This window comes from Burkholderia sp. FL-7-2-10-S1-D7 (genome assembly GCF_001524185.1).
GTDB classification, from domain to species: domain Bacteria; phylum Pseudomonadota; class Gammaproteobacteria; order Burkholderiales; family Burkholderiaceae; genus Burkholderia; species Burkholderia diffusa.
Genome location: NZ_LOWY01000057.1, coordinates 1 through 57,671, shown reverse-complemented (window position 1 = coordinate 57,671; position 57,671 = coordinate 1). Strand labels below are relative to the sequence as shown.

Here is a 57,671-nt window from a genome sequence, read left to right as displayed (position 1 = left end):
TCAATGATCCGTTCACGCCTTCCACCGCTCAACGCGTTGCGTGCGTTCGAGGCGGCCGCCCGCCACCTGTCGGTGAAATCGGCGGCCGAGGAGTTGTCGGTCACGCCCGGGGCGGTGAGCCAGATGATCCGCACGCTCGAAACGCACCTCGGCGTACAGCTGTTCGAGCGCGTGAATCGCGGCATCCTGCTGACCGCCGCGGGCCGCGACTACCTGCCGCCCGTGCGCAACGCGTTCCGGCAGATCGCCGACGCGTCGCAGCGTGTGTCGGGGGCCGCCGACAGCGGCGTGCTGACGGTGAGCGTGACACCCTTTTTTGCGTCCGCGTGGCTCGTGCCGCGCCTCGCGAAGTTCCGCGACGCGTGCCCGGACGTCGACCTGCAGATCGTCGCGAGCCACGCGCTCGCCGATTTCTCGCGCGACGGCGTCGACGTCGCGATCCGCCACGGTCTCGGCCGCTACATCGGGCTATGCAGCGAACGGTTGCTAACCGTGGAGATCGTCGCGCTGGCGGCGCCGGCACTCGTCGCGCGGCTGGGCCTTCCGGCCACCCCCGCCGACCTGGCCGGATGGCCGCATCTGCACGACGCCGAGCGCAAGGGCTGGCACATCTGGTTCGACGCGCAGCGAATCGCTGATTTCGGCCCGCCGCGTGGCCCCGCGTTCGACGATTCCGGCCTGTTGCTGCAGGCGATCCTCGCCGGCCAGGGCGCCGGCCTGCTGCCGGCGGCGATGGTGCGCGACGAACTCGCGAGCGGCCGGCTCGTGCAGCTTGCCGACGTCGCCTGGCTCGACGATTTCGCGTACTACCTCGTCTATCCGCCGCATCATGCGGAACGCGCGAAGGTCGCCGCGTTCCGCCGATGGATTCTCGAGGCCGCACAGGCCGACGGCGCGGCATCGATGACCGGCGCGGCGTAGCGTCGCTGCCCCGCAGGGCGGCGGCACCGAACTTCGGCCGATCGGCTAACATGCGGCCCGCACCCGACAACGACATCCGGAGAGCGACCATGCCTGCCCTGCTCCGCCGCATGACGCGCATCGCGACCCTGTCGGCCGCGCTGTTCGTCGCGTGTGCCGCGCTGCCGCCCGCGGCGCACGCGTATCGCGCGTCGCCCGGCTACGCTAACGAAGCCGACCTCGACCGGCACGACACGTACCGCAATCGCGACGGCGAAACCGTCCACGCGCCGGCCCACTCGAAATCGGGCCGCGTGCCCGAGGGCGCGAGCGCGCGCTGCCGCGACGGCACGTACAGTTTCAGCCGCCATCGGCGCGGCACCTGCTCGGGACACGGCGGCGTCGCCGCGTGGCTGTGAACGCGGGTCGGCCGGATGGCCTGCGCGGTGCCAGCGGCAGCCGGCGGCGAAGTACAATACGCGCTCGCGCCGCCAACCCGCGGCGACACCGCCGCGCCCCGCGCGGCACGCTCCGTACCGAATTTCCCGACGCCACGCACGCCCGCGAGCTGCGCGGCCGTCTCAACCTTTTCTGACTTTCACACCCAAATGGCCCAATACGTTTTCACGATGAACCGGGTCGGCAAGATCGTGCCGCCCAAGCGCCAGATCCTGAAGGACATCTCGCTGTCGTTCTTTCCCGGCGCGAAGATCGGCGTGCTCGGCCTGAACGGCTCGGGCAAATCGACGCTGATCCGCATCATGGCGGGCGTCGACAAGGACATCGAAGGCGAAGCAACGCCGATGCCGAATTTGAACATCGGCTACCTGCCGCAGGAACCGCAGCTCGACCCGACGAAGACGGTGCGCGAAGCCGTCGAGGAAGGCCTTGGCGACCTGTTCCAGGCGAACAAGAAGCTCGAGGAAATCTACGCCGCGTATGCGGAACCGGACGCCGACTTCGACGCCCTCGCGGCCGAGCAGGCGAAGTACGAAGCGATCCTCGCGTCGAGAGACGGCGGCAGCCCCGAGCAGCAGCTCGAAGTGGCCGCCGACGCGCTGCGCCTGCCGCCGTGGGACGCGAAGATCGAGCACCTGTCGGGCGGCGAAAAGCGCCGCGTCGCGCTGTGCAAGCTGCTGCTCGAGAAGCCGGACATGCTGCTGCTCGACGAACCGACCAACCACCTCGACGCCGAATCGGTCGACTGGCTCGAGCAGTTCCTGGTGCGTTTCCCGGGCACGGTCGTCGCCGTCACCCACGATCGCTACTTCCTCGACAACGCGGCCGAGTGGATTCTCGAACTCGACCGCGGCCACGGCATTCCGTGGAAGGGCAACTACAGCAGCTGGCTCGACCAGAAGGAAGAGCGCCTGAAGCAGGAAGAAGCGTCGGAATCGGCGCGCCAGAAGGCGATCAAGAAGGAACTGGAGTGGGTGCGCCAGAACCCGAAGGGTCGCCAGGCGAAATCGAAGGCGCGTATCGCGCGCTTCGAGGAGCTGAACAGCCAGGAATACCAGAAGCGCAACGAAACGCAGGAAATCTTCATTCCGGTCGGCGACCGCCTCGGCAATGAAGTGATCGAGTTCAAGAACGTCAGCAAGTCGTTCGGCGACCGCCTGCTGATCGACAACCTGAACTTCAAGATTCCGGCCGGCGCGATCGTCGGCATCATCGGCCCGAACGGCGCCGGCAAGTCGACGCTGTTCAAGATGCTGACCGGCAAGGAACAACCGGATTCGGGCGAAGTCGTGCTCGGCCCGACCGTGAAGCTCGCGTACGTCGACCAGAGCCGCGACGCGCTCGACGGCTCGAAGACGGTGTTCGAGGAAATCTCGGGCGGCGCCGACGTGCTGACGGTCGGCAAGTACGAAACGCCGTCGCGGGCGTACATCGGCCGCTTCAACTTCAAGGGCGGCGACCAGCAGAAGATCGTCGGCAACCTGTCCGGCGGCGAACGCGGCCGCCTGCATCTCGCGAAGACGCTGATCTCCGGCGGCAACGTGCTGCTGCTCGACGAACCGTCGAACGACCTCGACGTCGAAACGCTGCGCGCGCTGGAAGACGCGCTGCTCGAATTCGCGGGCTCCGTGATGGTGATCTCGCACGATCGCTGGTTCCTCGACCGGATCGCGACGCACATCCTCGCGTTCGAAGGCGATTCGCAGGTCACGTTCTTCGACGGCAACTACCAGGAATACGAAGCCGACAAGCGTGCGCGTCTCGGCGAGGAAGCCGCGAAGCCGAAGCGACTGCGCTACAAGCCGATCAGCCGCTGAACGGAGCGGCCCGGGCACCCGGCAACGCGGCGCCGGATGCAGAAAGCGGCCGCTGCCGGCTCGGCAAAACGAAAAAGCGGGCTCGTGGCCCGCTTTTTTGCATCCCTCTGCCGTCGTCTGCCAGAAGGCTACGCGAGCGCGCCCAGCTCGCGCAAACGCGCCTCGGTCGCGGCCGCGCTCGTGTGATGAATGCCGTGCCAGCCGAGCGCCGTCGCGGCCGCCGCGTTCTTCGCATTGTCGTCGATGAACACGAGTTCGTGCGGCGCGATGCCCGGCAGGAACGGATCGATCCGCGCATGCATTTCGCGGTAGATCGCCGGATCGGGTTTCACGAGTTTCACGCGGCCCGACACGACGATGTCCTTGAAGCGCCGCAGCACCGGGAAGTTGTCCCACGCATACGGAAACGTCTGCGCTGACCAGTTGGTCAGCCCGAAGAGCGGCATGCCCTGCGCATCGAGCCGGTCGACGAGCGCGGCGCCTTCGTCGAGCACGCCGCCGATCATCTCGTGCCAGCGCGCGTAGAACGCGCGGATCAGCGCCTCGTGCGCCGGAAACTTCGCGACGAGCTCGCTCGTCCCTTCGTCGATCGTCTGCCCGCCGTCCTGGCGGATCACCCACTCCATCGCGCACACGTGCGTGAGGAACCAGCGGCGCTCGGCTTCGTCCGGAATCAGTTGCCGGTACAGATACTCGGGGCTCCAGTCGATCAGCACGCCGCCGAAATCGAACACCACCGCCTTGATCGTCATGCGAACTCCGCGGCGAGCACGTCGGCAAGCGGACGCGGCGTCACCGAATTGCCCGACAGCGTATTGTTTTCCCACACGAAGTGGTGATGCGCGACGATCTGTGCGGCCGACAGGTGCGTGCGCTCGTTCGTCGTATGCAGGTCGGACACGACGGTCGTCCGATAGCCGAGCAGTGCCGCGCGGCGCGCAGCCGAATCGACACAGAACTCGGTCGCATAGCCGCAGATCAGCACCGAACGGATGCCGTGGCCGTCGAGCTGCGCGGCGAGCGGCGTGTCGTGGAACGAATCGCTCATCTGCTTGCGGATGCGCCAGTCGGCACGACCGACGATCAGTTCCTCGTGCAGTTCCCAGCCGGGCGTGCCGGGAACGATATCGTCGTCCGCGTCGCCGTCGTGCTGCACGAAGCACACGGGCGCGTTCGCCGCGCGCGCCGCCGCCGTCAGCCGGTTGATGCCCGACACGACGTCATCGAGCCGGTACGCGGGCCGCGCCCGCTGCACCAGTCCGCGCTGCATGTCGATCACGATCACTGCGGTGTCTGCCATCGGTTGCCCTGTCGATCATGGTCCGGCCGTCGTGCGGCCGTTGTCGCTCGTTGCGCGTTGCGTCAGATCGGCTGCGTGCGCGCGTCGAGCCACGCCTTCGCATCGCCGCTCACGTGCCGGCCGACGCGCTCACGCACGGTCGCGTGATACGTGTTCAGCCACGCGCGCTCCTCTTCATGCAGCATCTCGACCAGCACGCAGCGCGTGTCGATCGGACAGAGCGTCAGCGTCTCGAACGCGAGGAAGTCGCCGAACTCGGTCTGCCCGCCCGCGCGGTTCACGACCAGGTTCTCGATCCGGATGCCCCATTTGCCGGGCCGGTACACGCCCGGCTCGATCGACGTGATCATCCCCTCTTCCATCGCGGTGTACGGCTCGGCCGGCGCGTAGTGCGAGATGACCTGCGGGCCCTCGTGCACGTTCAGGAAGTAGCCGACGCCGTGGCCGGTGCCGTGGCCGTAGTCGAGCCCGGCCGCCCACATCGGCGCGCGCGCGATCGCGTCGAGCATCGGCGAGCGGATGCCGCGCGGGAAGCGCGCACGCGACAGCGCCATCATCGACTTCAGCACGATCGTGAAATCGCGGCGCTGCAGGTCGCTGACCGTGCCGACCGGCACGACGCGCGTGATGTCGGTCGTGCCGGTCACGTACTGGCCGCCCGAATCGACGAGCAGCAGGCCGTCGCCGGCGATCGTCGCGTGCGACTCGGGCGTCGCGTGATAGTGCGGCATCGCACCGTTCGCGTTGAAGCCGGCGATCGTCGCGAAGCTCGGCGACACGTAGCCGGGGCGCCGTGCGCGCGCGGCAGTGAGCTGCTCGTCGATCGTCAGCTCGGTGATCGTCTCGCGGCCCACCGCCTGCTCGAACCACGCGAAGAATTCGGCGAGCGCGGCGCCGTCGTGCTCCATCGTCACGCGCACGTGCTCGATCTCGGCGGACGTCTTGCGCGACTTCGCGAACGTCGACGGGTTCACGGCCTCGACCAGCTTCACGCCGGCCGGCACGGCCTCGAGCGTGCCGAACGTCACGCGGCGCGGGTCGATCAGCAGCGTCGCGCCGTCGGGCAACGCCGCGAGCGCCGCGCGCGCGGCGTCATACGCGCGAACCTCGACGCCGTCCCGCGCGAGCGACGCGGCCAGCGCCGGCGACACCTTGCCGTCGGCGACGAACAGCGTCGCGCGATCGGCGCCGATCATCGCGTGCGCGACGAACACGGGGTTGAAGTTGACGTCGGCGCCGCGCAGGTTGAACAGCCACGCGAGATCGTCGAGCGTCGACACGAAATGCCATTGCGCGCCCTGCGCGTGCATCGCGCGGCGCACTTCGGCGAGCTTGCTTGCGCGCGTCGTGTCGGCCTGCGGCGCCACGTGCTCGAACACCGCATCGCCCGGCAGCCCCGGGCGCTCCGGCCAGATCGCGTCGAGCAGGTCGAGATCGGTGCGCAGCGCGATGCCGCGCGCGCTCAGCGCGGCCGTCAGCGCGCGTGCCGCCGCGACGCCGAGCACGGCACCGTCGACACCGACCGTCGCCCCGGCCGGCACGTTCTGAGCGAGCCAGTCGACATGCGGCGCGCTTTGCTGCCCGCCCGTCATCTTCATCAGCTGGACGCCCGTGCCGGCGAGTTCCGCCTCGGCCTGCACCCAGTAACGGCTGTCGACCCACAAGCCCGCGAAATCCGCGGTCACGACCAGCGTGCCGACCGAGCCCGTGAAACCGGACAGCCAGCGGCGCGCCTGCCAGCGCTCGGGCAGGTACTCGGACAGGTGAGGATCGGCGGACGGCACGAGATAGGCGGCCAGGTCCTCGCGGACCATCGCACCGCGCAGCAGCGCGAGGCGGGCCGGCACCGACGAGACTTCGGGGAGACGGGCATTCATGATTTCACCTGAGAGCTTTCAGCGACGGGAAGACACCGCGACCGTCACGGCTACGGCGAGGAACGCGACACCGGTGCAGACCGGCCATTCGAGCGTTTCGCCATCGTAAAACAGTCCAGAGAGATTGCCGGCCATGCGCGCGGCGGCGGCGCCTGCGATGCCGACCAGCACCGCGATCCACCATGCCGGCCGGCCCGTGCGCCGCATCGGATGCAGCCACCGGCCGAACAGCCCGACGGCCGCTCCCAGGACAAGGATTCCAAACCAGTTCATTCGACGCCTTCTATAAATTCAGATTCGTCCCATAGGCGTGAACGTTGCCAGCGACTAGCATCGATTCATCCATCGAACCCGAGACCAGCCGGGCGCCGCGAACATTCGAGTGTAGGGGCCGACCCGACGTTATGGCAAGCGCGCTCCGGCAGCCGTATTGAAGAAATCCTCATGCGAATCGCCCTGATCGATCCGGAAGCACGTCATGCTGCGCTCCTGAACCGCCTCCTCTTCGCCGGCGGTCACGTGTGCCACGCGTTTCCGTCCAGCACCGCGTTCTTCGAGTGGCTCGCCACCGACACCTGCGACATGCTGATCACCTGCTATTGGGCCGGCGATCAGCCGGCCGAGGAAGTCATTCCGCGTGCGCAAGCGATCCTGCCCGGCCTGCCGGCCATCGCCGTGATGCAGCTGCCGCGCGAAAGCGAAGTCGTGTCATGCCTGCACGCGGGCGCCGACGACTGCCTCGTGCGCCCGGTGAGCGGGCCCGAGCTGCTCGCACGGGTGAACGCTCTGAGCCGGCGCGCTGGCGTCCGGCGGCCGCCGAATCGCTCCCGCGAAATGTATGGAGAATACGCATTCGATGCGACCCACGGCCTCGTGCGCTTCGGCGACGTGGTCGTCGCGCTGACGCCGAAGGAGTTCCGCTTCGCGCAATTGCTGTTCGCGAACCTGTCCCGGCCCGTGTCGCGCGCCCATATCCTCGAAACCGTGTGGGCCCGCCGCCGCGACATGAAGTCGCGCACGCTCGACACGCACGCGTCCCGGCTGCGCAGCAAGCTGCAGCTGCTTCCGGAACATGGCTACCGGCTTCTGCCGCTCTACGGCTACGGCTATCAGCTCGACCGCGTGCCGATCGAACCCCCAAATTCGAGGCCACGCCACGCTGATGCCCGGTATGCCGCGAGTGAGGAAATCACTGAAACGCTATAATATGGCGCTAAACGATAGCCCTCGATATGCAACTCCTCACGATCGGAATCAATCACCACACTGCGCCTGTCGCCCTGCGCGAACGCGTGGCGTTTCCGCTCGAGCAAATCAAGCCGGCTCTCGTCACGTTCAAGAACGTGTTCCTCGGCCCCCAGGCGCCCAATGCGCCCGAAGCGGCGATCCTCTCCACCTGCAACCGCACCGAACTCTATTGCGCGACCGATGATCGGGCCGCACGCGAGGGGGCGATTCGCTGGTTGTCGGAGTACCACCGGATTCCGGTCGACGAGCTCGCACCGCACGTCTACGCGCTGCCCCAGTCGGAAGCAGTCCGGCACGCATTCCGCGTCGCGTCGGGCCTCGACTCGATGGTGCTCGGCGAAACGCAGATTCTGGGCCAGATGAAGGACGCGGTGCGCACCGCGACCGAAGCCGGCGCGCTCGGCACCTACCTGAACCAGCTGTTCCAGCGGACGTTCGCCGTCGCGAAGGAAGTGCGCGGCACGACCGAGATCGGCGCGCAGTCGGTGTCGATGGCCGCCGCCGCCGTCCGCCTCGCGCAGCGCATCTTCGAAAAGGTATCGGATCAGCGTGTGCTGTTCATCGGCGCCGGCGAGATGATCGAGCTGTGCGCGACGCACTTCGCCGCGCAGAGCCCGCGCGAGCTCGTCGTCGCGAACCGCACGGCCGAACGCGGCCAGCGGCTCGCCGAACGCTTCAACGGCCGCGCGATGCCGCTGTCGGATCTGCCCGCCCGCATGCACGAATTCGACATCATCGTGTCGTGCACCGCGTCGACGCTGCCGATCATCGGCCTCGGCGCGGTCGAACGCGCGGTGAAGGCACGCCGTCATCGGCCGATCTTCATGGTCGACCTCGCCGTGCCGCGCGACATCGAGCCGGAAGTCGGCAAGCTGAAGGACGTGTTCCTCTACACCGTCGACGATCTCGGCGCGATCGTGCGCGAAGGCAACGCATCGCGCCAGGCCGCGGTTGCGCAAGCCGAGACGATCATCGAGACGCGTGTGCAGAATTTCATGCAGTGGCTCGACACGCGTAGCGTCGTGCCGGTGATTCGTCACATGCATACGCAGGCCGACGCACTGCGCCGCGCGGAAGTCGAGAAGGCGCAAAAGCTGCTCGCGCGCGGCGACGATCCGGCGGCAGTCCTCGAAGCGCTGTCGCAAGCGCTCACCAACAAGCTGATCCACGGCCCGACGAGCGCGCTCAACCGCGTGAACGGCGCCGATCGCGATTCGCTGATCGACCTGATGCGCGGCTTCTACCAGCACGCGCCGCGCTCGAACGACCAGTCTGGCCACTAGCGCCGGCCGGTTGCTCTGCCGCCGGCCGGTCGCTGTCCCGCCGCCGGCCTATCCTTTCCGAATACCCTTGCCCCGGGAGCGCCGCTCCACACCATGAAGACGAGCATGCAACGCAAGCTCGACCAGCTGTCCACACGGCTGGCCGAACTGAACGACCTGCTGAGCCGCGAAAACGTCACGGCCGATCTCGACCAGTACCGCAAGCTGACGCGCGAACACGCGGAACTCGGCCCGGTCGTCGAGCAGTACGCGCTGTGGCGCCAGTCGCGCAACGACGAAACCGCCGCGCAGGAGCTGCTCGCCGATCCGTCGATGCGCGATTTCGCCGAGGACGAGATCCGCAGCGCGCGCGAGCGCATGGCCCGCCTCGAGGTCGAACTGCAGAAAATGCTGCTGCCGAAGGATCCGAACGACGACCGCAACATCTTCCTCGAAATCCGCGCGGGCACGGGCGGCGACGAATCGGCGCTGTTCGCGGGCGACCTGCTGCGCATGTACCTGCGCTTCGCGGAACGCCAGCGCTGGCAGGTCGAGATGATGTCGGAGAGCGCGTCGGATCTCGGCGGCTACAAGGAAGTGATCGTGCGGATCGCGGGCCAGGGCGCGTATTCGCGCCTGAAGTTCGAGTCGGGCGGCCATCGCGTGCAGCGCGTGCCGGCGACCGAGACGCAGGGGCGTATCCATACGTCCGCGTGCACGGTCGCGGTGATGCCGGAAGCCGACGAGATCGGCGAGGTCGAAATCAATCCGGCCGACCTGCGGATCGACACGTTCCGCGCATCCGGCGCAGGCGGCCAGCACATCAACAAGACCGATTCGGCGGTGCGCGTCACCCACATCCCGACCGGGATCGTCGTCGAATGCCAGGACGACCGTTCGCAGCACAAGAACAAGGATCGCGCGCTGAAGGTGCTTGCCGCGCGCATCAAGGACAAGCAGTATCACGAGCAGCACGCGAAGGAAGCGGCGACGCGCAAGAGCCTGATCGGCTCCGGCGACCGCTCGGAGCGGATCCGCACCTACAACTTCCCGCAGGGCCGGATGACCGACCACCGGATCAACCTGACGCTGTACCGGCTCGAGGCGCTGATGGACGGCGATCTCGACGAATTGATCAGCGCGCTCGTCAGCGAGCACCAGGCCGAACTGCTCGCGTCGCTCGGCGACGCCGACTGAGATCGCGATGCCCGACACCACCGCCGACGATCTGCTGCGCGCGTCGCCGCTCGACGCCGTCGATGCACGCGTGCTGCTCGCGCACGCACTCGGCTGGACCCGCACGCAACTGATCACGCGCGGCGACGTGCCGCTCGACGCTGCCGCGGTCGAACGCTATCGCGCGCTCGAAGCGCGCCGCGTGGCCGGCGAGCCGGTCGCGCAGCTCGTCGGGATGCGCGAATTCTTCGGCCGGCCGTTCGACGTGACGCCCGACGTGCTGATCCCGCGCCCGGAAACCGAACTGCTCGTCGAAGCCGCGCTCGACGCGATCGACGGCCTGCCTCATCCGGCCGTGCTCGATCTCGGCACCGGCAGCGGCGCGATCGCCGTGTCGATCGCGGCCGAGCGCCCCGATGCGCGCGTGTGGGCGCTCGACCGTTCGCCGGCCGCGCTCGCAGTCGCGCAACGCAACGCGAACAAGCTGCTCGACGCGCGCCGCCCCGGCGGCCCGCTGCACTGGCTGCAGAGCGACTGGTACGCGGCGCTCGATCCGGCACTCGCGTTCGACACGATCGTCAGCAACCCGCCGTACATCGCGCAGCACGATCCGCACCTCGCGCAGGGCGACCTGCGGTTCGAGCCGCGCGGCGCGCTCACCGACGATGCCGACGGTCTCAGCGCGATCCGCACGATCGTCGCAGGCGCCGGCGCTTACCTGAGACCCGGCGGCACGCTATGGATCGAGCATGGCTACGACCAGGCCGAAGCCGTGCGCGCCTTGCTCGTGTCACACGGCTTCATCGCGGTCCAGTCGCTCGCCGATCTGGCCGCGATCGAACGCACGACGGGTGGCCGCCTGCCCGGCTGATGGCCGGCCCGTCCGGTTGAAATCCGCTATCATTTCGTTCTAACGCCCCGCAAACGCAAGGTCAGTCATGGACACCCAACAACGTATCAAGCAAATCGTCGACGAAAACCAGGTCGTGCTCTTCATGAAGGGCAACGCGCAATTCCCGATGTGCGGCTTCTCGGGCCGCGCCGTGCAGGTGCTGAAGGCCTGCGGCGTCGACCAGTTCAAGACGGTCAACGTGCTGGAGGACGACGAAATCCGCCAGGGCATCAAGGAATTCTCGAACTGGCCGACCATCCCGCAGCTGTACGTGAAGGGCGAATTCATCGGCGGCTCGGACATCATGATGGAGATGTACCAGTCCGGCGAACTGCAACAACTGTTCGCCGCCGCGTAACGCCCCTTTCCCGATGGCATCTCCCAGCGCGCCGCCACGCCGGCTGATCGTCGCGATCACCGGCGCCACCGGTGCGGTCTATGGCGTGCGGCTGCTCGAATTGCTGCGCGCCGCCGGCGGCGTCGAAACGCATCTGCTGGTTTCGAACGCCGGCTGGCTCAATATCCAGCATGAACTGAAGCTGCCCAAGGCCGAGGTCGAAAGCCGGGCGGATGTCGTGCATTCGGTGCGCGATGTCGGCGCGACGATCGCATCCGGTTCGTTCGCGACCGATGGCATGGTGATCGCGCCCTGCTCGATGAAGACGCTCGCGAGCGTCGCGCACGGCCTGTCGGACAACCTGATCACGCGTGCGGCCGACGTCACGCTGAAGGAACGCCGCCGTCTCGTGCTGATGGTGCGCGAAACGCCGTTCAACCTCGCGCATCTGCGCAACATGACCGCCGTGACCGAAATGGGCGGCATCGTGTTTCCGCCGCTACCCGCGTTCTACGCGATGCCGAAGACGATCGAGGAACTCGTCGACCAGACCGTCACCCGCGTGCTCGACCTGTTCGCACTCAGTGCACCGATGACGACGCCGTGGGCCGGCATCAGGCCGGCAGGGTAAGCCGCTCGACACGGCGCTTCGGCGTCGTTCTTCACGCATCTTCGCTGATTCAGCCGTCTTCCCGCTCGATCCGGCAACTTCGAGCCCCCGCCTGCCGCCGAACGCCCGAAGCCGGCCGAATTATCAACCTACACGATTCAATCAAATTCCATCCAGCCGATTTATCAATATTTGGTGTGCGTCTATAGTCACAGGCAAATCCCTTTTGCAGGCTCCCCACCATGAACCGCTTGCCCTCGCTTTACCTGTCCCACGGCGCCCCGACGCTGCCGATCGATCCGACACTGCCGTCCGGTGCGTTCACGCACCTTGGCGCCGAATTGCCTCGCCCGCGCGCGGTGCTGATGTTGTCCGCGCACTGGGGCACGCAACAGCCGGTCGCGAGCGTGGCCGCGCATCCTGAAACGATCCACGACTTCTACGGCTTCCCGCGCGCGCTGTACGAAATCCGGTACCCGGCACCCGGCGCGCCCGAGGTCGCCGAACGGGCAGCCGCGCTGCTGAACGCGGCCGGCATCGCGACCGCGACGACCGAGCACGGCCTCGACCACGGCGCGTGGGTGCCGATGCTGCTGATGTTCCCGGAGGCTGACGTGCCCGTCGCACAGTTGTCGATCCAGCCGCGCGCGGACGCAGCCCATCACTTCGCGCTCGGCCGCGCGCTGCGGCCGCTGCGCGACGAAGGCGTGATGGTGATCGGCTCGGGCCAGATCACGCACAACCTGCGCGCGGCCGATTTCAGCGCGGCGCCCGAAGATGCGGACCCACGCGTCGCGGAATTCACCGACTGGTTCGAGGCGAAGCTCGCCGCGCGCGATGTCGACGCGCTGCTCGACTATCGCCGGCAGGCGCCGCACGCGGCGCTGATGCATCCGACCGACGAACATCTGCTGCCGGTGTTCACCGCGCTCGGCGCGGCCGACGACGACTATCAGCTCGGCATCCAGTCGCTCGGCACGTATCAACGCGTGCTCGCGATGACGAACTACGTGTTCGCGAGCGCAGCCGCCTGAATCCGGCGACACGGCCGGCGGCCGCAAACAAAAAGCCCGCCCGAGCAGCGCTCGGACGGGCTTTTTTTACGCTTTCCGCCACCGCCGATTCCGGTGGCGAGTCACGCGTCAGGCACCGACCCCTTCGAGGATCTCGTCGTGCGACTCGCGCTCGTCGAGATACTGGGTCCGGTAGCCGGTATTCACGCCCCAGAAGTAGAACACCAGCGAGATGGCCGCGACGATCAGCATGTCCCAGCCATACGGCAGCACGCCGTGACCGCCGAACTCCTTGCTGCCGATCAGCGACAGCACGGCCATCGTCGGCAGGTAGGCGACCAGCCACCACGCGGCCTTCAGGTCGGCGCCCCAGCCGGTCCAGCCCGACTTCGCCTGGAAGTAGAAATACACCGGCAGCGCGACGATCATCAGCAGGATGATTTCGCCCGTCAGCGGCCACTTCGCCCAGTACAGGATCAGCGACGCGCAGACGAACGCGAACGGTGCAATCAGCTTCATCAGCGGGATCGACAGCGGACGCTCGATGTCCGTCGCCGCGCGGCGCAGCGCCATCAGGCTGATCGGGCCGGTCAGATACGAGATCACCGTCGCGACCGAGATCACCGCCGCGAGCGAGCTCCAACCGCGGAAGAAGAACAGGAAGATGAACGACACGAGCAGGTTGAACCACATCGCCTGGCGCGGCACACCGTAGATCGGATGCACGTTGCCGAACATCTTCGGCATCGTGTTGTTGCGCTCCATCGCGTAGATCATGCGGGTGGTCGTCGCCATGTAGGTCGTACCGGTGCCGCTCGGGCTGATGAACGCGTCGACATACAGCAGGATCGCGAGCCAGTTCAGGTTCAGCGCGATCGCGAGTTCCGCGAACGGCGACGAGAAGTTGAAGTGCGACCAGCCCTTCGCGACGTCGGCCGGATTCACCGAGCCGATGTACGCCATCTGCAGCAGCACGTAGATCACGAGTGCGATCAGGATCGAAGAGATCACCGCGAACGGCACGCTGCGCGACGGGTTGCGCGCTTCACCGGCCAGGTTCACCGGGCTCTGGAAGCCGTTGAACGCGAACACGATGCCGCTCGTCGCGACCGCGGTCAGCACGGCCGACCAGCCATACGGCGCGAAGCTCGCATTCGACGCGGTGCCGAGGTTTTCCGAGTGGAAGCTCGACAGCATCAGACCCAGGATCGTGAGGCCGGGGATCAGGAACTTGAAGATCGTGATCGCGGTGTTCGCCCGCGCGAACGCCTTGACGCCCCAGTAGTTCAGCATGAAGTAGATGACGACCAGCACGGCGGACAGCAGCAGGCCGGGTGTCGTCAGCTCGCCGTTCACGAACAATGCGTGCGCCCACGGATACGGCCACGTGCTCATGTACTGGATCGATGCTTCCGCTTCGATCGGAATCACCGATACGATCGCGATCCAGTTCGCCCACGCGCTGATGAAGCCCACCAGCGAACCGTGCGAGTAGCGCGCGTAGCGCACCATGCCGCCCGACTCGGGGAACATCGCGCCCAGTTCGGCATACGTCAGTGCAATCGCGAGAATCACGACCGCGCCGATGATCCATGCGCAAATCGCTGCCGGACCGGCAATCTTCGCAGCCTTCCAGGCGCCGAACAGCCAGCCCGAGCCGATAATCGAACCCAACCCCGTTAGCATCAGTGCAAACGGGCCGATGTTCCGTTGAATAGAACTCTTCACATCCTCTCCTATGTCTCAAAAAGCATGGTCGGCCTGCTCTCCGGGATCGGCTCGGATAGCACCGCGCATGCAATTTTGGGGGGAAGGATCACCCGATCGGGGCAACCTTTCCGCGCGGCGCGTAGTTTAACGGTTGCACCTGCAAGTTGGCGCCAAAATCGTTCGGCCCCTACAAAAAATTCGCATCGTTTGCAAGGTTTGTAAACCTGAACCCCGCAATAACCCTGAGTGCATGGAAATACGGTTGACCGCGCGACCGAATAGCCGTATAAACGACGTTGCAGGATTTCAAGCGGCGAGTGAATTGGTTCTTTCGTAGTTCGCCCATCAACGGTACTCCGGTTGGTCCTATTACCCCCTTCCTTGATTTTCCGCACCCATGGGCCTCGGCCCCGTTTTATCTTTTTAGGAACAAGTAACATGGCAACCGGTACCGTCAAGTGGTTCAATGACGCAAAGGGCTTCGGCTTCATCACCCCGGAAGGCGGCGGCGACGATCTGTTCGCGCACTTCTCGGAAATCCGCGTCGAAGGCTTCAAGACGCTGCAAGAAAACCAGAAGGTTGAATTCGAAGTGAAGACGGGCCCGAAGGGTCTGCAAGCTGCGAACATCCGTCCGGTCTAAGTTCGGCGCGATATTTCGTGTAAAAAAGCCCCGCTTCGGCGGGGCTTTTTGTTTTCCGGCGCGGGCCGCCTTGCGGCCACCGCCGACCCGAATGGCCGTCGCTCAGCCGAACAGCCGCTGCGCGTGAATGCCGAGCCCGGTCGCGACGCTCGCGAGGCGATCGCCGAACACCGGCTGCGCGTCCGGGAATGCGCCGGCGAGCGCACCCGACAGGAACGCGAGCCCGGTCGAGCCGCCGGTGAAATACAGCGCGCCGACATCGCGCGGCGCGACGCCCGCAAGCCGTACCGTTTCGCGCGCGGCGTCGACGATGCGCGCGGTGTCGTCGACGCTCGCATCGACGAGGCGTTCGGCGTCGAACGCGATCTGCAGATCCTCTTCCACGTCGTTCAGGTCGATCATCGTCTCCCCGCCCGCCGCCACGCCGATCTTCGCTTCTTCCGCGCGCGCCATCAGCGCATGCCCGAGCCGTTGCTCGACCACGCGCGTGAGCCGGTCGTACTGCCGTACATCCTGGTACAGATGCTTCATCAGCTTCAGCTCGCCCAGCCGCTTCGGCGTGTAGACCGTGTTGATCAGGTGCCAGGTCGCCAGGTCGAAGTAGATCCGGTTCGGCAGCTCGCGCCCCTCGGGATCGAGCGCGCGGTAGCCGAACGCGGGCAGGATCGCCGCCAGCTCGACGCGGCGGTCGTAATCGGTGCCCGCGACGTGCACGCCGTGGTGCGCGAGCACGTCGTCCTTGCGCTCGAGGCGGGCCATCCGCTCCGGCCCGACGCGCACCAGCGAGAAGTCGGACGTGCCGCCGCCGATGTCGGCGACCAGCACGAGCCGCTCGGCCTGCTGGCGCGACTCGTAGTCGAACGCGGCTGCGATCGGTTCGTACTGGAAATGCACGTCCGTGAAACCGACCGATCGCGCGGCCGCTTCGAGCTGGTCCTGCGCGAGGCGGTCGGCGCGCGGATCGTCGTCGACGAAGAACACCGGCCGGCCGAGCACCGCGCGCCCGATCGGCGCGCCGGCGCGCGCTTCGGCCTTGCGCTTCAGGTGCGTCAGGAAACGCGCGATGATCTCCGTGTACGCCATCGCGCTGCCGTCGCCGAGATCGGTCGTGGTTTCCGCGAGCGGCGAGCCGAGAATGCTCTTCATCGAGCGCATCAGGCGGCCGTCGAAACCGTCGATATAGGAGGCCAGCGCCGCACGGCCGTACTCGACCGTCTCCTCGTCGTTGTTGAAGAAGATCGCAGTGGGCAGCGTCAGGTGGTCGCCCTCGACGGGCGCGAGACGCATGCCGTCGCCGTCGGGCAGCGCCACGGCGGAATTGGACGTGCCGAAATCGATCGCGCAGTAAGTCATGGGAAGTTGCCGCGGGGCCGGCGCGAAAACGGAAAGGACGGGCTTTTTATCATGAAGCCCGCCGGATCACAACCGGATCGCCCACCGATGCCGGCGCAACCGGCCCGGGGGGTGCGATCAGGCGCACCCGCGGCGCGCCGGCGACGGGTGCGGGCGGGTCATCCAGCGCCGCTACGCCGCCCGCTTGCGGCGCGCTCGCAACTGCCGCGGACCGCGTGCTCGACGAGCGCCTGCCCGCTTGCGGATCAGGCTGCGGCGTCGAAACTCTTCTTCCAGGCGCCCGCATAGACGACTTCGCCGATCGCATGACGCGTGCGCGGCGCCTTTTCGCGATCGCGCAGCACCGGATCGAGTTTGTCTACGTTGCCGTAGTGGCCGAGCGAGATGATCGCCGGAATCGCGACGTCGGCCGGAATCTCGAATGCGTCGCGGAACGCCTTCGCGTCGAAGCCGCTCATCTGGTGGGCAGCAAGACCCAGCGCGTGCGCCTCCAGCACCAGCGACATCGCGGCGGCGCCCGCGTCGTACAGCGCGGTCGGCGCCGGCTCGCCCTTCGGCGTGAGCGTGTGCGCGGTCACGGCGATGAGCACCGGCGCCGGCGCGTTCCAGCCCTGGTTGAACGGCACCAGCGTCGCGAATGCGCGCTTGAATGCTGCTTCGTCCTGCGTGCGATCGAACACGATGAAGCGCCACGGTTGGGCGTTGTATGCGGACGGCGCCCAGCGAGCGGCTTCGAGCACCGCGTGCAGATCGGCAGCGCTGATCGGCTCGTCCGAGTACGCGCGCGGGCTCCAGCGGCCGGCGATCAGGTCGTGAATCGAAACAGTGGTGGGAGCAGGTTTGACGGACATGCGGTTCCTCGCTGATATCGATGAAGGGGCGCGAACGCCCGGCGAACCGAAAGCATAACCGCTCGACGAGTCACGCGCCCGATCATCCCGCGCAATGCAAATCACGGATCCCGCATTGCCCGGCCGCACCCGTGCATGGGCCGGCCGAAGCGCCGCGCTCAGGCGGCCTGCGCGGCCGCGCGGGACGGGCCGCGGTTGATCCGCAGCACGATCAGCGCGCCGACGATGCAGAGCCCGCCCGAGATCATCGACGCGATCGTATAGGTGCCGAGGCTCGCACGCAGCAGCCCCGCGCCGAGCGCCGCGAACGCCGCGCCGAGCTGGTGGCCGGCGACGATCCAGCCGAACACGACCGGCGCCGCGGCCTTGCCGAACACGTCGGTGGCGAGCCGTACCGTCGGCGGCACCGTCGCGATCCAGTCGAGCCCGTAAAACATCGCAAACAGCGGCAGCCCGAAGAAATCGATGCCGAACGCATGCGGCAGGTAGATCAGCGACAGCCCGCGCAGCCCGTAGTACCAGAACAGCAGCACGCGGTTGTCGTAGCGGTCGGACAGCCAGCCCGACAGCGTCGTGCCGAACAGGTCGAATACGCCCATCGCGGCGAGCAGCGATGCGCCCTGCACTTCGGTCATCCCGTAGTCGCTGCACATCGCGATCAGGTGCGTGCCGACATAGCCGTTGGTGCTCGCGCCGCAAATGAAGAAGCTGAAGAACAGGAGCCAGAAGTCGCGCGAGCGGCTCGCCGTCAGCAGCGTGCGGAACGCGACCGCGAGCGGGTTCTCCTTCGTCGCGTCGGGCGCGGCCGGCGCGTCGGCCGGCTCGCCGTACGGGCGCAGCTTCACGTCGGCCGGCCGCTCGGGCAGCAGGAATGCGACCAGCGGAATCACGATCGCGGCCGCCACCGCGACGACCAACACGACCGGCCGCCAGCCATGACGCTGCGCGATCGCCGCGAGCATCGGCAGGAACACGAGCTGGCCAGTGGCCGTGCTCGCCGTGAGGATACCCATCACCAGGCCGCGCCGCGCATGGAACCAGCGCGTGACGAAGGTCGCCGACAGCGTCAGCGCGACGACGCCGGTCGAGCAGCCGACCATCAGGCCCCAGATCACGACCATCTGCCAGCTCTGCGTCATCATCGACGACAGCGCGACGCCCGCGCTCATGGTCACCAGCGCGGTCAGGATCGTCGGCCGCAGTCCGAAGCGCTGCATCGCGGCGGCCGCGAACGGGCCCGTCAGGCCGTAAAGCGCAATATTCACCGAAATCGCCAGCGAAATCGCCGCGCGGCTCCAGCCAAGTTCGCGCTCGAGCGGCACCATCAGCACGCTCGGTGTCGCACGCGTGCCGGCCGCGGCCAGCAGGATCAGGAAAACCACCGCCGCCGCGAGCCATCCATAGTGGAAACGCCCGCCGATTCGTGTCACTGCCCAGTTCATGTCGTCACTCTCCAGTTGGCGGCCCGGCACCCTCGCGCCAGCCCGCGTCACCACCAGGCCACCTCCGCCGCATGCGGTATCGGCTGACCGGGGCCGATACCTGGCATTTGTCTGTCGATCCGGCCGGCATTGTTACCGATCGGTCACAAGTGTGTTGCGATCGTAGTGACCAGTCGGTAACATGTCAAGCAGTTCATCACGCAGTCGAGGGTCATCATGTCGGGCATCGAGGCCGCCAACAAGCCGCCGGCACGCCGCACGCGCCAGCCGATCGCCGCGGCCGCCGCGCAGGAACACCTGCTGCGCGCTGCCGAGGAGCTGTTTTACAAGGAAGGGGTGCGCGCGGTTGGCGTCGAGGCGGTCGTGGAGCGCGCGGGCGTCAACAAGATGAGCCTGTACCGCCAGTTCTCGTCGAAGGACGAGCTGATCCTCGCGTATCTCGAACGGATGGATGCGTGCTTCTTCGAGCGCCTCGATTCGAGCGTCGCGAAGCATCCGGGCCAGCCGAAGGCGCAGTTGATCCAGTATTTCGTCGATCTCGCGGAGCGCGCGACGCAAAAGGACTATCGCGGCTGCCCGTTCGTCAATGTCGCGGCCGAATTCCCCGATGTGTCGCATCCGGCGCGCGAACGCGTCGCGCAGAACAAGGAGCGGCTGATGAAGCGGCTCGTCGCGCTATGCGATGGCGCAGGCGCCCGGCAGCCGAAAGCGCTCGCCGACGCGCTCGCGCTCGTGATCGAGGGCATCTACGCGGCCAGCCAGACCTACCGGCACGGCGAAACGCCGATCGGCACCGCGCCCGCGCTGGTCACGCAACTGATCGAAGCCGCCTGCGCGTGACTGGCGGCGCACGCCCGAACCCCGCGTGCCCCGCTCCCGCTACAATGCGGCCCTCGCTTCCGCCTCGCCCGACTGCCCTCGCCATGACCGATACCCGCCCCGATTCGCACGACGACATCCTCGCCGCCACGCGGCACTGGCTCGCGCGCGCGGTGATCGGGCTCAATCTGTGCCCGTTCGCGAAGAGCGTCTACGTGAAGGAGCAGGTGCGCTATGCGATCAGCGAAGCGACGACGCTCGAGGACGCGCTCGCCGACCTCGAAACCGAGTTGCGCGCGCTCGAAGCGGCGGATCCGCAGCAGGTCGACACGACGCTCGTGATCTATCCGCGCGCGTTCACTGATTTCGTCGACTACAACGACGCGCTGTTCTTCGCCGACCGGCTCGTGCGGCAACTGCGGCTCGACGGCGTGCTGCAGATCGCGAGCTTCCATCCCGAATACCGGTTCGAAGGCAGCGAAACCGACGACATCGAGAACTACACGAACCGCGCGCCGTATCCGATCCTGCACCTGCTGCGCGAGGACAGCATCGCACGCGCGGTCGACGCGTTCCCGGACGCGTCCGCGATCTACGAGAAAAACCAGGAAACGCTGCGCCGCCTCGGCCACGACGGCTGGCGTGAATGGATGCGCCGGCCGGGCGACGACGTCTGACGCGTCGCGCGACGGCCGTCCGCCGCACGGTAAACGGGCCGCGAGTCGGCCTGCCTCAGTCCGGGACCTGCTCGACGGCCTCGCCCGCCGCCGCGGGCGCTGGCGCGAAGAAGCGCTCGTTCAGTTCGGCGAGCCCGAACATGCCGAGGATCTCGTTCAGCCGCTCGCCGGGCTTGCGGCGCGGCAGGTTCTTGTACTGCGCGATGATCAGCTCGTTCTTCATCGAATGTTCCCAGCCGACCAGCTCGGTCACGCTGACCTGGTAGCCGTGCGCCTCGAGCTGCAGGCAGCGCAGCACGTTGGTGATCTGGCTGCCGAATTCGCGCGTATGCAGCGGGTGCCGCCACACTTCGGTCAGCGCATTCGCGAGCGACTTGCCCTTGTTCCTGCGCAGCACGCCCGCGACTTCCGCCTGGCAGCACGGTACCAGCACGATGTGCTGCGCGCGCTTCGCGAGCGCGAAACGGATCGCGTCGTCGGTCGCCGTGTCGCACGCATGCAGCGCGGTGACGACATCGACCGTTTCGGGCAGCTTCGGCGACGTGATCGAATCGGCGACCGACAGGTTCAGGAACGACATGCCGCCGAATCCGAGTCGCGCGGCGAGTTCGGTGGAACGTGTGACGAGCTCCTCGCGGGTCTCGATCCCGTATACGTGCGACGCGAATGCCGGCGTGCCGTGCCCCAGCTGCTGCTTGAAGAACAGGTCGTACAGGATGAAGCCGAGATACGACTTGCCGGCGCCGTGATCGACGAGCGTCACGCCACCCTTGTCGGCCTGCACGCTCGCGAGTAGCGGCTCGATGAACTGGAACAGGTGATAGACCTGCTTCAGCTTGCGGCGGCTGTCCTGGTTCAGCTTGCCGTCGCGGGTGAGGATGTGCAGCTCCTTCAGCAGCTCGACGGACTGCTCCGGACGGATTTCGTAGGTCTTGTTCGACATCGTGAAGCGGCGCCGGGCCACGGTCGGTCGACCACGGCCCGGCGGCGGGAATTCGTGAGGATGGCGACAGTTTACCGAAAATACGCGATCAGGCTCGTGCACCGAGCCGCCAGAGCGACGTGACCTCGGCGCGGCGTGCCGCGTGCAGCGGGTCGTCCGCGTCGGCCGACTTGGGGTGCGCGGGGCGGATGTCTTCGCGGCCGAGCACGACGAGACCGGCTTCGTCGATCCATTGCAGCAGCGTGTCGCGCGGCCGCAGGCCGAGATGTTCGGCAAAATCGGACAGGATCAGCCAGCCTTCGCCGCCCGGTTCGAGATGGTCGGCGAGCCCCGCGAGGAAACCGCGCAGCATGCGGCTGTCGGGATCGTAGACCGCATATTCGATCGGCGCGCTCGGACGGGCCGGCACCCACGGCGGATTGCAGACGACGAGCGGCGCGCGGCCGGCCGGAAACAGGTCGGCTTCGACGACCTCGACGCGCTCGGCATGACCGAGCCGCGCGACGTTCTCGCGAGCGCACGCGAGCGCGCGCGGATCCTGATCGGTCGCGACGATGCGCTCGACGCCGCGGGACGCGAGCACGGCTGCGAGCACGCCGGTGCCCGTGCCGATGTCGAACGCGAGCGACGTCGCGGGCAGCGGCGTGCGCGCGACGAGTTCGACGTATTCGCCGCGCACCGGCGAAAACACACCGTAATGCGGATGGATCGGCGCGCCGCCGAGCGCCGGAATCGGCACGCCCTTCTTGCGCCATTCGTGCGCGCCGACGAGGCCGAGCAGCTCGCGCAGCGATACGACCGACGGCGCGCCGCCCGGGCCGTACGCTTCCTCGCACGCGGCACGCACGTCGGGTGCGCGGCGCAGCGGGATCGTGTAGTCGGCGTCGAGCGGGATCAGCAGCATCCCGAGCGTGCGGGCACGCTGCGATTGCGCGAGGCGGTGCAGGTTGAATGCGTCGACGCCCACCGCGGCCTTCGCCTTCTTCGGCTTGCGTTCGACGCGGCGCGCCATCGCTTGCACGAGCTGGCGCGCGTTCTGGAAGTCGCCCTGCCAGACGAGCGCGGTGCCCTCGCACGCGAGGCGGTACGCGGCATCGGCGGTGAGGCGGTCGTCGGCGGGCACGGCGCGCTTCGGCGGCTGCACGCCGGCTTCGGAGCGCCAGCGCACGGCATGTTCGGCGCCGTCGGCGTCGGTCCAGTGGAAAACGGGGAAATCGGTCACGCGAGCTCGGCTACGGTTGGCTTCAGACAGGCGGCGCTACAGGAGCGCGCCGCGCGGACCACACCATACCGCGCTTTGCCCGCGCGGCAAAGCGGAGGCGACGGCCCTCGCATCGCGCAGGCAGCCTACCCGCCCCACCCCGGCATCGCCGGCATGCGCAACGTGCCCGCGTCGCGGAAATGCACGCTGCCGAGCACGCCGCCCGCGAGCCGCCCGCGCAGCGCGTACGGCAACTCGCCGTTGGCCGCCGCGCCGGGCAGGTTCCACGCCTGCCGCGCGGCGGCGAACGCCGACACCGAAACGGGCACGTCGATCACGGCCTCGCCGAAGCGCGGCACGACGCCCGCGCGATCGCTCACGCCGCTCGCGAACGGCGTGCCGTTCAGTTCGAGCGCGACCGAAATGCCGTCGTATTCGATCGGCGTGTCATTCGGGTTCTGCACGCGCAGTTTCAGGCTGAAACGCATCTCGAGGCCCTGTCCGACCAGCGGATCGAGCCCTGCGACGGTCACGCTCACCGGCTCGCGCGTCAGGCCCGCGCAACCGCCGAGCACGAAGACGGCGGCGAACAGCAGCAGCATGGCGCGCAGCGGCGCGATACGGAACAGGGCTCGTGGCATGGGCTGGCCTCCTTGCGGCAATCGATTGACGGATCGTCGCTGCATTGTACCGAGCGCGCCACGCTCCACCCTGATTCGTAGTTTCCGCGCGCCGCCGAGATCGTTAATAGATTAAAACTACGAAAACATGCAGTCGAATGGAAAGCGAATTAATGCCTTTCAGCATTCAATGGCACGCAAAAGATTCCATCGAATCATTTTCTAATTTTTTCGTTTCCTTTACCCAAAACCATCAAGTATATTTACGCATCCTTCGAGCAGGCCGACAAACCTTCAAGCCGCATGACGGCGATTTTACGGAACGGCGACACGCCGTCCCTCCGTCCTGCGGCCTCGCACGGCCAGCCCCGTGGGTCGTCGGTTCAAAGGGAATGCACGCCCGCTCAGGGCGGGCGGCCCCGTGTCGTGCGCGCGAAATCAATTCAGTACAACACGCGCCCGGCCATTTTGAACCGGCAAGTTAACCGACATCCGGAAACACAGAGGGGGCAGTAAACCATGATTACCTTCACGTAGTCGGCCGACCGTCTTTTCGAATAATCCGCCATTGGCATTTCTCGTCGCTGTTGATTAACGGCGAGGGATTTCCTTTGCCGGCGTTTTCGCAGCACTGAACGATTCTTTCAACAATCGAGGTTTCAGTCATGTCGATCAACATTCACAAGATGCGTTACCTGCCGCTGGTCGCCGCACTCGCGCTCGCCGGGTGCGGCGGCGACGACAGCGGTGTCGGCTCGGCTTCCGCGCTCAGCTCCGCCGGCGCGCCGCACTCGAGCTCGTCGCCGGCCGCCAACACGCCGCCGAGCGCGTCCAATGTCGACAAGAGCGTGTCGCCTGTCGAACTGCCGGACACCGTCGTACCCGTCAACTACCGGCTGTGGTTCCGACCGAACGATGCGCTGAACGCGTTCGACGGGCGCGCCGATGTCGAGATCAAGGTGCTGAAGCCGGTCAACAACATCGTGATCGCCGGTCACCGGATCAAGTTCACGAACGGCCGCATCACGCTGCAGCCGGGCAACATCCAGCTGATCGCGACGCCGCAGGACAAGGGCGACTTCTATCAGCTGCGTCCCGTCGCCGGCACGATCTCGCCGGGCAACTATTCGCTCCACATGGAGTGGTCGGGCATCATCAACTTCAAGTCGTACGACGATCCGGCCACGCAGACGGGCGGCAGTTGCGGCAACGATCCGTATCCGGGCTGCTCGGCCGCGGAAGGCGTGTTCCGTGTCGACCTGAAGAGCACCGACGGCACGACGAGCGGCGCGATCCTCACGCAGGGCGAAACCAACCTGTCGCGCCAGTGGTTCCCGGGTTGGGACGAGCCGGCATTCCGGCCGACCTATGAAGTGACGGCCGAAGTGCCGCAGAACTGGCGCGTCGTGTCGAACGCGGCCGAGAAGCCGTCGACCAACGTCGGCGGTGGCTATAAGCTCGTACAGTTCGAGAAGACGCCGCCGATGCCGTCGTACCTGCTGTTCTTCGGCGGCGGCATGTTCGACACCTACGAGGACGATTTCTCGAGCCCCCTGCCGGGCGGCAAGGGCGGCCTGCACCTGCGCGTGTTCACGCCGCCGGGCATGAGCGACTGGGCGAAGCCGGCGATGGACCGCACCAAGCAGGCGCTCGACTTCTACTACCGCTATACGGGCATCCCGCTGCCGCTGAAGAAGTTCGACACGGTCGCCGCGAACGATGCGTTCAAGGAGCAGAAAGACCTGAACTTCGGCGGGATGGAGAACTGGGGGTCGATCCTCGAGTTCGCCGACGACATCCTGCCGCAACCGGGCCAGCCGATGTCGCACTACGGTAACGAGGTGCTGACGCACGAAGTCGCGCACCAGTGGTTCGGCGACCTCGTCACGACCGACTGGTGGGACAACGTCTGGCTCAATGAATCGTTCGCGACGTTCTTCGAAACGAAGACGACGATCCAGTTCTTCCCCGACGAGTTCAGCTGGCTCGATCAGGTGAAGAACAAGTATCGAGTGATCAATCGCGACATCGGCCCGAACGCGTTCCCGGTCGCGCCGAACTTCAATGACTGGGCGTCGAACGACTTCGTGCTGAGCGCGAGCGCGTTCACCTACGACAAGGGCGGCCACGTGCTGAAGACGCTCGAGAACTATCTCGGCGAGCAAACTTTGCGCAAGGGCTTGCAGCAGTACCTGGTCGATTACTCGTTCGGCAACGGCACACCGAAGCGCCTGTGGGATGCGCTGTCGAAGGCGAGCGGCCAGCCGGTCGGCCCGATCGGCGACAGCTACGTGCGCCAGACGGGCGTGCCGCTGATCTCGCTCGACACGCAGTGCGACATGACGAAGAACCAGACCGTCGTCACGCTGAAACAGCAGCCATTCCCGAACAAGAACGCGTATCCGGGCCTGCAGTGGACGGTACCGATCACGCTCGCGTACGGCCAGGGGCTCGCGAAACACACGACGCTCGCGCTGAAGGACACGCAGACGCAAACGCGGATCGACGGCTGCACGGGCGTGGTCGCGGATCCGAGCGGTCTCGACTACTACGTCGTGAACTACAGCGACGCCGCGTGGAGCGGCCTGCTCACGCAGGTCAACGGCTCGACCGATCCGGTGCTGCTCGCGAACCTGAAGAGCGAGGCCGCGCTGCTCGTCGCGAACAACCTCGCGCCGGCTTCGCGTTCGACGTCGATCGGCTCGGTCGCTTCGCCGGCCGCGATGAAGCTGCGCCAGACGCCGAGCTTCGACGGCATCGCGCCGACGGCGAAGGAACGTCCGTCGCTGCGCTACCAGGGCATGTTCAAGCCGCGCAAGACGCTGGTTCAGTAACGTCGTGGTCCGGCCGGCCGGTGCCGCGGCGTTCGCGGCGCCGGCCGGCGTTCAGTCTTTCACGTCCTTCGGCAGGCTCCGGATGCGGGGCCTGTTTTTTTGTGGCCGCCGCTAGCGATCATCGCGCCGGCGAAACGCCCACCACGCGGCAAGCGCGGTAAAGCCCGCGACCAGCAGCACCATCAGCCAGAACCCGTGCTTGTTCTCCGAGAACGGCACGCCGCCGACGTTCATCCCGAAGAAGCCCGCGACGATGTTGATCGGCAGCGCGATCACGGTCACGAGCGTCAGCGTGAACAGCGTCCGGTTGTTCTGCTCGTCGAGCCGCGAACCGATCTCTTCCTGCAACAGCTTGATCCGCTCGTTGAGCCCCGACAGATCGGCGAGCACCAGCGAGAACTCCTCGGTCGACTCGCGCAGTTCCTGCACGTCTTCGGCATGCAGCCACGCGGGCGGCTTCGCGAGCAGCCGGAAGATCGACCCCGGCTCGGGCGCGAGCATGCGCTGCAGCCGCGTCAGCGTACGGCGCATCGCGCCGAGTTCGACGCGATTCGACGTGAGCCTCTGCGACAGGAAGCGATCCTCGATGCGGTCGACGTCGATGCTCGTGCGCCGCATGATCTGGATCAGCAGGTCGGCCTGGTCGCGCAGCAGGTGCACGAGCAGTTCGGCCGGCGACCGGAACCGTTCGCCGTCGCGCACGCAGGCGCGCAGCGTGTCGACCGAGCGCAGCGGCTTGAGCCGCGCGGTGACCATGATGCGCCGCTCGACGTGGACAAACAGCGTCGCGATTTCCGACGGCGTCAGCTCGAGGTTGAACATCACGTCGTTGACGATCGCGCGCAGCGCGCCGTCCTCCTGCTCGATGCGCGTCGAGCGCGATCCTTCGTGAAGGAATTCGAAGAAGCTGTCGGGCAATCCGAGGTGCGTGCGCATCCAGCGCTCGCTCGCGCCATGCGCGAGATTGAAGTGCAGCCAGACGAAATCGTCCGAGGTGGCCGCATCGCGCGCGCGGCACGTGCGCAGCCATGCGGCGGCCGCGTCGGCATCGAGCATCGCACCCGATCCGCCCGGGACGAAGCGGAATCCGCACACCATGCCGGACGTGTCGGCACCGTAAGTCTGTACGATCAGATCCATCGTGTCGAAGGTCGTGCGGCGCGGCCGCGCCGCGCATCGCGCATTGCGGCGCCACGCCGGAAAATGAAAGGAAATGTATGCCCGACGTATACGACATTTTCGTGACGGTGTCACATACGGACGTCCGGTGTCAGACAGCCCCAAAAAGCAATGCGCCGCCCCTTGGGCGGCGCATGTGCGATGAACCGGCCGGCGTGACGCCTGGCTACTGCCGCGTCTCCGACTGCGCGGCGGTCGGGCAGGCCGGATCCTTGCCCCAGTGGCCGTCGCAGACGCGCCACCGGCACAGCTGATCCTCGAAGAAGCCGCGCTCCGAGCACTCCTTCACGCGCGCCGCGAGCGAACCGCCCGTCGTGGCGGCCGTCTTGGTCGGCACGACCTGCGCCTTCTGCGCGGCGACCTTCTTGTCGGCCGGCTTCGTGCGTGCGACGAGCGCGGCGAGCAGGTCCGCATCCGGGTCGTCCTTCCCGGCGGCCTTTGCGCTCGCGGTACGGGTCGTCGCGTCGCGACGCTTCTTCGCCTGCGCGAGTTCCGCCTGCTGTTCCTTGTGGTGCTTGCGGGCTTCCGCCTTCGCGTCGGCCTTCGCATCGGCCTTGCTGCGTGCGGCGACCTTGCCGCTCTGCGCGGCGTCGGCCTTCGCGGTTTTCGTCGTTGCAGCCGCGGCGGCGGCCGTCGCGGCGACGGCGCCTGCCGTGGCCGCGCCCGATGCGTCGTCGGCGCCGTTCGCAAGCGCGCGCGACAAGCGGCTGTTGTCCGCGCCCGACGCGCCCGATGCGGACGCAACGGCCTGGGACGCCGCATCGTCATTGACGATCGTGGCCGGTTGCGCGGCGGGAGCGGCCGACGCGGCATTCTGCGCGACCTGCACGGCGCCGCCGCTGGCCGCCTCGGCCTTCGCCGCTGCCTGCGCGGGCGCGGCGGCCACGACAGCCTGCTCGCCGGATTGCTGCTGCCAGCGCCATGCCCCCCAGCCGCCGACGGCGACCACGAGCGCGACGACGGCCGCGATCGGCCCCTTCAGCGAGCGGCGCGGCGCTTCGGCCGGCGGCGTGACACGTCCTTCCAGATTCGCGAGAATGCGCGACTGCTGCGGTCCACCCTCACCTGCCGGTTTGGTATCGGACAGCAGGCTCGGCGGGGTTTTCGAATTTGAATTTTCCGGCGCACTCATTCAGCGTCTCATTGAATCCTGGTTTAATTCACCGCGATAATATAGCCCGGCCTCTCAAAGCAGCCTGATTCTAAGAGCAAGCATTGCAAAACACAATCAATTCCAATTTCCGGGGATTTCGTTGATTGCCGTCGCACTCGTCGCCTATTTCGCCCTTGCCGTCGCGGTCGCGGCACTGTTGCTTTTACCGGGTATCCGCACGGCGGTTTTCGAATCCGTCGCCCAATTTCACGGCCGCCTGACGCGCCGTGCGAACGCTCGCGCCGCACGCACGCGAAGTCAAATTGTTAAATCGGCAACCGTTACGCGCGGCGCATTAAGCGATGTGCAAAATTTACTGATTCGGCGGCGCTTGATGATTATGGTATCGGCAGGTATTCTTGCGACGCCGCCATTGGTGGCCATTGCGTTACGCGGTCGGCAATTGTTTCAATACGACGACACGGCGCGCGTGCCCGACGAAAAGATCGCCGCGCTGCTGCAAGGCGAACAGCTCGTGCCGCCCCCGCCGTTGCCGCCGGAAGTCTTTGCCACGAGGGAAGTCGAACAGGTGCGGCCGGCACTGAAGGATGCGAGCCGCGACTGGAACCTGCTGGATCCCGATTTCCGTACGCGTTTGCTGCTGGTCTACAAGATCATGCACGAACAATATGGTTACGAGATGGCGCTGCTGGAAGGTTATCGGAGCCCGGAACGACAGAACCGGCTCGCGCAAATGGGCACCAACGTGACCAATGCGGCGGCCTTCCAGAGTTATCACCAATTCGGGCTCGCGGCGGACAACGCGTTTCTGCGCGATGGCAAGCTGGTCATTTCCGAGAAAGATCCCTGGGCGATGCGCGGCTACCAGTTGTACGGACAGGTTGCCGAACAGGTTGGCCTGACCTGGGGAGGCCGATGGAAAATGATGGATCTCGGGCACGTGGAATACCATAAACCCGGTTTTAAACTGGGACGCGGCAGCTAGTCAGGGCTGCCGGACAAGAAATAATGAGGGCGGCATGGGGCTTTTTAATCATCCGGCAGGAAACGATTTGAGCGGCGCAATCGATCGGGCATTCCGTTGCTCGATTTTTTCCGATCGCCGCTTCCGTTTTAATTCTCACAGCGTCCTTTCATTATTGCGCGCGCCTTCTCCGATGCCGCGGGCGCATTGATGCCAGTCCCCTTCATCCCGTTTGACAGCATGGCGACACCTCGCGGCGCCACGCTTGCCGCTCGGCGCGCCTGCGTCGCCTCACCGAATCGCACCGGAACCTGAACGTCCTATGCAACGCATCCTCAACGTGCTGACTCATCCGCGTACGCTCTCGATTGTCGGGATCATCGCGCTAGCGGCGATTCTCTTCATCGTCGCCGACATGCTGCAGCTGCCGCTCCTGTGGGCGGCGATCGCCTTCACGGCGATCCTCGTGCTGTGGCTTGGCGTCGCGTTGATCCGCCGCTGGCGCGTGAAGCGCGCGAACCAGCAGCTCGGCCAGGTGCTGGAAGAGCAGGCGGAAACCGGCAAGATCGCCGCGCCGGCCGCCGCCGCGCTCGCCCCCGACACCAAGACCGCCGACCTCGACGTGCTGCGCACGCGCCTCTCCGACGCGGTCAAGACGATCAAGACGTCGAAGATCGGCCAGGTGTCGGGCGGCTCCGCGCTGTACGAGCTGCCGTGGTACATCGTCATCGGCAACCCGGCCGCCGGCAAGAGCAGCGCGGTGCTGAACTCCGGCCTGCAGTTTCCGTTCGCGGACAAGAACAGCGCCGTGATCCACGGCATCGGCGGCACGCGTAACTGCGACTGGTTCTTCACGACCGAAGGGATCCTGCTCGACACGGCCGGCCGCTACTCGGTGCACGAGGAAGACCGCAGCGAATGGCTCGGCTTTCTTGGCCTGCTGAAGCGTTATCGCCCGAAGGCGCCGATCAACGGCATCATCGTTACCGCGAGCATCGCCGAACTGACCGGCAACCGCCCCGAATTCGCGATCAACCTCGCGAAAAACCTCCGCCAGCGCGTTCAGGAGCTGACGGAAAAGCTCGAGGTGTTCGCGCCGGTCTACGTGATGTTCACGAAGGCCGACCTGATCACCGGCTTCACCGAATTCTTCAGCAGCAGCGACAAGCACGAATACGACCGCGTGTGGGGCGCCACCCTGCCCTACGAGCCGGACGACAAGCGCGACGTCGTCGCGCAATTCGACACGCATTTCGAGGAGCTCTACGAAGGGCTGAAGGAGATCAGCGTCGCGCAGCTGTCGCTGTCGCGCGGCAACCAGCTGTCGCCGGGCCAGTTGAGCTTCCCGCTCGAATTCTCGACGATCAAGCCGTCGCTGCGCGCGTTCCTCGCGACGCTGTTCGAGAACAACCCGTTCCAGTACAAGCCGATCTTCCGCGGCTTCTACTTCACCAGCGCGCTGCAGGAAGGCGAAACCAACAGCGCCGCCGCGCAGCGCATCGCGCACCGCTTCGGCCTCGACGCGAGCGCGCTGCCGAAGCCGCACAGCGCGTTTTCGAAGAACGGCTTCTTCCTGCGCGACCTGTTCTCGAAGGTGATCTTCGCGGACCGCCAGACCGTGCGCCAGTTCGCGAGCCCGACCAAGACCCGGCTGCGCTACGCGACCTTCTTCGGCTTCGTCGCAGCGCTCGCGCTCGCGCTCGGCGGCTGGACCTGGTCGACGATCGGCAACCAGCAACTCGTCGCGAACGTGCAGGCCGACCTCGACAACGTCACGCGCCTGCAGCAGGGCCGCAACGATCTGCAGTCGCGTCTGCAGGCGATGGATATCCTGGAAGACCGGATCGAACAGCTCGAACAGTTCCGCCGCGACAAGCCGCTGTCGGTGTCGCTCGGCCTGTACCAGGGTGACCGTCTCGAACAGCACCTGCTGACCGAGTACTACAACGGCGTGCGCCAGATCCTGCTGGCGCCGGTCTCGCAGAACCTCGCGTCGTTCATGAAGGATGTGAACGCGCACCCCGAACAGCTCGTGCCGATGACGCGGCCGCCCGAATCGGGCGCCGTGCAGGGCGGCCCGATGCCCGTGTCGACGAACCCGCCGGGCGCCACGCCGCTCGCCGGCGCCGCGCAAGGCGTATCCGCGGCGGCGGCCGCCGCGCCGCAACAGGCCGCGGCACCGCAGGGCGGGCTGTACAGCGACGCGTCGCCGACCAACGTGCAGGACGCGTACAACGCGCTGAAGACTTACCTGATGCTGTCCGACAAGCGTCACGTCGAACAGGCGCACCTGACCGACCAGCTCGCACGCTTCTGGCGCGGCTGGCTCGAGACGAATCGCGGCAACATGCCGCGCGACGAGATGATCAAGAGCGCCGAGCGCATGATCTCGTTCTACCTCGCGCGCGTGAACGACGACGACTGGCCGATGATCGACGCCAACCTCGCGCTCGTCGACCAGACCCGCGAGAACCTGCGCCGGGTCGTGCGCGGCATGCCGGCCCGCCAGCGCGTCTATGAGGAAATCAAGGCGCGCGCGTCGACCCGCTTCGCGCCGATGACCATCGCGCGCATCATCGGCGAAGGCAACCAGGGGCTGGTCGCCGGCAGCTATGCGATTCCGGGCACGTTCACGCGCGAAGCGTGGTTCGACTACGTGCAGCCGGCGATCCGCGACGCGGCGACCAAGGAACTGCAGGCGAAGGACTGGGTGCTGAACACGTCGACGCAGGACGACCTGACGCTGGAAGGCAGTCCCGAGCAGATCCAGAAGACGCTCGTCGGCATGTACAAGACCGAATACGCGCAGCACTGGCAGAAGTTCATGCAGGGTATCGCGGTGCAGGGCTTCAGCAGCTTCGGCCAGGCCGTCGACGGGATGAACCGCCTCGGCGACCCGCAGGATTCGCCGATCCGCAAGATCCTCGAGACCGCGTATGACCAGACGTCGTGGGACAACCCGTCGCTGGCGAACGTCGCGATCAAGAAGGCGCAGACCGGCGTCGTGAACTGGGTCAAGCAACTGTTCACGCGCTCGCAGGCCGGCCAGGTGGCGGCCGCGAACATCGACATCAACGGTAATCCGGCCGAGGTGCCGATGGGTCCGATCGGCCAGGAGTTCATCGGGCTCGCGCGGATCGTCGCGACGCACGACGGCACGTCGATGCTCAAGGGCTACATGGACTCGCTGTCGAAGGTCCGTACGCGCTTCAACGTGATCAAGAACCAGGGCGACCCCGGCCCCGGCGCGCGCCAGCTGATGCAGCAGACGCTCGACGGCAACGGCTCGGAACTGGCCGATTCGCTGAAGTTCGTCGACGAGCAGATGCTGACGGGCCTGACCGATTCGCAACGCAAGTCGCTGCGTCCGCTCCTGGTGCGCCCGCTGATGCAGGCGTTCTCGGTGGTGATCCAGCCGGCCAGCGCCGAAGTCAACAAGGTGTGGAACGCGCAGGTCTACCAGCCGTTCCAGAGCTCGCTCGCGACGAAGTACCCGTTCGCGGCGAACGCGAAGGTCGAGGCCGGCGCCGGTGAAATCGCGCAGGTGTTCGGTCCGGACGGCGCGATCGCGAAGTTCGTCGGCACGACGCTGGGCCCGCTCGCGGTGCGCCGCGGCGACACGCTCGCGGCCCGCACGTGGGGCGACATGGGCATCGGCCTCACGCCCGACTTCACGAACGGCTTCGCGCGCTGGGTCGCCCCGCTCGCCGGCGGCGCCGCGGGCGGCGCGGCCGCGGCGGCCGAACCGCAGACCGTGTTCCAGATCCTGCCGCAGCCGAGCACGGGCACGACGGAATACACGATCGCGATCGACGGCCAGCAACTGCGCTACCGCAACACGCCGCCGCAGTGGACCAACTTCGTGTGGCCGAACCCGCAGGGCTCGCCGGGCGCGACGCTGTCCGCGACGACCTTCGACGGCCGCACCGTGCAACTCGTCAACGAACCGGGCCGCTACGGTCTCGAGAAGCTGATCAACTCGGCGCAGCGCAAGCGCCGTCCGGACGGCACCTTCGACCTCACGTGGGTCCAGGGCAGCGTGAACGTGTCGGTGACGATGCGCATCATCAGCACGTCGCAGCCGACGAGCGGCGGCGGCGACCAGCCGCAGCAGCAGAGCCTGCGCGGGCTGCAGCTGCCGTCGTCGGTCGCCGACGCGAGCGCGGGTGCCGCGCAAAACGCGACGCAGGCCGGCACGGGCACGCCGGCCGCGACACCGGCACCGGCCGTCGCGGCCGCCACCGCAACGAATGCACAGGGGGCGCAATGACGCAAACCGTTCAGGCGCAGATCGCCTACTTCGGCAAGATTCCGTCGCGCGGCGACTTCGTGAAGAGCGCGCACAATCCGCAACTGCTGCAGACGCTCGATCACTGGATCGCGCAGGCGCTCGAACTGCTCGCGGAAGATCCGCGCTGGAAGATCGTCTACGAGGATGCGAAGCCGATGCATTTCGCGTTCCTCGGCTCGCGCAGCAAGCTCGCGATCGCCGGCCACATGGTCGCGAGCCACGACGTGTCGATGCGGCGCTTCCCGTTTCTCGGTGCGACCGCGCTCGAGGTCGACCGGCCGCTCGCGTTCCTCGCGCGCAGCCCGCTCGCGTTCGCCCGGCTGTGGTCGCGCGTCGCCGCGCAGATGCCGGCGCTGCTCGCGAAGGAGGTGCCGCCCGGCGCGCTGCAGGCGCTCGGCGACACGCAGGTGCCGATCGACATCGGCGGCCCCGGCACGTCGCACGACGGCACCTTCAACGACTTCATCGAACACCAGTCGTTGTACGGCCTGCAGCAGATGCTGCTTGAAAGCGGCCATCCGGTCCGGCTGCGCGGTGCGATGCTCGCGCTCGGCTCGCTCTTGCGGCCCGTGATGCAGAGCGGCTCGTCGCACATCGAGCGCGGCCTGACGCTGCCGCTGCCGGTCGACCCGTTCTATCGCAGCCTCGTCGCCGCGTTCTGGCTCGAACTGATCGCACCGTTCGTCGCGCAGGCCGACTTCGAGCTCGCGATCTTCATCGGCACGATCGCCGAGCGCGAACGGCTGATCATCGGCTTCAACGGCGCGTCGTCGAAGACGCTGCTGAGCGTCGTCGACCCGCAGACCTACGCCGCCCACAACATCGACATCGACGATCCCGAATGGATCGACGCCCATGCGCAAAACGATCAGCAGATCAGCAAGCTCGTCAGCTACCTCGACCAACCGCAACTCTCGCTGCGCGTCGCCATCGACGCGTTCCGCGAAGCGTTCATCGGAGGCTGACGGGATGCAACGTACGAATCACGTCCGGCGCATGCGCTTCTCGGCATTCGTTGCCGCCCTCGCCGCCGCCGGCCTCGTCGCCAGCGGTGCGGCCTACGCGCAGAACACTGGCGGCGCGACCGTCACGCCGATCGGCAACGGTACGGTTGCGACGACCGCGCTGCCGGCGAATGCGAACCCCGGCGCCGCGCCTGCTATCGCCTCCGGCACAGTGGTGCACGGCACGGCCGGCACGATCTCGCCACCGCCCGCGAACGCGACGCCCGGCCAGGTGGTGGTCGGCGGCAAGGTGCCCGACGAGGCGACCAAGGCCGCCGTGCTGCAGAAGCTGCGCGATACCTACGGCGCGGCGAATGTGGTCGACCAGATCGAGGTCGGCGACGTCGCGACGCCGCCGAACTGGAGCGCGAACGTGCAGAAGCTGCTCGGCGCGCAGCTCAAGCAGATCAGCAAGGGGCAACTGAAGATCAACGGCACGCAGATCGAGATGAAGGGCGAGGTGCACAACGAAGCGCAGCGCCAGCAGCTCGCGAGCGACATGGCGAACACGCTGAACCCGACCTATACGATCAAGAACGGGCTGCGCGTGTCGGCATCCGAGCAGGGTGTGCTCGACCAGACGCTCGCGAACCGGACGATCGAGTTCGAGACCGGCAGTGCGACGCTGACGCCGCAGGGCAAGCTGATCCTCGACCAGATGGCCGCCGCGCTCGCGAAGATGCAGAACCGCACGGTCGACATCATCGGCCACACCGACAACTCGGGGAACCGGACGTCGAACATCGCGCTGAGCCAGGCGCGCGCGGATGCGGTGAAGGGTTATCTGATCACGAAGAGCATCCCGCCGCAGCAGATGACGACGACGGGCGTCGGGCCGGATCAGCCGATCGCGCCGAATGACACGGCGGATGGGCGGGCCAGGAATCGGCGGATCGAGTTCCGGGTGGGGCAGTAGGCGGACCGCAGCCGGCTCCAGGCGGGCCGGCGTACGATCCGATGCGGGCGGCGACAGTCATGTCGCCGCCCGTTTTTCATGGGCGGAAGCCGGGCGTCAGTGAACGGGAGGTGTTGCGCCGCCCTTGTAGCTTTTCGCCCATTCCTGGCTCTGCTTGGCAGCCTGGTCGATGCGGGCGGCGACGCGGTCGTCTTTCTTGCGTTGTGCCGCTTCCTTGGCGAGATTGGTGACCCCGAACTCGTCCGTGTCCCGCGTCCGGAAGTACAGCGACGGCGCAAGCACATGGTCCTGCCAGCTCGTCAGCAACGTATCGTGGACGAGCATGTCGAACAGCGCCATCACGTCGGGCGGAAGCGGATTCTTGCCTTCGATGCCTTCCTTCCATGCCGACACGAGCTCCATTTCAGCTTCGGGCAGCATGGCTGACTCGACCGCTGCCGCGCTGGCCTTGTTATCAGAATCCCACGTGTCTGGCAGGTTTCGGATGCGCTCCGCGGATTGCTTCCAGCCGTCCTGGTACGTCGAGTGACGCAGTTTCTTGGCCGCTTCTTTCTCGAGACGCTCCCAGACCGTCGAGTAGTCTTTCGGCGCTTCCGCGATTACCTGCTCATAGCGCTTTTGCGCTGCGTCGCTCGCGGCCTTCATCCCCCGCAGCTTCTCCTGATCCGCCTGGCTGCGGCTGGCCAGCATGCTCATGTTGATGCCTTGTCGCTGCAGTTCCCAGTCGAGTTGCGACTTCGTCGTTTTGCGCTGCAAGTCGGCATCGCTCATGTTGCGCCTCCAGTCGGCGACCGGGTCCGAAATCGTGCGACGGAATTCGGGATCCATGTAGCGGGCGGCAATCCAGCGCATGAATATCTTCGAGTGCGCAACGAAGTCGACGCCGGCTTTGCGGGGCACGAGGGCGTAGTACGCGTCGACGAGTTGCTTGATGCGATATTGCTTGCCGTCTGCATTGATCGGCTGTGCAATCGTGAATTTCCGGAATGTGTCCGGCTTCTTGTCTCGCAGATCCTCCATCGTATCCATGACGGCCCCTGCCTTCAACGCCTCCAGCAGCATGTCTCGCAGAGGAATCCGCATCAACTCGGCGTTGAAGCCAAGCGAACCGTTGGGTGCGCCGCCAACGACATCGCAACTCGTACCCGGATAAAGGAATTGCTCGCCGCGGGTCTTCTCGAGACTGTCGAGACGCTGATAAAAGCGCATCTCGTGCGCTGCGGCAAAATGAACGCAGCGTTGCACACTGGCCGGTATGCCCAGGGCTCGATCCTTGTAGCTGGTCTTGATCATCCCCAGATACGGCACCATGCCGATCAGCTCGCCGGCCTCTTCCGACATGGCCGACGAAACAGCATCGAGCAGGCCGACAAACTTGATCTGAATCGATACGCCGTCAATGGCGAGATCCATGTCATCCCTGCGCTTGTATTTCTCCGCCAAGTCGTTGATGAACGCGCGCGCGAGCACGCACCCGCGGTCCGCGCCGAACACCGATACCTCGATGGCCCGGACCTTCGGCATCTGCTTCTTGACCGCGCGGTACGCCTCTTCGAACTGATCTTTGGCTGCGATCAACCGCGTATCGACACCCGTCCCGAAAGCCTTGGCCATGACGGAATTGTCACGCACGATCGGCACGTTCTCCATCGCTATGCCGACAAAAAGACTTCGCGCAACCGCCCAGCCCGCCTTCATCGGGGCGCCTTTGACGTTGTTCTTGAAATCGTTCTTCGCGTTGCGCCACAGCAGCGTTCCGGTCGCCTTGGTGCGTTCCCAATATCGCTCCGGCGACGCATTCACCACATTCATGACGCGCCGCGCCTGAGCGGGAATGCGCTCGATATCCTTCCGAAGATCCTGGAATGCCTTATCGATTGGTCGAAGCGAAAAATCCCCCTCGAGAAAGTTCTCAACGAACTGCTTCTTCACATCGTCGGCACGCTTTTTCACGCTGGCCTGTTTGATTGGCGTATTGACGCGCGTGAACGACTTGGCGACCGACTCCGCTCCGCTCAACGCTTTCTTGCCGCCCATCTTGGCCGCGGCTACGCCCGCATTGATCCATTCATTGGCCTTGGCTGACTCGTTGAGCGGCGTGCCCAGTCCCGAATAATAGAAACGGAACCAGAACTGATTGACCGGCCGATGCCTGTCGTCGTTGTCGCGGTGTGCTTCCCACAAACGGCAGATGTTCGAATATTGCGAGCTCGACTTGTCGTCAATATCGCGGCTTCTGCCGAACGCATCGAAGAAAAATCCCATGCGAATCGTCGCGCCACATGGCAAACAGTCCCCTTTCGGATACATGTTTGCGTCCTGGCAGACAAGCTGCATGTATGTGGACATCGGTGTCGCGTCATCCGGATCGAGCTTGATTCTCTCAGCCATGCTGCTTCTCCTCTACGCGCGGCGGCGGCACCAAGCCGTCGGGAATCGTCGGTACGTTCAACGGCTTGAACTTGCCGCTTGCCAGTTCGGCCAATACGTTCTTCGGCAGCGATTGCATCGACTTGGCGAACGCACCGGGCTTTCCGGCCGCAGCCCGCAAGATCCGCTGTACTTCCGGATGCGCATCGAATCGACTGTTCACGAGTAAACTGAAATACGCGTACTGCTCGAGGTCGTTCCGGTCGGTCAGTTGGTATTTCAGCCACCCAGTCGCGACGGCACGCGCAATGCGCCGATGCGACTGTCCATCCGTATCGTCGAATTTCTTGTCCAGTTGCTGCTGATAGTGCGTCGCCATCCATCGGGAAACATCTACGACCGGAATGCGCGATTCGTCCAGCAGTTGGCCGGGGAATTGAAACTCGACGTGACGATCCGGATAGAAATGAACTTCGAGAATCCGGTTGCCGACTTTCTCTGGAACGGCCGACGACGGCATCACGACCTTGGTCTCGACTTGCTGCGTATGCGAGTCGTCCATCGTCCATCGATCTGCGTCGTAGTACTTCCACTTGACCGTAAATTCGGTGCCCTTGAGCGTGTAGCAACACGCGACGCTGCCGCCACCTGCGCCCGGCGGATCGTCTCCGCCACCGCTTGCCTTGTTGCCGTATGCGTCGGTGATGGTGAAACCGTTCATGTTGTACGGCAGATAGTTCCGGCCCATGACCGAAATCCCGCTGTAGGTCGGCTCGGATTTACCACAGGCCGTCACGGCGGCGAACAACAGGCAAGTCGCCAGAACACGGCCCGTCATACGCGCCAATTTCGTTCCTCTGTGCATCGATGTTTCCCTTCTGAGTGACGCCTCGCCCGCCGCTCCGTGGCGAGCTAGCGCCTGTTTGCATCTTGATCGATCACCCTCGCGCACGGCTGGAAGCCCGTCCGGCATTCGATGCCGATGGACGCCTGCCCGCCCTGAGCGAACGTAGCCGACTCAGCCATGCCGCATCTCTGGCACCCGCATCGTCAGCCACCCGTGACTGCGGCATCGGCACCCTCGTCTCGGCATGGAACATTTGCTTGTCCCCTTTGTGCCATTGGTCGACATCGTAGTAGTTCCACTTGACGACACATTCCGTCCCCCTGCGCTTGTAGCAACATTCCACGCTACCGCCCCCAGCCCCCGGCGGATCGTCTCCGCCTCCGCTCGCCTTATTGCGGTATGCGTCGGTGATGGTGAAACCGTTCATGTTGTACGGCAGATAATTCCGGCCCATGACCGAAATCCCGTTGTAGGTCGGTTCCGACTTGCCGCACGCGCTCAAGCTCGAAGCCACCGCAAGCAGGCCCATCGCCCCCCCGGACCTATGCCACGTCACTACGCACCTCCAGCAACGCGCGCTCGTGCGCATCGCGAATCGCATCCCAGGTCGCATCGTCGATCGACGCCAGCGCCGCATCGACGCTCGTCTCTCCGCGCGACGCTGCTTCGAGCGACGACTTCACGGCCGGGTGCTCGTCGAACCGCGGCGCAACCTGCACACCGGTCACGACATAGCAGAGCAACCCGACCTCATCGGCAATCCCGTGCGCCGCCGCACGATCGAGCTGCTCGACGACCTGATCGTGAAGTTCGGCATCCGACAAGTGATCGACCACCGCCGCCATCGTCTCGCGAAACTTCAGCACGAGCTTGTCCGGATACCCGAGCTCGATCAACTGCGCATGCTGCTGCTCGCTCAGGCTCGGCGCATCGCCCCGCGGCATCGCGCCTTCGATCGCCGGCGCATCGTTGCGCCACACGACTTCGTCGAGCCGCCGATCGCGATACCGGATCTCGGCGAAAGGCGCAACGAACTGCCGCGCCTGCGTATCGCTCCACACCCGCCGCAAGCGTTCGAATACGTGGTTGTCGAAGAAGAACAGGTAGTACGAACGACCATTGGGCAACTTGTACTGCACGTAGTGGCGCAGATGCGCATCGAGTGCGTCGAACGTCCACGTCGACCACAGCCATGTCACCGCATGCAGATCGACCGCGTCCAGCCACAGCTGACGCAGCAGCCGATGCTGCTCGGCATGTTCGTCGTCGAGCGCGTCGCGATCGAACGCGATCAGGTATGGCGCGATATCCGTATAGGCATCGAGCCCGGTATCGATCCAGAGCGACGCATAGCGCAGGCCGCGCACCGCCGCGAGCTGCACATCCAGCTCCTGATAGCCGCGCGTATCGACGAGCACATAAAGCCGCATCGCCCTGCCGTCGTCGTCCGCCTGCGCCAGCGAAGCCTTCAGTGTTTCCAGGAACGCCGGCCAGGCCGGCTCGCGCGGATTCGGCGCGGTGTCGACGGCTTCGCTCGCCTCGACCGCATCGTCCCGATGGGCCACGTCGCCCGCGTCGTTGACGTCGTCCATCATTCGGCCTCGACCATCGATTCGCGCCCGCTATGCGCGTTCAACACGCATTGCTTGCACGTGCCGCCCGGCATCGCGGGCAGCGGATACGGCATGCTCGCCGGCCCGGCGAACGTGTGCTGCGCGCCCTTGAAATCGATCTTCCCCGGCGCGTGAATCTCGATGTTGCCGCCCTTGATCCGGATATACGCACCGCCCGAGGTCAGCAGGATCTCCTGTTTTGCGGCCACGTCGACATTCTCCGTCGCCGCCACCAGCTTCACGGCCTTCTGCGCGGTGACTTCGATATTGTCCGCATGGGCCTGCACTTCGACCTTGCCCTTTGCGGCGAAGAGCTTCATTCCGGCGTTCTGCGCGAACAGGCTGATGCGGTCGCGGATGCCGGCGATCAGCGACTTGCCGCTCGTGATGAAGGTGCTTTGACCGCTGACGATATTGGTCTGCCGGTCGCTCGCCAGGTGCACCGACCGCTGCGACGCCACCCCGATCCCCGCCGGGCTCGCGAACAGCATCACCGGCTCCTTGAACGCATTCGCACTCCCCGTCCCGCCGCCGGCGGTCCGGCCGCCCGACGACGCCCCCGCCACGCTCTCCTGCGTCGCGTCGGTGAACGTCTTCAGCGTATCGTGACCGTCGCCGAGGCTTTCCGCCTGATGCGCTTCGCTGACCTGCGACAACGACTCGATCAGCCCCTCGGCATTGACGAGCTGCTGTTGCGTCTCGCGCACGTCGAGCGGCTGGCTGTTCGCCTGCTTCGGATGCGTCGTGACGTACAGCCCCTGCCCGGCGCGCACGGCACCGTACGCATCCGTGCGCAAGTCGAACCCCGAACCGAGATACGCGCCCCGCGTGTTGCCGTTCTGCTCGATCAGGTAGCCGAGATGGAGAAGCGAATTCGCGCTGCTGCTGAACAGGCGAGCGCGGTTCTGGCCCGTCGCATCGTCGAGCACCATTTCGTTGTGACCGCCGCCCGCATACTCCTTCGAGCGAAATCCCGACAGGATGCCGTCGCTATGCCACTGCGGCTTAACGGCGCCGTTGTACACGCGATGCATGACGATCGGCCGGTCGCAGTCCCCGCCGAGATAGCCGATCAGTACTTCTTCGCCGACCCGAGGAATATGGACCGCGCCGTAGCCACCGCCGGTATCCGACTGCACGACACGCATCCAGCACGACGCGGTTTCGGTGCCCTCGTTCTGCCGGTCCCAGACGAACATGACCTTGATCCGGTTCAGCTCGTCCGTATACACCTCTTCGCCCTTCGGCCCGACGACGATGGCTGTCTCGAGCTGCATCACGGGCTTCTTGTGCTCGAACGGGCTGCGATACGGCACCGCTGCGCGCTGCGCTTCGACCTCGACGAGATAGAACCCGGCCGAACCGTCGTCATGACCGACCTCGAACGCCGCCGCCGCACCGTGTCCTGCTTTGGCCTGCGTGAGCCGGTCCTGCAGGCTGTGCGGGAAGTGCGCCTCGTGGTCCGACAGCGGCAAGTTGTTCTCGATGTAGCGCGTCACGCCGATCGCCGCAAACTCGCGATCGCCCTCCGGATCGCGGTCGTGCTCCGGATGATCGGTCAACGTGAAACGCCGGCCGGCATCAATCCCGCGCACGCCGCCTACGCCGAAAAAACGCTTCGCGCGCGACTCCCATTCCTCGAGGCGGATCTTCGACAGATGTTCGCCACGATCCTGGCCCGGATACGTATAGGCGCCCGTGTATTCGTAGATTTCCGCCTGATCCGGCAGATCGCCCTGGCCGGCCTTGGTCGGCAGCGTCGTGCCGTTCGGGTTGCCCGCGGACGACGGCGACTTGTAGTCGAACGTGCGCGTCGTGTGAAGCGTGCTCTGCAGCGTCCGCGACGCGGCCCATTGCGTGAAACCGGCGGTTTCGGTGCCCGTGCCCGAGCGGTCGAACGTGACGGTATTCGGCGACAGCGCATCGACCGCATGCAGGTCGTCGGTGATGACGAGCGTGTGCGCCTTCCCGTCTTCGTCGTGACGCCAGAAACCGAACAGCCCTTCGTCCTCCATCAGCCGATGCACGAAGTTCCAGTCCGTTTCACTCTGCCGGCAGTACGACCGCGACGGCAACGGCTTCGACAACGCGAACTGATATCTGCCCCTGGCCTGCTGATGCATGTCGAACACGTCGGAGAGAATCGCGTCGACCGGCTGGTCCTGCCAGTACCGCATGTCACTGCGGAACTTGAGGAAATGCATCCACGACGCGAAGCGCAGCTGGTAGCTCGACAGGCTGCCGTCGGCGCCGAGCCGCCGCGCCGTATGGATATAGCCGTTGATCGGCAGATACGACTTGTCTGCCTGCTGGATCCACAGCGTGATCGGCTGTGCAATCAGTGTCTTGAGCTCGACGTCGCTCGCGGTGGACACGAAGTCGAGCACCGCGCTGAAATCGCGCCCCAGCTCGGACCGCGTCACGGCGCGGCGCGGCACGAGCGCGTTATTCGGCAGCGACGGGATATCCGTCTTCAGCAGGCGGTCCTGCTGAATCAGGCCACCACGGATCGCCTGCGCCAGTTCGGTCACGTTCATGCGTCACCCTTCTTCTCGTTCATCGCGAACCCGCCGGGCCCGCGCTCTCAGGTCAACACTCCATCGCTCACGACTGCTCGTCGGGCTTCACTCCGAGCAGCTCGCGAATATGCGACAGCGACCCGTCGTCCTTCACGACGCTCTCGAGCCACTTGTGCAGCGGCATGTCGGCCCATTCGGCGGCCTTGTCCGCGAGATACGCGACCGGGCTGTGCGGTTCGGTCTGTCGGAAGTAGCGCGCGACGGCACGCAGCTGGTCGACGGCCTGTGCGCGGTTCTGGATGCCGGTGATCATCTGCGTCACCGGCGGACGCGGAACGGTCTGCGACTGCACGAGGGTCTCCTCGCTGTGGAACGTGTCGCCGAAGCTCGGCTCGATACGCTCGGGCTGCGCCTGAGGCGCCGCTTGCGTGTGCGGCGCGCTACCCGTATAACCCTGCTCGCGCGCGAAGCGCTCGACGAGCCGGTACACGGTCTCGAACGCGTCGCGCGCCTGCCGGAAGCTCGGCGCCGAATCGCCTGCGCGTTCGACGAGCCGCTCCTCGAACGCATCGAGCGCGAACTCGAACGCCTTCAGGTTCGCGAGCAACGCGGTGTAGAACGCAATGGGCGTCACGCGCCGCGACGCATCGACCTGCTCGACCGACGGTTTGCCGCGCGCGATGTCGTCCGCATGCTCGGGGTCGCGCCTCACGGCCTGCGCGACGTGCTGTGCGACTTCCCAGTCGAGCGTGGTAAACGCGTTCGACGCGCCGTCCGTCACCGGAATGCCGCGCAGCAGCTCGGCCGTGCGGCCGGACAGCCACGCGACGTTGCCGAGCCGGTATTCGACGTCGTCGCCTTCGGGCAGCGGATGCACGGTGTCCCAGTAGTCTCGGCACAGGCCTTCCAGCAGCGCATAACCTTCGGTGAGGCCGGTGATGCCGTCCTCCAGCGCGAGCGCCTCGGTCAGCCACACGGCGAGCCGCAGGTCCTTGGTACGCGTGCGCAGCAACTCGCCCGCGTGATCGACGACGAAGCCCCAGTCGGCCTCCTTGATCTCGGTCACCCATTCGCCCTGGTCGAGCGTCGGATCGTCGTAGCGCCGCGCGTCCTGGATCGCGTCGAATTCGTTCGAGAACAGCAGGTCGTCGCCGCTGGGCGACGCATCGCTGATCGGCGTCAGCAGCTCGGGGAGATTGATCGGCATGGTTCAGTGAATCCGTTGATGCATGAGATGTCGCGCGCGGGGCTCATTCGACGGTGTACGCGAATTCGCCGGCTTCGTCCGCGCGCACCGCGATGCGCGCGATGGCCGCGCCGTCGGCGATCCGGCCGAGCACGTGGCCCGCGATCTCCGGCAGCAGCGTGCCGTTCAGGATATGGTCGACGTTGCGGGCGCCCGAATCGACCTCGGTGCAGCGCGCAAGCACCGCATCGACGAGCGACTCGTCCCATTCGAACGCAGCCTTGTGGTTCGCCTCGATGCGGCGGCGGATCCGGTCCAGCTTCAGCTCGATGATCTCGGCCAGCACGTCGTCGGAAATCGGGTAGTACGGCACGACCTTCATCCGGCCGAGGAACGCCGGCTTGAAGGTCTTGTACAGCTGCGGGCGCAGCGCCTCGGCGAGCGCGTCCGGATCGGGCAGCTCCTCGGCCGGCTTGTTCAGGCATGCCTGCATCACCGCCGCCGACCCGACGTTCGACGTCAGGATGATCAGCGTGTTGCGGAAGTCGATCTCGCGCCCTTCGGCGTCGTCCATCGTGCCCTTGTCGAACACCTGGAAGAACATCTCGAGCACGTCCGGGTGCGCCTTCTCGACCTCGTCGAGCAGCACGACGGAATACGGGTTGCGGCGTACGGCCTCGGTCAGCACGCCGCCTTCGCCGTAGCCGACGTAGCCCGGTGGAGAACCCTTCAGACCCGACACGCTGTGCGCTTCCTGGTATTCGCTCATGTTGATCGTGACCATCTTGCGCTCGCCGCCGTACAGGATGTCGGCCAGCGCGAGCGCGGTCTCGGTCTTGCCGACGCCCGACGGCCCGACGAACATGAACACGCCGCGCGGCTTGTTCGGATCCTCGAGGTTCGCGGTCGCAGTGCGCACGCGCTGCGCGATCGCTTCGAGCGCATGGTCCTGGCCGATCACGCGCGCGGTGAGCAGCGGCTGCAGGTTCAGCACCGTGTCGATCTCGTCCTTCACCATCCGGCCGAGCGGAATGCCCGTCCAGGCCGCGACGATCTCGGCGACGACGTGGCCGTCGACCTGCAGCGGCACCATCGGCTCGCCGCCCTGCAGCGCGTGCAGCGCCGCGACGCGCTCGGCGAGCTTGTCGCGGGTCGCTTGCACGTCGACCGGCTGACCGTCCTCCGACGGGCCGCGTGCCTTGTCGAGCGCTTCGCGCAACTCGGTGATCTCGGCGACGATCGCGCGCTCGGCTTCATAGCGCGCTTCGTCCTCGGTCAATTGCGCGAGCGCCGTGTCGCGCATGCCGCGCAGTTCGCCGAGCCGCTCGTCGTGCGACGCCCCGCCCGCCGCCTCACGTTCCAGCGAAGCGATTTCCGCGTCGATCCGCTCGATGCGCTTCTTCGTGTCGTCGATCGCGGCCGGCGTCGCGCTGTGCGCGAGCGCGACCTTCGCGCACGCGGTGTCGAGCACGCTGATCGCCTTGTCCGGCAGCTGGCGGCCGCTGATGTAGCGATGCGACAGGCGCACGGCCTCGGTGATCGCGTCGTCGAGGATCCGCACGTTGAAGTGCTTCTCCATCAGCCCGGACATCCCGCGCAGCATCGCGGCCGCGAGCGGTTCGCTCGGCTCCTCGACCTTCACGACCTGGAAGCGCCGCGCGAGCGCGGCATCCTTCTCGAAGTACTTCTTGTATTCGCTCCACGTCGTCGCGGCGATCGTGCGCAGCTCGCCGCGCGCGAGCGCCGGCTTCAGCAGGTTCGCCGCGTCGTTCTGGCCGGCCTGGCCGCCCGCGCCGATGATCGTGTGCGCCTCGTCGATGAACAGGATGATCGGGTGCGCGCTCTTCTTCACCTCGTCGATCACGCTCTTCAGGCGGTTCTCGAACTCGCCCTTCACGCTCGCACCGGCCTGCAGCAGCCCCATGTCGAGCACGTGCAGCGCGACGCCACGCAGCGGCGGCGGTACGTCGTCGGCGGCGATCCGCAGCGCGAGCCCTTCGACGACGGCGGTTTTGCCGACGCCCGCCTCGCCGGTCATGATCGGGTTGTTCTGGCGGCGGCGCATCAGGATGTCGATCGCCTGGCGGATCTCGGCTTCGCGGCCGATCACCGGATCGATCTTGCCGTCGCGCGCGCGCTGCGTGAGGTTGGTCGTGTACGTGTCGAGCGCGGGCGTCTTCGACGGGCCGGCCGCGGGCGCGGCGCCGTCGGCGGCCGGCGCCATGCCGCCGTCGTCGGTATCAGCCTGGCGCGGCTCGGCCTCGCTCGACCCGGCCATGATCTCGTCGAACTTGTGCTTCAGGTCCGTCACGTTCATTTCCGCGAACTGCGACGACATGCGCTGCGCGAACTGCGCGAGATCGGGCGCGGTCAGCAGCGCGAGCAGCAGGTGCCCCGAGCGGATGCGGCCGAGCTGCGAATCGAGCGACGCAATCAGCCATGCCTGCTCGAACAGCGCGATCAGGTGCACGGAGAACACCGGCGTGCGCGTGTTGCCCGTCTTCAGGCGCGTGAGTTCGCGCTCGAGATCGGCACGCAGCGCATGCGGATCGACGCGGCTCGCGCGCAGCGCGAGCGGCAGGTCGCCCGTCGCCTCGTCGAGCAGCGCGAGGAACAGGTGCTCCAGATCGACCTCGTAGTGGCCGCGCGCCAGGCACGCGCTCGCCGCGCGCTCGGTCGCGTGCCGGCACAGCGGATTCAGTTTCGTGATCAGGGTCTTCAGAGGCGTGCTCATGGCGTCGATCTCAGGTTCGATTGCGTGTTGTTGTCGTTCGGAATCAGTGAATCACGTGCAGTTCGTAGCGGGCGTCCGAGCGGTCGTCGACCGCGTCGCGCGTGCAGAGGAACGCGTCCCAGCCGAGCCGCGAGCCGGCGCCGAGCACGCTCGCGCCGACCTCGGTGCGCTTCAGCACGAGCTTCACCTCGTATTCGAGCGTGACGCCGGCGAGCAGCGTGAGCATCCGCTCGAGCGCGACGGCCTGCGCGCCGCCGGGCAGGAATGCCTCGTAGTCGCGCTTGGACAGCGGGCCGATGACGATCCGCGCGCGCATGTCGCGCTGCCAGACGCGTTCGCCGACGAGCGCCGTCGCGCCGAGCACCGCGTTGACTTCGCCGAGCACGCTCAGTTGGTCGGGCGGCACGTCGTACCACTTGCCGACGAACTGGTCGATCTTCACCGGCACGCGGAAATAGTCGGACAGCGTGCGCTGCAGGTACGCGGCCGACATCGGCCGGTGCCGCGCGGCGAGCGCGTAGCCGGCGACGGCCTCGTCGAGCACGCCGCCCGCGCCGGCCGCGAGGCTGTCGCGCACCTCGTCGCTCGGCACGCCGGCGATCGCGAGCAGCAGCGGCAGGTAGCGCTCGTCGCGATCGAGCTCGTAATGGAACGGCAGCCGGTATTTCTTCCACGCCGCGTAGAACAGCGCGGTCGCGCGGTTCGAGAACACGTCGAAGAACGCGCGCGCCGCATGGTCGCGCTTCAGGTGCTCGCGCGCGACGATCTGCTCGGTGTAGTGCAGTGGCAGCGCGCCCTGCCCGCCCAGCAGCCCGAAGAACGCCGGCGTCAGCTCGACGTGGCCGAGCTCGCCGGCCGCGAGCGCGGCGCCGCGCTGCTCGCCCGAGTCGAGCAGCGTGCCGTCGTCGTCAAACGAGCGCGCGCCCTCGATCTCGCTCGGCGGAAAACCGAGCGACAGCGTGTTGCGGAATTCGATGCGCTGCGCGACGACGTCGCCCTGCCGCCATGCGCCGGGGGCATCCGACGCCTGCCGCGCGAACAGCCCCTCGAGCACGCGCACCGCCTGGAAGAACTCGAAGCGGTGCGGCTCGTCGAGCAGCGCGTCGACTACGCCAGGATCGATTCGCCGGTTCGGGGCTTGCATCGGATGATCTCCTCGCCGGTGCGCTTCGACACCACGACTAGTTGAACGAAACTGTTGAGGTGGACGTAAAGCCCGAAGAAGCTGTCGAGCACGCGCACGAACGATGCGAGGCTCGCGCCGACGAAGTGCTCCTCGTCGATCGTCAGGCGGATCTCGATGCCGCGCACGAAGGTCGCGAACGGCTTGCCGGGCAGCCACTGCACGGCGCCGCGCTGCTCGACGCCGACGAGGCCGTCGATCTGGCGCATCGACACCGCCGTGCGCCGCAGGTCGTACAGCGTCAGCATTTCCTTGAGCGGCGCGAGGCCGTGCGCGACCAGCGACACGTGGTTCAGCGCCAGATGCGACACGAGCCGCCAGTGTGCGGCGCGACCGCGCTCGAAGCGCACGCTCTGCGTCGGGCGCCTCAGCAGCGAGATGCCGCTCGTCTGCGCGCCGCCTTCCTGGAACAGGTCGCCGCCTTCGAGCCCGAACGCGAGCATCGACGGCAGGTCGCGGTTCGTGCAGGTGAGGTCGAGGCTCAGCGTGTCGGTTTGCGGCGACGTCGGCTCGAAATCGATGTCGACGATCGAGATCTCGGTTTCATAGCCTGGGCTCTTCTGCGCGACCCAGTCGTTGCGGCGCGCGAACCAGTAATGGCCGATCCGCGCCGCCTCGCCGTGATGCAGCGAATAGAACGGCCGGAACTCGATCACCGATTCCTCGTGCGCCTGCTGCCTGACGAGCTTCACCGAATCGATCGAGTACACCTCGTACGCGAACGCGCGCCTCGCCTCGGCGATCACCGGGTACGACACCGCGCGGTGCGTGATGCGGATCGGCTCGCCGTGCTGGCGGAACAGGTTGACGATCGGCGTGCAGAACAGCCGGAAATGGCTAGCCGTCAGCAGCTCGAGCAACCGCGCGACGTGCGAATCGCTGCGCACGTCCTGCAGCACGAGATGCAGCGTCGCGCGCTGGCAGCGGCCCGACGCGCGCGCGATCGCCGCGAGGTCGAAATCGACGAAGTCGAACTTGTCGGGGAACGCGAAATATTCGGTGAGCAGGCGATACGCGGGATGCGATTTCGCCGGATAGTCGATCAGTGCGTCGTCTTCGTCGAAGCCGGCCTGCGTGATCGGCAGCTTGCGCAGCGCGGTCCAGCGGCCGTTGCGTTCGGGCTCGACATACGCGCCGAGCACGTTGACGAACAAGCAGTCGGTCAGCGCGGCGACGAACGACTGCTCGCCGTGCAGGTGCGCACGCAGCGTCGGCACCTTCAGCGCGCCGAGATCGAGCTGCGCGGCGAGCGATTCGAACGTGATCGAGATCACGCCCGTCGCGTTGGACGGCAGCACCGTCGCGCTCGGCGCGAGCGCGACCGGCGTGTAGCGCGCTTCCGAGATGCGGATCGGCGCGAGCGTCACGTCGTAGGCGGTGCGGAAGCGGCACTGCACGCCGCGGATCGGGCGGCTCTTCAGCTCGGTGCCGCGGTCGATCACGACCGGTTCGGTCTGCTGGCCGGGCGAAGCCGGCGTGAACTGCGCGATCGAGCACGACGGGAACGGCCGCAGGTAGTGCGGATACAGCACTTCCAGCAGCGCTTCGGTGAATTCCGGGTAGTCGTCGTCGAGCTTCTTGTTGATGCGCGCGCCGAGCAGCGCGAACGACTCGATCATCCGCTCGACGTGCGGATCCTCGCAGTGCTCGCCGGACAACGCGAGCCGCGCAGCGATCTTCGGATAACGTTCCGCGAAATCTCGCGAATAGCGCCGCAAAAACGATAATTCGCGCTCGTAGTACGGCAGCAATTCTTCCATCGACGACCCCGAACCTCAATATTTCCTGCCGGACCCTGAACCATCACCGGGCGGTCCGGCCCGCTCGGCGGCTTGATTTACAGCATTCTGGCCGCGCGCGTCCGCGTGACCGAGTACTGCAGCGTCGACGGCTGCAGCATCGCGTCGAAACTCACCGGCTCCTCGGCCGGATGCACGACGAGCAGTGCCTGGATCGCGAAGTACAGCGCGTTGGTCGACTGCTCGTTCAGCTCGAACGTCACCTGCACCTGCTGCAGCCGCGGCTCGTGGCGCGCGATGGCCTGCTGGATCGACTTGCAGATGAACGCGCGGTCGTAGTGGCTCGCGAGGCTCAGCCCCGCGAAATCGTTCAGCCCGTAGGTCAGCACCGATTTCTGGCATTCCGGCAGCGCGGCCAGCTCGATCTCGGTGTGCGCGATACGGGTGTTGAGGATCGCCTCGACGTCGCGGGCGACCGTGTTCTTCAGCTCGTCCAGCGACAATTGCCGCATCGCGGCCGGGGCCGGCAGGTGCGGTTCGTCGTCGAACAGCTTGTCGAGAAAACTGGGTTCGAATCGTTTCATCGGCCGGCGTGCACAGCGAAAACGGCAACGGGACGCCGCGCGCCCCGTTGCCGCATCCGACCTTAGACCGCGTAGGTCTTGTCGTTCTTCGTCAGGCTCCAGGCGCCCTGCGTGTTGCCGCCCTGGTTGCCGCCGATCTTCTGCTGGGTCTGCTTCCACTGCACGGCCGCGTACTTCAGCGAGAACGTCTCGAGCGGCAGACCTTCTTCGCGAACGCTCGGAGCGATGCTCGAGATGATCACGTACTTGAGCTTCACTTCCAGATACTGCACGCGCTTGCCTTCACCGTCCGCGCGCGAGAAATGGACCGTCACTTCATCGAACGTGGTGCCGCCCGATGCGTGCTGATACAGCAGCGGGCTCGACGAATCGATTTCCTTCGTGAAAATCATGTCGCCGTGCTCGCAACGCGTCATCGTGTGACCGCCTGCGGTCGATGCCGTTGCCGAACGCGGCTGAACGATCGAGTGATCCCACGATTTCAGCTCGATCCAGCCCTGATGGTCTTTGTCCGCGGATTCGCCCTTCACCGCCGGACTACCAAACTGCAAGTGCATGTGTAACATGGCCCTTCGACTCCCCAAAGAGGTGGTTTTAACGTCCTACCCAGGCGGCCCGCCCGGGCGATTAGCTCGCTTATGAATTTGCCGGTTTGGGCAGATCAGCGACAAGTCGCAGAGAAATCGAGAGTTCGTCGAGCTGAAAGTGCGGACGCAGGAACGCGACCGAACGATACGAGCCCGGCTTGCCCGGAATCTCCGACACTTGTATGGATGCCTCGCGCAGTGGGAATTGCGCCTTCTGTTCCTGCGACGCGTTGTCGTCGAGCAGGACGTACTGCGAAATCCACCGGTTGAGGAAAGTCTCCACGTTCTGCGCCGATGCGAAGCTGCCGATCTTGTCCCGCATCATCGCCTTCAGGTAGTGCGCGACGCGCGATACCGAGAAGATGTACTGAAGCTGGGCGGACAGGACGGCGTTCGCATTCGCGCTGTCGGTGCTGTATTTTTTCGGTTTCTGCACCGATTGCGCGGCGAAAAACGCAGCGTAATCCGAGTTCTTGCAATGCACGAGCGGGATGAAGCCGAGGTCGCTCAGCTCCTTCTCGCGGCGATCGGTGATCGCGATTTCGGTCGGGCACTTCAGCGCCACTTCACCGTCGTCGGTCTTGAACGTGTGCGTCGGCAGATCCTCGACGAGGCCGCCGCCTTCGACGCCGCGAATCGCGGCGCACCAGCCGAAGTCGTCGAACGCAGCCGTCAGGCGTGCCGCGAAGGCCCACGCCGCGTTGCACCACAGGTACTTGTCGTGCTCGGTGCCGTCGACCTCCTCGACGAAGTTGAAGTTCTCAGCGGTCTGGCCGTCCTTCGGATTGAACGGCAGGCGGCCGAGGAAGCGCGGCAGCGTCAGGCCGACGTAGCGCGAATCTTCGGCGTCGCGGAACGATTTCCACTTCGCGTATTCGACCGTGTCGAACACCTTGCCGAGGTCGCGCGGCTTGCCGAGGTCGGAGAACGACTCGAGGCCGAGCAGCTCCGGCGACGCCGACGCGATGAACGGCGCGTGCGCGGCCGCCGCGACGTGCGACATCTGCTCGATGAAGTACATGTCTTCCGGCTGGCGCGAGATCTCGTAATCGCCGATCAGCGCACCGAACGGCGAGCCGCCGAACGTGCCGAACTCTTCTTCGTAGACCTTCTTGAACAGCGCGCTCTGATCGAACTCGCTCGCGCCCTTGAAGTCGCGCACGAGGTCGCGCTTCGGCGCGTGCAGCGCCTTGATCTTGATCGTCTGGCCGGTGTTGCTTTCCTTGACCAGGTAGTCCAACCCGCGCCACGTGCTTTCCAGGCGCTGGAATTCCGGCGCGTGCATCACGGCGGACAGCTGCGTGGAGATCAGGCGGTCGAGTTCCGCGACGCGCGCGTCAATCGTCGCCGACAGGTTGTCCGACACGATCACCGTGCCGTCGAGCACCTGGTGCACGAGTTCGCCGATCAGGTCCTTCGCGCGCGCATGCTCGGAATCGGATTTCGCGACCTTGCTCTTCTCGACGATATCGTCGAGCAGCGAAGTCCCGGCGGCGTATTCCGCGCCGCTCGCTTGGGCCGCAGCCGTTTGCTGGTTCATCTCAACACTCCGTCGTCATTCGCCGTCTTTGTCGCCGCCGGTGCCCCTCGCGAGCTCCTGCAGCTGCTGCGTGTTCTTCAGCACCTCGGACAGCAGATCCTCGAGCTTGTCGTTGCCGGCGAGCTTGTTGCGCAGGTCGGCGAGCTTCGAGCGCGCCTCGAGCAGGCGGCGCAGCGGCTCGACCTGTTCGACGACTTCGTCCGGGTTGAAATCCGACAGCGAACGAAACTTCAGGTCGACCGCGAACTTGCCGCCTTCCGGGCTCAGGCGGTTTTCCACCTGGAACGCGGCGCGCGGCTCGATCGCCTTCATCACGTCGTCGAAGTTGTCACGGTCGATGTTGACGAACTTGCGGTCGCGCAGCTTCGGCTGCTCGACTTCCGACTGGCCAGCCAGATCGCCGACGACCCCGACGACGAACGGCAGTTCCTTCACCTCGATCGCGTCGCCCTTCTCGACCTCGTAGGTCAGCTGGACGCGCGGCGGCCGTATTTTCTGCAAGCTTTTCTGAATGCTTTCTTTCTTGGCCATCTCGACGGCTCCCAGGTTAGTTGTGGTTATCGCGTCAGTTGCGGTCAGTTGCGCAGCGCGCTGAACGGATCGGCGCCGCCCTTTTGCGGCGCGGCCGGCGGCGTCGGCGCGGTGGTTGCTGCTGCGGCTGCCTCGACTGCCGGCGCCGCGCCGGCCTTCGGACGGTGAATCACGCGGCGCGCCGTACGCGTCTTCGTGGTCCGCTGCTCCGGCGGGAACAGCGCCGATTCGCCGAGCGTGTCGCGCAGTTGCTTCGCGAGTGCCTGCGCGTCCGACTTCGCATCGCCCGCGAGCGATGCATCCTGGCGCAGCTCGCCGAGCGACTGCGTCGCGATCCGCAGCCCCGCGACGGCGAGCACGCTCTTCGCCTGACGGTCGGTCGCGTCGCGCTGCAGTGCCTCCTGCGCGGCGACGATCGCCTGGCCATAGTGGTTCTGGGCAAACTGGATCTGCGCGATGCGCGACCACGGTTCCTCGCGCGTCGGATCCGACTTCGCGAGCTGCTGGTACAGGCCGAGCGCCTTGTCCTGGTCACCCGACTTCGCAACGGCGTCCGCATCGGCAAGCGACTTGTTGAACACCTCGGCAGTCGGCGGCGCAGGCGGCTGGCTCGCACAACCGGCGATCACGCCGCAGGCCAGCACTACCCCAGACAATTTTGCGAAGAGACGGTCTTTCATCGTTATATCCACCGGCGCGTGAGTATTAAAATCGTTGAGAATCTGGTTCTTTTGCTTTGCAAGAAGCGCGCGGGTATAGTACCGATCAATTTTTCATAATTCAATCGCTGCGTGAAGAGTAATTCCTTTTAAAACCGTGCGCTACCTCCTCGAAACGTCTCCGGCAACGGCCCGGCGGCGGCCTTTCCATCGACGGGAATGCGCAAGTTTTACTTGCTCGACAACGCTTCGTGCAGGCACCGGAAAAAAATTCCGGAACCGCAATGCGTCGCACGTGTGCTTAATAGTTGAACGGCAGATTAGCCGGCATTCGCGGTGAACGCGGAAATGCCCGGTAGTTTTGACAGGGGAGTTAAAGGCGGCACGCCGGAAACATGATGAGATCGTCCATGATTCGCTATGCGCTGCCGCTGATCGCCTGCGCGCTCCTGGCCGGATGCGCGGCCGCCCCGCTGCTCGGCTCCGCCGCGAGCGCCGTGATGCAGGCCGCCGGCGTCGGCAAGCCCGAACTGCCGGATGCCCAGAAGCCGCCGCGCAACATCGGGCTCACGCTCGCCGCCGCGCCGAACCTCAACGCCGCGAACGATCGCAAGCCGCTCGCATTGGTGGTGCGGCTCTACGCGCTGAAGGATCCGACTTCATTCCAGCAAGCGCCGTTCGATGCATTCACCGATCCGGCCAAGGAAAAGGCCGCACTGGGCACCGATCTGCTGAACGTGCGTGAAATCACGCTGATTCCGGGCCAGCGCTATACGGCGACCGAAAAAGTGTCGCGCGAAGCGCAGGCATTCGGCATCGTCGCACTGTTTCGCGATCCCGCCATCCAGCGCTGGAAACTGACGTTCGACCCGGCGAAGTCGGAGAAATCCGGCATAATCGTCGGCCTGCATAATTGCGCGATGACGGTCACCGATGGCTCCGTCATCGCACCGCAACAGGGTGCGCCTTCACAACCGCTGAATTTGCTTTCGTCGGTCACCTGCGGTTAAGCATGACGCACGAATGTCAATTAACAAGAGTTAACAAATTGGCGATTTAATTCGGGCACGAACAAATCGATTACATCGCAACGCGACATTAACCGGATTTGACATGAGTTATTCGGCCAAGGTGCTTTGGGGGGAAGGGCTGTTCCTCCGGCCCCAACATTTTCAGCGGCAGGACGCCTACCACGAGGCGCGCCTGTTCGAATCCATCCAGGCGATCCAGCCGTACAACTGGGGCGTGCGCTCGGTGCGCATCGACCGCGATGCGCTCGGCAGCAACGTGCTGCGCGTGGCCGAGCTTGCGCTCGTGTTCCCGGACGGCGCGCTGTATGCCGCGCCGCAAGCCGACGACCTGCCGCCGCCGATCGCGCTGGACACGCTGCCCGACGGCATCAACGAATTCGTGTTCTACCTCGCGCTGCACCCGCTGCGCGAGAACGGCACCAACTACAGCGACGATCCGGCCGCCGGCTTCATGACGCGTTTCGTCAGCGAGCAGACGAGCGTGGCCGACAACTTCACCGACGCCGCCGAAGCCGACATCACGTTCCTCAAGACGCAGGTCAAGCTGATCGCGCACAGCGAGCCGCGCGACCAGCTGCTGTCGGTGCCGCTCGTGCGCGTGCGCCGCACCGCGACGTCCGGCTTCGAGATCGACGACAGCTTCGTGCCGCCGTGCCTCGCGATCGACGCTTCGCCGATCCTGCACCAGCGGCTGCGCCAGCTCGTCGACGCGCTGCAGGCGAAGGTGAATGCGCTGTACGGTTTTCACCGCGAGCCGTCGAAGAACATCATCGAATTCCGTTCGGGCGACATCGCGTCGTTCTGGCTGCTGCACACCGCAAACGCCGCGTTCGCGACGCTCGCGCACCTGCACCAGCATGCGGCGCTGCATCCGGAGCGGCTGTTCCAGGAACTGCTGCGCCTCGCGGGCCAGCTGATGACGTTTTCGAAGGGCTACACGCTTGCCGACCTGCCCGTGTATCGCCATGACGATCCGGGGCCGAGCTTCGCGCGCCTCGACCTGATGCTGCGCGAATTGCTCGACACCGTGATCTCGACGCGCTACTTCGCGATCACGCTCGACGAGGTGCGTCCGTCGTTCCACCTCGGCCGCCTCGATTCGGGCAAGATCGACGACAAGACCGAGTTCTACCTGGCCGTGTCCGCGGACATGCCCAACGTCGAGCTCATCGACGCGGTGCCGGCCCGCTTCAAGGTCGGCGCACCCGACGATGTCGACAAGCTGGTGCTGTCGGCCATGCCGGGCGTGCGGCTGTCGTACATGCCGCAGGTGCCGCCCGCGATTCCGGTGCGACCCGGTGCGTGCTATTTCCAGCTTGATTCGCGCGGCGCGCTCTACGAGCGCATGCTGCAGGCCCAGTCCGCGATGATCTACGCGCCGACTGGCATCAATGACCTGAAATTCGAACTGATCGCGGTCACATCATGAGCTACGCGCCTTCTCTGTTCGGCGACAACGCGCCGGCCCCGCTGCATACCCCGGCGTCGACCGACGCCGCGTTCCAGGCCCGTTCGCTGCTCGACCTGCTGTACGACGGGTTTTTCATGCTGTTCCTGCTCAAGAACGGTCGCGAGCCGGACAGCGCGAGCGAATTCAGCACGAAGATCCAGGAGTTTCTGTCGGATTTCGAGCGCGGCGCGAAGAAGCTCAACATTCCGGCCGAGGACGTGTATGGCGCGAAGTTCGCGTACTGCGCGGCCGTCGACGAGATGGTGCTGTCTTCGCAGTTCAAGATCCGCACCGACTGGGAGCGCCGGCCGCTGCAACTCGTGCTGTTCGGCGAGCAGCTCGCGGGGGAGAAATTCTTTCAGTATCTCGAGGAATGTCGGGCGCAGGGCGCGGCGCGGTTGCAGTCGCTTGAGGTCTTTCACATGTGCCTGCTGCTCGGGTTCCAGGGCAAGTATCTGCTCGAAGGGCCGGAGAAGCTCGCTTACCTCACCGCGCGGCTGGGGGACGAGATCGCGCATATGAAGGGGAAGCGCGCCGCGTTCGCTCCGCATTGGCCGCTGCCGGATCAGATCGCGCATCGGTTGAAGCGCGAGGTGCCGGTCTGGGCGATCGGGGCGGTGTTCGCGCTTGTGGCCCTGCTCGGGTATCTCGGGCTCAATACCTATCTGAAGGACAAGACGCTGCAGGCGTTGGCGCCTTACTCGCAAGTCATCAAGGTGGGCCCGGAGTCGGCGAATTTGACGATTTCGCTGCCTTGAGGGGCGCGCTTCGCTTCGGCGCCGATGCTTCTTGAAGAAAGGACCGCTTGGCGGTCCTTTTTTACTGTGGCACGTGGCGCGCGTCGTCAGAGCAGAATGAATTCGTCGTTGTCGACGTAGAACACGAATGCGTCGAGCAATTGCGCGACGCTCGGTTCGTCAACCTGATCATGTGAGTTGATCACTATGTCCTCGATCGTCGCGCTGTTCAGCGTGACGCGCCAGCCGGGCTGCGGTGCGGTGACGGGAGGCGTGCCAGTCTCCGGGACGTCTGCGCCTTCGGCAAATGCGCCCTCGGTGTCGAGCGTCCACGGCATCGGTGGCAGGCAGAGCCATCCGGAGAAATCGCCCGGGTGCTCGAGAATGTGTTTCAGCGACGCGGTGGTCGTGATGGTGGTCGACATGGGTGGTGCGGTGGTAACGGGGGGAATGCGTTGCGGAAATCGTGAAATCACGGTGGCAAACCGTGATTATGCCGATTCCCGGATGGCGAGATTGGCCAGCGGTCGTTTGTCGGGGGCCTGTCGGTAATTTCGTGTTCAAGGCATATGACGCTCAGAAGGCGACTTTATGCCTCGCAAACCGAAGGCCAAACCGGTAGACCTGCCGGCGACTCCCGCCGAGTTGGTCGAACAATTCGGCAACGGTCCGATGAACGCTGCAGCGATCAACGCCGCAACGCTGGCCCTCAAGAAGGCGCTGATCGAGCGGGCGCTGGGCGCCGAGATGAGCCACCATCGCGACTACCCGCCTAATGCGGCTGAGCCGAGCGCCGTAACCAACCAGCGCAATGGCACGGGCGTCGTATTCCCTGACCTGCGGCGGAATTTTGTAGCCAGTCAGGCAGTGAGTCTCGCGTCGATATTATCGGAATCCAGCCAGGCTCGAC

The 57,671-nt window shown here is 65.9% G+C and carries 48 protein-coding genes and 2 pseudogenes; 22 read left to right on the top strand and 28 right to left on the bottom strand.

All coding sequences use genetic code 11. The features are described 5' to 3' along the window. Nucleotides 1–3 precede the first annotated feature (3 nt). From gcvA to ettA, 3 genes are all read left to right on the top strand, one after another. The gene (gene gcvA, locus WS75_RS19385; RefSeq protein WP_059682200.1) at nt 4–921 is read left to right on the top strand and encodes a transcriptional regulator GcvA; all 918 of its coding nucleotides are present in this window, start codon (nt 4–6) and stop codon (nt 919–921) included. A gap of 89 nt (nt 922–1,010) precedes the next feature. Beyond that, nucleotides 1,011–1,319, top strand: coding sequence for a DUF3761 domain-containing protein (locus tag WS75_RS19380; protein WP_059682198.1), 309 nt, complete (start codon nt 1,011–1,013; stop codon nt 1,317–1,319). A 189-nt stretch (nt 1,320–1,508) separates the two neighbouring features. Further along, nucleotides 1,509–3,176: an energy-dependent translational throttle protein EttA gene (gene ettA, locus WS75_RS19375; protein WP_059682195.1), complete on the top strand. Its 1,668-nt coding sequence runs from the start codon at nt 1,509–1,511 to the stop codon at nt 3,174–3,176. A 128-nt stretch (nt 3,177–3,304) separates the two neighbouring features. On the opposite strand, the gene WS75_RS19370 is transcribed toward ettA, so the two are convergent. The 4 genes from WS75_RS19370 to WS75_RS19355 all read right to left on the bottom strand — a co-directional run bounded on the left by WS75_RS19370 (nt 3,305) and on the right by WS75_RS19355 (nt 6,626). After that, nucleotides 3,305–3,928 (bottom strand): HAD family hydrolase, encoded by a 624-nt coding sequence (locus WS75_RS19370; RefSeq protein ID WP_059682193.1) that lies wholly within the window; start codon nt 3,926–3,928, stop codon nt 3,305–3,307. Further along, a complete protein-coding gene (locus WS75_RS19365) occupies nt 3,925–4,476 on the bottom strand; it encodes a cysteine hydrolase family protein (protein ID WP_059682192.1) in 552 nt (183 codons plus the stop codon). The genes WS75_RS19370 and WS75_RS19365 overlap by 4 nt, the downstream gene beginning before the upstream one ends. 62 nt (nt 4,477–4,538) lie before the next feature. After that, the gene (locus tag WS75_RS19360) at nt 4,539–6,353 is read right to left on the bottom strand and encodes an aminopeptidase P family protein (protein WP_059682190.1); all 1,815 of its coding nucleotides are present in this window, start codon (nt 6,351–6,353) and stop codon (nt 4,539–4,541) included. A gap of 18 nt (nt 6,354–6,371) precedes the next feature. Continuing rightward, nucleotides 6,372–6,626, bottom strand: a complete 255-nt coding sequence (locus WS75_RS19355) for a hypothetical protein (RefSeq protein ID WP_059682188.1) — start codon at nt 6,624–6,626, stop codon at nt 6,372–6,374. A 171-nt stretch (nt 6,627–6,797) separates the two neighbouring features. Between WS75_RS19355 and WS75_RS19350 the strand changes: the two genes are divergently transcribed. The 7 genes from WS75_RS19350 to WS75_RS19320 all read left to right on the top strand — a co-directional run bounded on the left by WS75_RS19350 (nt 6,798) and on the right by WS75_RS19320 (nt 12,912). Beyond that, the gene (locus WS75_RS19350; protein WP_059682185.1) at nt 6,798–7,559 is read left to right on the top strand and encodes a response regulator transcription factor; all 762 of its coding nucleotides are present in this window, start codon (nt 6,798–6,800) and stop codon (nt 7,557–7,559) included. A 26-nt stretch (nt 7,560–7,585) separates the two neighbouring features. After that, nucleotides 7,586–8,884, top strand: coding sequence for a glutamyl-tRNA reductase (gene hemA / locus WS75_RS19345; protein ID WP_059465273.1), 1,299 nt, complete (start codon nt 7,586–7,588; stop codon nt 8,882–8,884). A gap of 93 nt (nt 8,885–8,977) precedes the next feature. Then, nucleotides 8,978–10,060: a peptide chain release factor 1 gene (prfA, locus tag WS75_RS19340; protein ID WP_059682184.1), complete on the top strand. Its 1,083-nt coding sequence runs from the start codon at nt 8,978–8,980 to the stop codon at nt 10,058–10,060. A gap of 7 nt (nt 10,061–10,067) precedes the next feature. Then, entirely contained in the window at nt 10,068–10,910 is an 843-nt protein-coding gene (gene prmC / locus WS75_RS19335; protein WP_059682182.1) for a peptide chain release factor N(5)-glutamine methyltransferase, read from the top strand. 67 nt (nt 10,911–10,977) lie between these two features. Then, nucleotides 10,978–11,289: a Grx4 family monothiol glutaredoxin gene (gene grxD / locus WS75_RS19330; protein WP_011883132.1), complete on the top strand. Its 312-nt coding sequence runs from the start codon at nt 10,978–10,980 to the stop codon at nt 11,287–11,289. Between the two features lie 13 nt (nt 11,290–11,302). Beyond that, nucleotides 11,303–11,899 carry a UbiX family flavin prenyltransferase gene (locus tag WS75_RS19325; RefSeq protein WP_059607888.1) on the top strand — a complete coding sequence of 199 codons (597 nt, stop codon included), beginning with the start codon at nt 11,303–11,305 and terminating at the stop codon, nt 11,897–11,899. A 221-nt stretch (nt 11,900–12,120) separates the two neighbouring features. Continuing rightward, entirely contained in the window at nt 12,121–12,912 is a 792-nt protein-coding gene (locus WS75_RS19320) for a DODA-type extradiol aromatic ring-opening family dioxygenase (protein WP_059607887.1), read from the top strand. Nucleotides 12,913–13,020: 108 nt separating this feature from the next. Here WS75_RS19320 and WS75_RS19315 read toward each other — a convergent pair whose 3' ends face one another. Further along, nucleotides 13,021–14,619: an APC family permease gene (locus WS75_RS19315; RefSeq protein WP_059682179.1), complete on the bottom strand. Its 1,599-nt coding sequence runs from the start codon at nt 14,617–14,619 to the stop codon at nt 13,021–13,023. A gap of 420 nt (nt 14,620–15,039) precedes the next feature. On the opposite strand from WS75_RS19315, the gene WS75_RS19310 reads away from it, so the two are divergent. After that, nucleotides 15,040–15,243, top strand: a complete 204-nt coding sequence (locus tag WS75_RS19310) for a cold-shock protein (protein ID WP_006477070.1) — start codon at nt 15,040–15,042, stop codon at nt 15,241–15,243. A gap of 102 nt (nt 15,244–15,345) precedes the next feature. On the opposite strand, the gene WS75_RS19305 is transcribed toward WS75_RS19310, so the two are convergent. The 3 genes from WS75_RS19305 to WS75_RS19295 all read right to left on the bottom strand — a co-directional run bounded on the left by WS75_RS19305 (nt 15,346) and on the right by WS75_RS19295 (nt 18,889). Further along, a complete protein-coding gene (locus WS75_RS19305) occupies nt 15,346–16,596 on the bottom strand; it encodes an Hsp70 family protein (protein WP_059682177.1) in 1,251 nt (416 codons plus the stop codon). Between the two features lie 245 nt (nt 16,597–16,841). Beyond that, nucleotides 16,842–17,447, bottom strand: coding sequence for a nitroreductase family protein (locus WS75_RS19300; protein ID WP_059682175.1), 606 nt, complete (start codon nt 17,445–17,447; stop codon nt 16,842–16,844). 158 nt (nt 17,448–17,605) lie between these two features. After that, a complete protein-coding gene (locus WS75_RS19295; protein WP_059532761.1) occupies nt 17,606–18,889 on the bottom strand; it encodes an MFS transporter in 1,284 nt (427 codons plus the stop codon). Nucleotides 18,890–19,105: 216 nt separating this feature from the next. On the opposite strand from WS75_RS19295, the gene WS75_RS19290 reads away from it, so the two are divergent. After that, entirely contained in the window at nt 19,106–19,729 is a 624-nt protein-coding gene (locus WS75_RS19290) for a TetR/AcrR family transcriptional regulator (RefSeq protein ID WP_059682173.1), read from the top strand. A gap of 83 nt (nt 19,730–19,812) precedes the next feature. Then, nucleotides 19,813–20,385 (top strand): DUF1415 domain-containing protein, encoded by a 573-nt coding sequence (locus tag WS75_RS19285; protein ID WP_059682171.1) that lies wholly within the window; start codon nt 19,813–19,815, stop codon nt 20,383–20,385. A 55-nt stretch (nt 20,386–20,440) separates the two neighbouring features. Here the strand turns inward: WS75_RS19285 and WS75_RS19280 are convergent, their stop codons facing one another. The 3 genes from WS75_RS19280 to WS75_RS19270 all read right to left on the bottom strand — a co-directional run bounded on the left by WS75_RS19280 (nt 20,441) and on the right by WS75_RS19270 (nt 23,170). After that, a complete protein-coding gene (locus tag WS75_RS19280; RefSeq protein ID WP_059682219.1) occupies nt 20,441–21,328 on the bottom strand; it encodes a class I SAM-dependent methyltransferase in 888 nt (295 codons plus the stop codon). An 88-nt stretch (nt 21,329–21,416) separates the two neighbouring features. Beyond that, on the bottom strand, nt 21,417–22,550 hold the full coding sequence (locus WS75_RS19275; RefSeq protein ID WP_059682170.1) for a methyltransferase: 1,134 nt from the start codon (nt 22,548–22,550) through the stop codon (nt 21,417–21,419). 125 nt (nt 22,551–22,675) lie between these two features. Continuing rightward, the gene (locus WS75_RS19270) at nt 22,676–23,170 is read right to left on the bottom strand and encodes an LEA type 2 family protein (protein ID WP_059682168.1); all 495 of its coding nucleotides are present in this window, start codon (nt 23,168–23,170) and stop codon (nt 22,676–22,678) included. Between the two features lie 644 nt (nt 23,171–23,814). Here WS75_RS19270 and WS75_RS19265 point away from each other — a divergent pair. Beyond that, on the top strand, nt 23,815–25,983 hold the full coding sequence (locus WS75_RS19265; RefSeq protein ID WP_059682166.1) for a M1 family metallopeptidase: 2,169 nt from the start codon (nt 23,815–23,817) through the stop codon (nt 25,981–25,983). 111 nt (nt 25,984–26,094) lie between these two features. On the opposite strand, the gene WS75_RS19260 is transcribed toward WS75_RS19265, so the two are convergent. Both WS75_RS19260 and WS75_RS19255 read right to left on the bottom strand, forming a co-directional pair. Further along, nucleotides 26,095–27,123, bottom strand: coding sequence for a transporter (locus WS75_RS19260; RefSeq protein WP_059682164.1), 1,029 nt, complete (start codon nt 27,121–27,123; stop codon nt 26,095–26,097). 205 nt (nt 27,124–27,328) lie between these two features. After that, complete coding sequence (locus tag WS75_RS19255) at nt 27,329–28,294, bottom strand: hypothetical protein (RefSeq protein WP_059682163.1); 966 nt, start codon at nt 28,292–28,294, stop codon at nt 27,329–27,331. Between the two features lie 121 nt (nt 28,295–28,415). Between WS75_RS19255 and WS75_RS19250 the strand changes: the two genes are divergently transcribed. The 4 genes from WS75_RS19250 to WS75_RS19235 all read left to right on the top strand — a co-directional run bounded on the left by WS75_RS19250 (nt 28,416) and on the right by WS75_RS19235 (nt 35,451). Continuing rightward, on the top strand, nt 28,416–29,261 hold the full coding sequence (locus tag WS75_RS19250; RefSeq protein WP_059682161.1) for a M15 family metallopeptidase: 846 nt from the start codon (nt 28,416–28,418) through the stop codon (nt 29,259–29,261). Nucleotides 29,262–29,562: 301 nt separating this feature from the next. Then, nucleotides 29,563–33,510: a type VI secretion system membrane subunit TssM gene (gene tssM, locus WS75_RS19245; RefSeq protein ID WP_059682159.1), complete on the top strand. Its 3,948-nt coding sequence runs from the start codon at nt 29,563–29,565 to the stop codon at nt 33,508–33,510. Beyond that, a complete protein-coding gene (gene tagF, locus WS75_RS19240; RefSeq protein WP_059682158.1) occupies nt 33,507–34,496 on the top strand; it encodes a type VI secretion system-associated protein TagF in 990 nt (329 codons plus the stop codon). Before tssM ends, tagF begins: the two co-directional genes overlap by 4 nt. Before the next feature lie 4 nt (nt 34,497–34,500). Beyond that, nucleotides 34,501–35,451: an OmpA family protein gene (locus tag WS75_RS19235; RefSeq protein WP_059682156.1), complete on the top strand. Its 951-nt coding sequence runs from the start codon at nt 34,501–34,503 to the stop codon at nt 35,449–35,451. A 96-nt stretch (nt 35,452–35,547) separates the two neighbouring features. Here WS75_RS19235 and WS75_RS19230 read toward each other — a convergent pair whose 3' ends face one another. From WS75_RS19230 to WS75_RS19170, 14 genes and pseudogenes are all read right to left on the bottom strand, one after another. Next, nucleotides 35,548–37,842, bottom strand: a complete 2,295-nt coding sequence (locus WS75_RS19230; RefSeq protein ID WP_059682154.1) for a DUF2235 domain-containing protein — start codon at nt 37,840–37,842, stop codon at nt 35,548–35,550. Then, a complete protein-coding gene (locus WS75_RS19225; protein WP_059682152.1) occupies nt 37,835–38,686 on the bottom strand; it encodes a DUF3304 domain-containing protein in 852 nt (283 codons plus the stop codon). The genes WS75_RS19230 and WS75_RS19225 overlap by 8 nt, the downstream gene beginning before the upstream one ends. Before the next feature lie 169 nt (nt 38,687–38,855). Next, nucleotides 38,856–39,197: pseudogene (locus WS75_RS34655) on the bottom strand (DUF3304 domain-containing protein); the annotation flags it as partial. Nucleotides 39,198–39,210: 13 nt separating this feature from the next. After that, on the bottom strand, nt 39,211–40,260 hold the full coding sequence (locus WS75_RS35205; protein ID WP_059682150.1) for a DUF4123 domain-containing protein: 1,050 nt from the start codon (nt 40,258–40,260) through the stop codon (nt 39,211–39,213). Continuing rightward, nucleotides 40,260–42,818, bottom strand: a complete 2,559-nt coding sequence (locus tag WS75_RS19215) for a type VI secretion system Vgr family protein (RefSeq protein WP_059682149.1) — start codon at nt 42,816–42,818, stop codon at nt 40,260–40,262. The genes WS75_RS35205 and WS75_RS19215 overlap by 1 nt, the downstream gene beginning before the upstream one ends. 67 nt (nt 42,819–42,885) lie before the next feature. Continuing rightward, nucleotides 42,886–44,007: a type VI secretion system protein TssA gene (tssA, locus tag WS75_RS19210; RefSeq protein WP_059682147.1), complete on the bottom strand. Its 1,122-nt coding sequence runs from the start codon at nt 44,005–44,007 to the stop codon at nt 42,886–42,888. A 43-nt stretch (nt 44,008–44,050) separates the two neighbouring features. Then, nucleotides 44,051–46,720: a type VI secretion system ATPase TssH gene (gene tssH, locus WS75_RS19205; RefSeq protein ID WP_059682144.1), complete on the bottom strand. Its 2,670-nt coding sequence runs from the start codon at nt 46,718–46,720 to the stop codon at nt 44,051–44,053. A 43-nt stretch (nt 46,721–46,763) separates the two neighbouring features. Next, nucleotides 46,764–47,864 carry a type VI secretion system baseplate subunit TssG gene (gene tssG / locus WS75_RS19200; protein ID WP_059682142.1) on the bottom strand — a complete coding sequence of 367 codons (1,101 nt, stop codon included), beginning with the start codon at nt 47,862–47,864 and terminating at the stop codon, nt 46,764–46,766. Beyond that, nucleotides 47,828–49,663 (bottom strand): type VI secretion system baseplate subunit TssF, encoded by a 1,836-nt coding sequence (gene tssF / locus WS75_RS19195; protein ID WP_059682141.1) that lies wholly within the window; start codon nt 49,661–49,663, stop codon nt 47,828–47,830. The genes tssG and tssF overlap by 37 nt, the downstream gene beginning before the upstream one ends. Nucleotides 49,664–49,740: 77 nt before the next feature. Then, nucleotides 49,741–50,226, bottom strand: coding sequence for a type VI secretion system baseplate subunit TssE (gene tssE, locus WS75_RS19190; protein WP_059682139.1), 486 nt, complete (start codon nt 50,224–50,226; stop codon nt 49,741–49,743). Nucleotides 50,227–50,288: 62 nt separating this feature from the next. Beyond that, nucleotides 50,289–50,792, bottom strand: coding sequence for an Hcp family type VI secretion system effector (locus tag WS75_RS19185; RefSeq protein ID WP_006477093.1), 504 nt, complete (start codon nt 50,790–50,792; stop codon nt 50,289–50,291). 70 nt (nt 50,793–50,862) lie between these two features. Then, a complete protein-coding gene (tssC, locus tag WS75_RS19180; protein ID WP_059682137.1) occupies nt 50,863–52,353 on the bottom strand; it encodes a type VI secretion system contractile sheath large subunit in 1,491 nt (496 codons plus the stop codon). Nucleotides 52,354–52,368: 15 nt separating this feature from the next. Beyond that, nucleotides 52,369–52,884: a type VI secretion system contractile sheath small subunit gene (tssB, locus tag WS75_RS19175; protein ID WP_059682135.1), complete on the bottom strand. Its 516-nt coding sequence runs from the start codon at nt 52,882–52,884 to the stop codon at nt 52,369–52,371. 44 nt (nt 52,885–52,928) lie between these two features. Further along, entirely contained in the window at nt 52,929–53,564 is a 636-nt protein-coding gene (locus WS75_RS19170) for a tetratricopeptide repeat protein (protein ID WP_059682132.1), read from the bottom strand. Nucleotides 53,565–53,941: 377 nt separating this feature from the next. On the opposite strand from WS75_RS19170, the gene tssJ reads away from it, so the two are divergent. The 3 genes from tssJ to icmH all read left to right on the top strand — a co-directional run bounded on the left by tssJ (nt 53,942) and on the right by icmH (nt 56,782). Further along, nucleotides 53,942–54,553 carry a type VI secretion system lipoprotein TssJ gene (tssJ, locus tag WS75_RS19165; protein WP_059682217.1) on the top strand — a complete coding sequence of 204 codons (612 nt, stop codon included), beginning with the start codon at nt 53,942–53,944 and terminating at the stop codon, nt 54,551–54,553. 103 nt (nt 54,554–54,656) lie between these two features. Further along, nucleotides 54,657–56,003 carry a type VI secretion system baseplate subunit TssK gene (gene tssK / locus WS75_RS19160; RefSeq protein ID WP_059682129.1) on the top strand — a complete coding sequence of 449 codons (1,347 nt, stop codon included), beginning with the start codon at nt 54,657–54,659 and terminating at the stop codon, nt 56,001–56,003. After that, on the top strand, nt 56,000–56,782 hold the full coding sequence (gene icmH, locus WS75_RS19155; protein ID WP_059607861.1) for a type IVB secretion system protein IcmH/DotU: 783 nt from the start codon (nt 56,000–56,002) through the stop codon (nt 56,780–56,782). Before tssK ends, icmH begins: the two co-directional genes overlap by 4 nt. Nucleotides 56,783–56,868: 86 nt before the next feature. On the opposite strand, the gene WS75_RS19150 is transcribed toward icmH, so the two are convergent. Continuing rightward, nucleotides 56,869–57,186, bottom strand: a complete 318-nt coding sequence (locus tag WS75_RS19150) for a DUF7716 domain-containing protein (RefSeq protein WP_059682126.1) — start codon at nt 57,184–57,186, stop codon at nt 56,869–56,871. Between the two features lie 166 nt (nt 57,187–57,352). On the opposite strand from WS75_RS19150, the pseudogene WS75_RS19145 reads away from it, so the two are divergent. Further along, nucleotides 57,353–57,671: pseudogene (locus tag WS75_RS19145) on the top strand (hypothetical protein); the annotation flags it as partial.

Excerpts from the sequence above, each read along its gene's own strand:
- tssF (WP_059682141.1), bottom strand. The coding sequence starts at position 49,663 with ATGGAAGAATTGCTGCCGTACTACGAGCGCGAATTATCGTTTTTGCGG.
- tssG (WP_059682142.1), bottom strand. The coding sequence starts at position 47,864 with ATGCAAGCCCCGAACCGGCGAATCGATCCTGGCGTAGTCGACGCGCTG.
- tssH (WP_059682144.1), bottom strand. The coding sequence starts at position 46,720 with ATGAGCACGCCTCTGAAGACCCTGATCACGAAACTGAATCCGCTGTGC.
- WS75_RS19185 (WP_006477093.1), bottom strand. The coding sequence starts at position 50,792 with ATGTTACACATGCACTTGCAGTTTGGTAGTCCGGCGGTGAAGGGCGAA.
- icmH (WP_059607861.1), top strand. The coding sequence starts at position 56,000 with ATGAGCTACGCGCCTTCTCTGTTCGGCGACAACGCGCCGGCCCCGCTG.
- WS75_RS19305 (WP_059682177.1), bottom strand. The coding sequence starts at position 16,596 with ATGACTTACTGCGCGATCGATTTCGGCACGTCCAATTCCGCCGTGGCG.
- WS75_RS19265 (WP_059682166.1), top strand. The coding sequence starts at position 23,815 with ATGTCGATCAACATTCACAAGATGCGTTACCTGCCGCTGGTCGCCGCA.
- tssK (WP_059682129.1), top strand. The coding sequence starts at position 54,657 with ATGAGTTATTCGGCCAAGGTGCTTTGGGGGGAAGGGCTGTTCCTCCGG.
- WS75_RS35205 (WP_059682150.1), bottom strand. The coding sequence starts at position 40,260 with ATGGACGACGTCAACGACGCGGGCGACGTGGCCCATCGGGACGATGCG.
- WS75_RS19325 (WP_059607888.1), top strand. The coding sequence starts at position 11,303 with ATGGCATCTCCCAGCGCGCCGCCACGCCGGCTGATCGTCGCGATCACC.
- tssB (WP_059682135.1), bottom strand. The coding sequence starts at position 52,884 with ATGGCCAAGAAAGAAAGCATTCAGAAAAGCTTGCAGAAAATACGGCCG.
- WS75_RS19285 (WP_059682171.1), top strand. The coding sequence starts at position 19,813 with ATGACCGATACCCGCCCCGATTCGCACGACGACATCCTCGCCGCCACG.
- WS75_RS19290 (WP_059682173.1), top strand. The coding sequence starts at position 19,106 with ATGTCGGGCATCGAGGCCGCCAACAAGCCGCCGGCACGCCGCACGCGC.
- WS75_RS19230 (WP_059682154.1), bottom strand. The coding sequence starts at position 37,842 with ATGGCTGAGAGAATCAAGCTCGATCCGGATGACGCGACACCGATGTCC.
- WS75_RS19270 (WP_059682168.1), bottom strand. The coding sequence starts at position 23,170 with ATGCCACGAGCCCTGTTCCGTATCGCGCCGCTGCGCGCCATGCTGCTG.
- WS75_RS19170 (WP_059682132.1), bottom strand. The coding sequence starts at position 53,564 with ATGAAAGACCGTCTCTTCGCAAAATTGTCTGGGGTAGTGCTGGCCTGC.
- WS75_RS19310 (WP_006477070.1), top strand. The coding sequence starts at position 15,040 with ATGGCAACCGGTACCGTCAAGTGGTTCAATGACGCAAAGGGCTTCGGC.
- WS75_RS19360 (WP_059682190.1), bottom strand. The coding sequence starts at position 6,353 with ATGAATGCCCGTCTCCCCGAAGTCTCGTCGGTGCCGGCCCGCCTCGCG.
- WS75_RS19365 (WP_059682192.1), bottom strand. The coding sequence starts at position 4,476 with ATGGCAGACACCGCAGTGATCGTGATCGACATGCAGCGCGGACTGGTG.
- WS75_RS19225 (WP_059682152.1), bottom strand. The coding sequence starts at position 38,686 with ATGCACAGAGGAACGAAATTGGCGCGTATGACGGGCCGTGTTCTGGCG.
- hemA (WP_059465273.1), top strand. The coding sequence starts at position 7,586 with ATGCAACTCCTCACGATCGGAATCAATCACCACACTGCGCCTGTCGCC.
- prmC (WP_059682182.1), top strand. The coding sequence starts at position 10,068 with ATGCCCGACACCACCGCCGACGATCTGCTGCGCGCGTCGCCGCTCGAC.
- WS75_RS19370 (WP_059682193.1), bottom strand. The coding sequence starts at position 3,928 with ATGACGATCAAGGCGGTGGTGTTCGATTTCGGCGGCGTGCTGATCGAC.
- WS75_RS19235 (WP_059682156.1), top strand. The coding sequence starts at position 34,501 with ATGCAACGTACGAATCACGTCCGGCGCATGCGCTTCTCGGCATTCGTT.
- WS75_RS19355 (WP_059682188.1), bottom strand. The coding sequence starts at position 6,626 with ATGAACTGGTTTGGAATCCTTGTCCTGGGAGCGGCCGTCGGGCTGTTC.
- tssJ (WP_059682217.1), top strand. The coding sequence starts at position 53,942 with ATGAGATCGTCCATGATTCGCTATGCGCTGCCGCTGATCGCCTGCGCG.
- tssE (WP_059682139.1), bottom strand. The coding sequence starts at position 50,226 with ATGAAACGATTCGAACCCAGTTTTCTCGACAAGCTGTTCGACGACGAA.
- WS75_RS19300 (WP_059682175.1), bottom strand. The coding sequence starts at position 17,447 with ATGTCCGTCAAACCTGCTCCCACCACTGTTTCGATTCACGACCTGATC.
- grxD (WP_011883132.1), top strand. The coding sequence starts at position 10,978 with ATGGACACCCAACAACGTATCAAGCAAATCGTCGACGAAAACCAGGTC.
- WS75_RS19280 (WP_059682219.1), bottom strand. The coding sequence starts at position 21,328 with ATGTCGAACAAGACCTACGAAATCCGTCCGGAGCAGTCCGTCGAGCTG.
- WS75_RS19260 (WP_059682164.1), bottom strand. The coding sequence starts at position 27,123 with ATGGATCTGATCGTACAGACTTACGGTGCCGACACGTCCGGCATGGTG.
- prfA (WP_059682184.1), top strand. The coding sequence starts at position 8,978 with ATGAAGACGAGCATGCAACGCAAGCTCGACCAGCTGTCCACACGGCTG.
- gcvA (WP_059682200.1), top strand. The coding sequence starts at position 4 with ATGATCCGTTCACGCCTTCCACCGCTCAACGCGTTGCGTGCGTTCGAG.
- WS75_RS19150 (WP_059682126.1), bottom strand. The coding sequence starts at position 57,186 with ATGTCGACCACCATCACGACCACCGCGTCGCTGAAACACATTCTCGAG.
- tssM (WP_059682159.1), top strand. The coding sequence starts at position 29,563 with ATGCAACGCATCCTCAACGTGCTGACTCATCCGCGTACGCTCTCGATT.
- WS75_RS19255 (WP_059682163.1), bottom strand. The coding sequence starts at position 28,294 with ATGAGTGCGCCGGAAAATTCAAATTCGAAAACCCCGCCGAGCCTGCTG.
- WS75_RS19215 (WP_059682149.1), bottom strand. The coding sequence starts at position 42,818 with ATGAACGTGACCGAACTGGCGCAGGCGATCCGTGGTGGCCTGATTCAG.
- WS75_RS19350 (WP_059682185.1), top strand. The coding sequence starts at position 6,798 with ATGCGAATCGCCCTGATCGATCCGGAAGCACGTCATGCTGCGCTCCTG.
- WS75_RS19380 (WP_059682198.1), top strand. The coding sequence starts at position 1,011 with ATGCCTGCCCTGCTCCGCCGCATGACGCGCATCGCGACCCTGTCGGCC.
- WS75_RS19295 (WP_059532761.1), bottom strand. The coding sequence starts at position 18,889 with ATGAACTGGGCAGTGACACGAATCGGCGGGCGTTTCCACTATGGATGG.
- tssC (WP_059682137.1), bottom strand. The coding sequence starts at position 52,353 with ATGAACCAGCAAACGGCTGCGGCCCAAGCGAGCGGCGCGGAATACGCC.
- WS75_RS19320 (WP_059607887.1), top strand. The coding sequence starts at position 12,121 with ATGAACCGCTTGCCCTCGCTTTACCTGTCCCACGGCGCCCCGACGCTG.
- tagF (WP_059682158.1), top strand. The coding sequence starts at position 33,507 with ATGACGCAAACCGTTCAGGCGCAGATCGCCTACTTCGGCAAGATTCCG.
- ettA (WP_059682195.1), top strand. The coding sequence starts at position 1,509 with ATGGCCCAATACGTTTTCACGATGAACCGGGTCGGCAAGATCGTGCCG.
- tssA (WP_059682147.1), bottom strand. The coding sequence starts at position 44,007 with ATGCCGATCAATCTCCCCGAGCTGCTGACGCCGATCAGCGATGCGTCG.